Source organism: Streptomyces sp. NPDC034043 (genome assembly GCF_055575675.1).
The window spans coordinates 174,728-230,177 of sequence record NZ_JBVISF010000009.1 but is presented as its reverse complement, the minus strand read 5'-3'; the positions used below and the strand labels follow the sequence as shown (position 1 = coordinate 230,177).

Genomic DNA, 55,450 nt, shown 5'->3' with positions numbered 1-55,450 from the left:
CGACCGCGTACCGCTCGAAGAGGTCCAGCCAGCGCTCCGTGAGGAGCGTCCCGTTGGTCTGAAGTTCGAAACGGGCCGCCACACCGGTCGGAATACCCTCCTGTACGGCGCCGAGCAGGTCTGCCATGTGCCGGGGGCCGGTGAGCAACGGCTCACCGCCGTGCAGTACGACGTGCACGCTCCGCAGGCCGTGAACCGCCGCGTGCTCACCGATTCGCAGCCCAGCCGCTCGGGCCACGGCCGCACTCATTCGAGCAGGCAGGTGCCGCCACGCCTGGTCAACGGAGTTGAAGACGTAGCAGTAGTCGCAGTCGATGTTGCAGCGATTGGCAACCTTGAGGATGAACGACCGAAAGTGGGCGACGTCCGCGAGTGGTGTCATCGAGCGGAACGACTCAAAGAGGCCAGGTCCAGATCAGCGAAGCCTGGTGACTACCCTCGCCGGTGTGGTTCGAGGCCGTTTGCTCGGCCGCCAGTCGCTGCCGTACGCGGACGGCGACACGGTCCAGGACGGCCAAACCGTTGATGGACTCCGCGCCGACGGGCGCCGGGGCCTGCGGTGCGGGAACGGGCGTACGTGACGGCATTCGACGCTCCTCGGGGCAGTGCAACGGTGGTCGAGGCGGCAGACCAGCCCGCAAGGTAGCAGTACCGCCACCCTCGCCGGCATATCGAATCCGGCCACGTGCCCGGCTACTCGGTCCGCGACGCGAGAAGCCGCTCGATGAGATCTGCTGCCCCGCCCGCGCCCAACCGCCGGTACACGTCGAGCGCTTCACGCAACGCCCCTGCCCCCCGCGCCAACTCGCCGGCCGTCCAGTCGCAACGGCCGATCCCCTCCAGGGCACGTGCCTCCTCAAGCGGGCAGCGGATGTCCCGGGCCAGCCCCAGCGCCTGCTCGAAGGGGCCGCGGGCGGCGGCCCCGTCACCGGAGGAGTGCAGCAGCGTCCCCCAGTGGTTCAGGACCTCCGCCTCACCGCACCGGTCACCGAGCTCTCGGAGGATGTCCAGACTCCGCCGGAACGACTCGACGGCACCGTCCCGCTCGCCGGCAACCCCGCGCGCCGCACCCAGCTCGCCCAGAGCGGCGGCTTCGCCACCACGGCTGCCGAGATCGCGGTATGAGCCCAGGGCTTCATTCAACAGCAGGATCGCCTCCGTGACGTTCCCGTCCAAGCGGTCCAGTACCCCGAGGTGGCGAACGCTGTTCGTGCGGCCGAACCGTTCGCCGAGCTCGGTGAAGTACTCCAGCGCCCGGGTGTGGGCCTCCCGCGCTCCGACGGGATCGCCGGTCAGGCGCCGGACGACTCCGAGCTCGTTGAGGGCGTACGCCTGGTGGGCACGGTCGTCGAGCTCCAGGTAGATGTCGAATGCCTCATGGTGACGCTGCGCGGCCAGCTCGTACTCGCCCAGGAGGCAGTGCACGACGCCGAGGTCCCGCAGCGAGTTGGCCTCCCCGTACCGGTCGCCCAGCTCACGGTAGATCGACAACGCTTCGGTCTGCGCCGCCACCGCTGTGTCGAACAGGCTGGTCTGCCGGCGCACCATGCCGAGGTCCGCGAGCGCGTTGGCCTGGCCGAGACGGTCGCCGATTTCCCGATAGAGCGCGAGGGCCTCGGTCTGCGCCTGGGCAGAGGCGTCGTTGTCCGCGGTCATGTACCAGACGATGCCCACCTGGTTCAGAGCGTCAGCCTTGCCTCGCTTTTCACCGACCGCCTCGTACTCCGTCACCGCTTCGTTCAGTGCCTCGATGGCCTCCCGGTAGGCCGCCATGAAGCGCCGGACGACTCCGAGCTCGGCCAGCGCGTTGGCCAGCGCCCGCCGGTCGCCGGTGTGCCGAGCCGCCTCGGCGGCGGTCCGATGGAGGCCAACGGCTTGGTCCCAGGGCCCTGCCTGCCGCAGGAAGGGCGCCATCGCCGCAGCCATGTGGATCACCAGCTCGTGCAGCGCGAGATCGTTCGCCCTTCGGATGCAGGCCAGAACGTTGGCCCGCTCGTCCTCCAGCCAACCGAGAGCCGCCGTACGTGAATCGATGGGAGGGGTCTCGACTTGGGCGGCGTCATCTGGGGGATTCGGTGTGGAGGCGCCGCTGCGGGCGATGTGTCTGTTCGCGACGGCGAGGGCGGCCAGGTAGTACGAGCACACGCGCTGAACCGCATCAACAGGGGTCATGCTGCCTCCCTCGTCGGCGAGACCGCGGGCATAGTCGCGTAGGAGGTCGTGTAGCCGGAACCGGCTTCCCGGGTGTTCCTCGATCAGATGGGCGTCGTAGAGCGTGTCGAGTGCCTCGCGTGCCGCCGCCACCGAGACCGAGCCGAGCGCGGCCCCGCAGAAGGCATCGAGTTCGGTTCCAGGGTAGAGGCCGAGACACCGGAAGAAGTGCTGCCGCTCAGGGGAAAGGTCCTGGTAGGAGAGACTGAACGTCGCGGCGACCGCGCGCTCCCCAGCTCGGAGCTCTCCCAGCCGGTCCCCGGCGGCGACCAGACGCGCACGGAGATCCTCGGCACTCCACGACGGGTGATGACGCAGCCGCGCGGCGAGCAACGACACCCCGAGCGGCAGGTACCCGCACAGCTTCACCAACTGCTCGAGGACGGAGCGGTCGAGCGACTCCGCCGACCGCCCGCTGAGGCGTACGAACAGGTCGACCGCATGCTCCGCCGGCAACGCCTCCACTGGCAGGACCACCTCCTCGTACGCAGCCAGCCGCTTCCGGCTCGTCACCAGTACGAGACAGTCGCTTCCGCCGGGCAGCAGGGGCTCCAACTGGCGATAGCTCGCCACGTTGTCGAGGATGAGCAGTGCCTTCTTGTTCGCGAGCTGGCTCCGCCACATGGCCGCCCTCGCCTCGGTGACCGCACCCAAGTCGTCGCCGGCAGGGATCCGCTGCGCTGGTACTCCGGTCGCCGCCAGCAACGATGCGAGCGCTTCCGTGGCCTGTACGGGGGGCCTCCCTGCCGTGTGCCCGTTGAGATTCACGAAGAGCTGGCCGTCCGGGAAACGCTCCGACAGCACATGCCCCGCGTGTACGGCGAACGTCGTCTTCCCGACCCCCGGCATTCCGTCGATCACATGCACAGGCAGCGCCTCGCCGGTCTCCTGCGAGTTGCTTACGGACCGCACCAGCGCCTCGAGCTCGGCGGTCCGGTCGGTGAACGCGGTGGTGTCGCGCGGCAAGGACCGCAACACGAGGGCAGCACCCGGAGGCACCGCCCCTTCCTCTGGCTGGGGCGTCGGCGCAGCGCTGCGTTCCGGCGCCCCCGACTCCGACAGCGCGGCAAGCAGCACCGCCAGCCCGACCATGGCTCCGCCCAGCACGGCGAACGAGAACCAGCCATGCTGCTGTAACCACCCCAGCCACCCGGGCCACTGCGACTCGGACACCGCGTTGGTGACGAGCCCCACGAGCATGGTCGTAACGGCTCCGCCGGCGGCCACGACGGCGACGGAAATCCCCCGCCGGAGCCTCATACGTGCGTCGTCTTGATGGAGCAGGGATCGGTCCGTGGCCAGCCGCCTGTGGCGCGGCACAGCTTCCCAGCTGTAGCTCTGGTCACGAACGCAACCCCCGAATCCGACGCCTTCTCGCCCACAAGCGGACCAGCTCCCACGGACCCTGGTCAAGGTCAGCTCCCCGCCACTTGCAGGCTCGTATCAGCCAACCTGCGTGTGGCTTCTGCGCCGGCCGCACCGACGCCCCTTTCGTGGAGCCAGCCGGTCGTCCCGGTTGCGCTGCCCGTCAGTACCTGAGGGCGGCCGCCACCGGGAGGTGGTCGCTCGCGGTGGGCGGCAGGGTCCAGGCGCGCAGCGGGGTCAGTCCGCCGCGCAGCAGGATCTGGTCGATCCGGGCGACCGGGAAGCGGGCCGGCCAGCTGAAGCCGAAGCCGGCGCCGGCTTGCTCCTGGGCGGCGGTGAAGCCCCGCGTCACCGGGGCCAGCGCCCCGTCGTCGGTGGTGGCGTTGAAGTCGCCGACCAGCAGGGTCCGCCCGGCCGGGGCCTCCCGCAACCGGGCGGCGAGGTTGCGGGCGGCTTCGTCGCGGTGGCCCGTGGCGAAGCCGCCGGTGCCCAGCCGGACGGAGGGCAGGTGGGCCACGTACACCGTGACGGGCCCCTTCGGGGTCTCGGCGGTGGCGCGCAGCAGCTGCCGCCAGGGCACGATCGGAGTGCCGCCCGTGTCGCGCAGCGGGAAGGTGCTCCACAGCCCGACCGTGCCCTGGACCACGTGGTACGGGTGACTCGCGGCCAGTTCCCGCTCGTACGCGTCCAGCGCGGGCCGGGTCAGCTCCTCCAGGGCGATCAGCTGCGCCCCCGAGGCGGCGACGGCCCGGGCGGTGCCCGCCGGGTCGGGGTTGGCGTCGTCCACGTTGTGGGTGACGACGGTGAGGTCGGCCGGGCCGCCCCGCGAGCCGTCGGCCAGGGCCGGCCCGTACAGCCAGCCCCAGACCAGGGCGGGCAGCAGTACGGCGGCCGTCGCGTGCCGGGAACGGCGCAGCAGGGCGGCGGCCGCGAGGACGGGCACCGCGAGGCCGGTCCACGGCAGGAAGGTCTGTCCGAGACTGCGCGGGTTGCCGCTCGCCGGGCTGCCGGGCAGCCAGGGGTGCAGCAGCATCAGCAGGGCGGTGAGTACGGCGAGGGCCGCGACCACGCCCCCGCGGGGAGGGCGGGGCCGGGCAGCGGCCCCTCGGCGGCGGGGCGTCACGTACGGGGTCATGCCCCTGGTGACGCGTCCGGCGGGCCGGAGGTTCTGCCGAGGCGCCCCAGGGCCCCGCGGCCGGGTTCGGGGCCGAGGTCGGCCCGCGCTCGCGTCCGGGCGGCGTCCGGGGTCGGGGCCGGGCCCGGCCCGGTGCGTGGCCGCCCCCGACCCGCCCCGACCCGCCCCCGGCCCGGCTCCCGCCTCACACCCCCATCGGCGTGTGCAGCTCCACGGTGATCTCGACCTCGACCGGGGCGTCCAGCGGCAGCACCGCCACCCCGACCGCGCTCCGGGCGTGGATGCCCGCGTCGCCGAAGGCCGTGCCGAGCAGTTCGCTCGCGCCGTTGATCACGCCCGGCTGGCCGGTGAAGTCCGGGGCGCTCGCCACGAAGCCGACCACCTTCACCACCCGCTTCACGGCGGAGAGGTCCCCGGCCACCGAGGCCACGGCGGCGAGGGCGTTCAGCGCGCACCGCCGCGCCAGCTCGGCGCCCTGCTCCGGGGTGACGTCCGCGCCGACCTTGCCGGTGACCGGCAGGGCCCCGTCCACCATGGGCAGCTGGCCGGAGGTGTGGACGTAGTGCCCGCTCACCACGGCCGGCACGTACACGGCGACGGGCGCGGGGGCCGGGGGCAGCTCCAGCCCGGCCGCGGCCAGGCGTTCTTCGGGTGTCGTGGGGGTGGCGGTCACGAAGGTCTCCTCGGGGGATGGGAGGGGTCAGGGCCGGGTCACGCGTACCTGGTAGCGGCCGTTGCGCAGCTCGCCCACCACGGTGATGGTGATGCCCGCCCTCTCGTCGGTGAAGGTCTCGCCCGGCCGGAACGGGGCGTCCGACAGCTCCGCGTGCACGTTGGGCCGCCGCGTGCAGCCGCCGCTCCCGCTCGCACTGTCCGAGACGGTGACCGGACCGCGCCCGGTGTCGACGTCCGAGTCGACCTTGTAGATCAGCACGCCGGGCTTGCAGACGGCCTCGTCGTTCCCGGCGCGGGTGCGGACCTCCACGGCGTAGCCGGTGCTCTCGGAGAGGGGGACGAAGGCCAGCTTGGTGCCGCCCCCGACGGCCAGCGGGGACAGGACGTGCTCGCTGGTCCCGGAGGTGGAGGCACAGCTGACCTGGCTGCTGTCGAGCCAGCCGAGCTTCCACTTGTGCCAGCCGAGGAGGTCGTTGTTGGCGCCCCAGTCCTCGCTCATGATGTCCCAGTGCCCGACCGCGCCGCCGCCTTCGGAGGTGTACAGGTCGGGCAGCCCGAAGACGTGCCCGTTCTCGTGGGGGAGCACCCGGTAGCCGGTCTCACGGTAGGAGCCGGAGCCGTCGTCCTGCCGGCTGTAGACGAAGGACGTGTTGGCGAGCGGCACCCCGTCCGCCACCGGCGCCTCGCGGTTGCCGGAGAAGGTGACCGACAGGACGGTGTCCAGCGCGGACGGTCCGGCGTTCGGGGTGACCAGGATGTTGACCAGGTCGTACCGGCTGAAGTCCACCTCGGCGTCGGCGGCCTTCACGATGTGCTCGACGAGCTGCCGGTAGCCGGGCTCGTAGGGGGAGCCGCGTTCGATTCCGTACGCGGCGAAGGGCATCGGCATCCGCAGCCAGTTCCGCACCGGTGACTCGGCCCGGTAGTCGAGGCGCCCGTACGAGCTGGTGCGGAACCAGTCGGAGGTCTGCGGGAAGAACTCCGCCAGCCGGTCCATGGCGGTGCCCTCGCCCTTGGCGTCGGGGAAGTCGATCATCAGGTTCAGTGCGCGGACCTCGCCGGTGGAGCGGGAGTATCCGGGCGGGGTCGGCATGCCCTCCGACATCTGGACGCCCATGGTCCCGGTGATCCGGCAGGGCGCCAGCACCGACTCGGCGCTCGTGGCGACGGGGCCGGCGGCGGAGTGGCCGCGGCCGGACATGCCGTCGCTGGCGGTGGCGGTGACGCCCAGGGCCAGTGCGGTGATCCCGATGAACGCGCTGGTGCGGCAGGGTCTGCGTATCCGGCGGCGGGTCTGCGGCATGGAGCTCGCCTTCGGTCCGCGGCAGCCGGCCGGCTCCGGACTGCTCTGTCCGCTCACCCTCCGACGTTGGCGACACGCCCGCGCGTCGAAAGCCTCGAAATGTGGCCCAACCGGGCCAAATATCCCTCCTGGGCGTGTGGCGCGGCTCACACGCACGAGTGAAATAACCGGGGAGTGGATCCCCGTTTGAACGAGAGTCCCACAAAGCGGGGACCGGCTCCCCGGTTCGGGAGGGCCGCACCAGCGGATCCGCCTGGATCCACGCCCCAGGAAGGCCCCGGAATGAAGAGCTCCGCCCACGTCCCGGCGGCCGCGCCCCAGGCGGCCGTGGCCCTCGCCGGACCCGCCCGTCCCGCGGCGCCCACCGCCGCCCCCGCGGCGCCCACCGCCGCCCCCGCGACGCCGACCGCCGCCCCCGCGACGCCGACCGCCGCCCCCGCGGCGCCGACCGCCCGGGTCCCGAAGCCGCGAGCCGACGCCGTGCGCAACCGGGAGCGGATCCTGGTGGCGGCGCGCGAGATGTTCGTGGAGCACGGCGCGGACGCCCCCCTCGACGAGATCGCCCGCAGGGCCGGCGTCGGCAACGCCACCCTGTACCGGCACTTCGCCGACCGGGCCGTCCTCGTCCACCACGTGGTGCTCTACGTGATGGACCGGGTCACCGCCCAGGCCGAGGAGTCGCTCGCCGAGGAGCCGGACGCCTTCGCGGCGCTCTGCCGCTTCACGCACGCCGCGGCCGACGAGCGGATCGGCGCCCTGTGCCCGATGCTCGCGGCGGGCTTCGACCGCGACCACCCCGAACTGCTCGCCGCCCGCGGCCGGCTGGAGGCGGCGGTCGAGACCCTCGTCACCGCCGGCCAGAGCGGCGGCCTGCTGCGCGCCGACATCGGCGTCGGCGACCTGATGGTCGCGCTTTCACAGCTCAGCCGTCCCCTGCCGGGGATCGACTGCCTGGGCGTGGAGCGGTTCGTCCACCGTCACCTCCAGCTCTTCCTGGACGGCCTGCGGGCTCCGGCCCGGTCCGAACTGCCGGGCACGGCAGCCACGTTGGAGGACCTCAGGCGCATGCCCCAGGCCTGAAACCAGATGACGGCCGCCCTGCCCGCCACCTAGCCTCAGACACCGCAAACTTCGCATTTCTCTCTTCCAGTCTTTTCAGTCATTTTTCATTCATCCGCACAGTGAAGTGGGTACCCCCATGTCCGGAACAGCCGCGACCACCCCGCCGGCTGCCGTCGACCCCAGTCGGTGGAAGGCCCTGGTCTTCATCGCCCTGGCGCAGCTGATGGTCGTCCTCGACGCGACCATCGTGAACATCGCCCTCCCCTCCGCCCAGACCGACCTCGGCATATCGGACGGCAACCGCCAGTGGGTCATCACCGCGTACGCGCTGGCCTTCGGCGGTCTGCTCCTCTTCGGCGGCCGCATCGCCGACAAGTGGGGCCGCAAGAACGCCTTCGTCGTCGGTCTGATCGGCTTCGCCCTGGCCTCCGCCCTGGGCGGCGCCGCGACCGGTGAGGCGATGATGCTGGGCGCCCGCGCCCTCCAGGGCGCCTTCGGCGCGCTGCTCGCCCCGGCCGCGCTCTCCCTGCTGGCGGTCAGCTTCACCGACGCCAAGGAGCGCGCCAAGGCCTTCGGCATCTACGGCGCGATCGCGGGCGGCGGCGGCGCCGTCGGCCTGATCCTCGGCGGCTTCCTGACCGAGTACCTCAACTGGCGCTGGACCTTCTTCGTCAACATCCCCTTCGCGGTCGTCGCGGCCGTCGGTGCCTGGATGGTCATCCGCGAGCCGGCCGGGTCCCGCAACAGCGCGCGCCTCGACGTCCCCGGCGTGATCCTCTCGACCCTGGGCCTGGTCGCCCTCGTGTACGGCTTCACGCGCGCCGAGTCGGCCGGCTGGTCGGACACGGTCACGGTGGCCATGTTCGTCGCCTCCGCGGCGCTGCTCGCGGCCTTCGTGTACGTCGAGTCCCAGGTGAAGTCGCCGCTGCTGCCGCTGCGCGTCCTGCTGGAGCGCAACCGCGGCGGTGTCTACCTCTCCCTCGGTCTGGCCGTCATCTCCATGTTCGGCCTGTTCCTCTTCCTCACCTACTACCTCCAGATCGTGAAGGGCTTCTCGCCCGTCAAGACCGGCTTCGCCTTCCTGCCGATGATCGCGGGCATGATCGTGGGCTCCACCCAGATCGGCGCCCGTCTGATGACCCGGGTCGCGCCGCGGCTGCTGATGGGCCCGGGCTTCCTGGTCGCCGGCGCCGGCATGCTGATGCTGACCCGGCTGGAGGTCGGCTCCTCCTACCCGGCGCTGATCCTGCCGGCGCAGCTGCTGCTGGGCCTCGGCATGGGCACGGCCTTCATGCCGGCCATGTCCCTGTCCACGTACGGGGTGAACCCGGCCGACGCCGGTGTGGCCTCGGCCATGGTCAACACCTCGCAGCAGGTGGGCGGCGCGATCGGCACCGCCCTGCTGAACACCATCGCCGCCTCGGCGACCACCGCGTACCTCGCCGACCACGCCGCCGAGGCCGCGGCGGGCGGTCCGGCCGGGCAGCTGGTGCAGGCCCAGGCCATGGTCGAGGGCTACGCGTCCGCGATCTGGTGGGCCGTCGGCATCCTCGTGGCCAGCGCGGCCATCGCGTTCGCGCTGATCAACACCGGCCGTCCCGGCTCCGGCGGCCCGGTGGCCTCCGGAGCGGGCGGCGCCGAGGACGCCGAGCTCAAGGTTCCGGTGATCGCCCACTGACGTCGCCCGACGTCGCCCACCGACGTGATCGCCCACTGAGCCGCTCAGCCGCTGAGCCGCTGAGGGGGAAACGCCACGCCCCTGTGCGGGAATGACTGAGGACCCCGCCTCGTTCAAATTTGAACGAGGCGGGGTCGGTCTTTTCCCGAGTCCACACGGTCCCCGCCCCGACGACGACCGAGGAGCGCTCCGTGACCACCGAGATCCCCCGCATGCCCGCGCTGTACCTCAGCCACGGGGCGCCGCCGCTCGCCGACGACCCGCTCTGGCCGGCCGAGCTCGCCGCCTGGTCCGCGGGACTGCCGCGGCCGCGCGCGATCCTGATGGTCTCCGCCCACTGGGAGGAGGCCCCGCTGGCCCTCGGCGCCGTCGAGCCCGTCCCGCTCGTGTACGACTTCTGGGGCTTTCCCGAGCACTACTACCGGGTGCGGTACGCGGCCCCGGGCGCGCCGGAGCTCGCCGCCTCGGTCCGCACCCTGCTGAAGGCGCCCGGCACCCCGGTCCAGGACGTCCCGGACCGCGGCCTGGACCACGGTGCGTACGTCCCCCTCGTCGAGATGTACCCGGAGGCCGACATACCGGTCCTCCAGGTCTCCATGCCCACGCTGGACCCGGCCCGGCTGATGGACATCGGCCGCAAGCTCGCCCCGCTGCGCGACGAGGGCGTCCTGATCGTCGGCAGCGGCTTCTTCACCCACAACCTGGCCGCGCTGCGCCACACCGGCCCCGGAGTGCCCGGCTGGTCGGCCGAGTTCGACGCGTGGGGGCGCGAGGCGCTCGCCGCGCACGACGTCGACGCCCTGCTCGACTTCGAGGCCAAGTCCCCGGCCGGCCGCCTGGCCCACCCCCGGACGGAGCACTTCGCCCCGCTCTTCGTCACGCTCGGGGCCGCCGGCTCCGATCTCACCGCGCAGCGCACGGCGGTGGACGGCTTCTGGATGGGCCTCTCGAAGCGCTCCCTCCAGTTCGGTACGGGTACCGCCTCCTAGGGGGCCATCGGCGGGCCGGTGATGTCCTCGCCGATCACGAAGCCCCGGGCCGGTCCCTCGGGGACGGCCACCCCGGTCCCGTACGGCGCCCGCACCTCCGAGGCGTACCGCGCCTCGCCGGGAACGGGGCGGGTCAGCACGCTCACCGTGCCGTGGCCGTCGTAGTCGTCGACGATCACGTACACCGGGATCCCGGCCCGGGCGTACGCGCGGCGCTTGCGGACGCGGTCCCGCGCGACGTCCTGCGGCCCCGGGGCCACGACCTCCGCGACCAGGGGCACGCTCGACGCCCTGATCCCGAGCTCGCCCCGGGCGGCGTGCCCGGTGAGGTCGTCCGGGGCGAGCAGCACGTCCGGGGCCCAGGCCTGGTATCCGCCGACCACGTACATCGCCATGTAGGGGGCGAACGGCCCGCCGGCCAGGTGGCCGGCCAGCCGGGCCCGCAGCCGGTTCGCGGTGAGGGCGTGCGTGAACGGCTGCCCCACCCGCCACATCTCGATCAGGCCCTCCACGATCTCCACGCGGAAGGTCTCGGGCGGGTCGATGGCCTGCCAGGCCCGCCAGAGGGCCTTGTCCAGCTCGGGGTCGGGTTCGGGGCCTGGTTCGGGGCCGGCGGCCGGCGACGCGTGGGCCGGCCGTGGGATGTGTGCGATCACGCGCGGCACGCTACGGCCGCGATGGGGCATGCCGAGCGAATATGCCCCGGCTTCACCCGGACGAGGGCCGAATCACCCGGACGGACGTACGTCCTACGCATGCCCGTTCACCGCCCGCCCGTCCGTCGCCCACTCGTCCTACACCTCCACCGCCGGCCCGTCCGCCCCCGGCCCGTCCGCCTCCCCCCCCTCCGCCCCCAGCCGCTTCTCGTACCACCGCACGTCCCAGTAGCGCCCGAACTTCCACCCCGCCTCCGTGAAGTCCCCGACGCGGCGGAAGCCGAAGCGCTCGTGGAGCCCGGCCGAGGCCGGGTTCGGCAGGGCGACGCCCGCGAAGGCGCGGTGCACCGGCTGCTTCGCCAGCTCCGCGAAGAGGGCCTCGTACAGCAGGGTGCCGATGCCCCGGCCCACCGCGTGCGGGGCGAGGTAGACGCTGACCTCCACCGAAGAGGCGTACGCCGGTTTCGGGCGGAACGGGCTGCTTGTCGTGTATCCGGCGATTCGATCGCCGGCCCAGGCAACCAGGAGCCTGTGCGGCCCGTCTTGAGGGTGGGAGTGCAGCCACGGGCGCCGCTGTTCCGGAGTGAACGGAACCGTGTCAAATGTGACGGCGGTCTCGCGGACGTAGTGGTTGTACAGCTCCGTGAGCTCCTCCAGGTCGGCCTCCAGGCCGGGCCTGACCTGCACGTTCTCGGGTTCTCGCAGCATGCCGCTACCTCCGGTCCGGGGGGTGGCGGGGCAGGATACTGCAGGATCCCGAAAAAGGGAGAGCGGCGTGGGAATTCTGTCCCGATTCCAGTCGTTGTTTCCTTTCGGAAGCGGGCACTCGGGAGAGTGTCCGAAGACGCACCGCGACCGATTCATCGCATCGCAAGGGAGCACGCATGGCAACCCGCGCCGTCGCCCGTCGTCAGTCCACGAGCAGCGCCCGCGCTGCGGGCGGGGAGACCGTCGACCGCGACTTGGTCGGCATGTACCTCGACGAGATCGCGCGTACGCCGCTGCTCGATGCCGCCAGAGAAGTGGAGCTCTCACAGATCATCGAGGCGGGCGTGTACGCCCGGCAGATCCTCGACGGCGAGGTGGAGCGTGACGGGGACATGCCCACCCGCGAGGAGCTGGAGGCCCTGGCCGCCGAAGGCGAGCGGGCCAAGGAGGTCTTCATCCGGTCCAATCTCCGCCTGGTCGTGGCCGTCGCCCGCCGCTACCCGCGCAGCGGCCTGCCCCTGCTGGACCTCATCCAGGAGGGCAACGCCGGCCTGGTCCGCGCCGTCGAGAAGTTCGACTACGCCAAGGGCTTCAAGTTCTCCACGTACGCCACGTGGTGGATCCGCCAGGCCATCACCCGTTCCATCGCCGACCAGTCCCGCACCATCCGCCTCCCCGTGCACCTCGTGGAGGAGCTCGGCCGGATCCGCCGGATCCAGCGCGAGTTCAACCGGGAGAACGGCCGGGACCCGGAGCACGCCGAGATCGCCGCCGAGCTCGACTCCACCGAGAAGCGCGTGGGCGACGTACTGGACTGGGCGCGCGACCCGGTCAGCCTCAACATGCCGGTGGACGACGAGGGCGACACCCAGTTCGGCGACCTCCTGGAGGACACCTCCGCGATCTCGCCCGAGCAGTCCGTGCTCTCGCTGCTGCGCAGCGAGGAGCTGGAGGACCTCCTCGGCAAGCTCGACCAGCGCACGGCCTCCATCATCAAGATGCGCTACGGCATCGAGGACGGCCGCGAGCGCACCCTGACCGAGGTCGGCAAGCAGCACGGCCTGACCCGTGAGCGGATCCGCCAGATCGAGAAGCACGCCCTGCTGGAGCTCAAGCGCATGGCCCGGGACACCGGCTTCGACGCGGTGGCCTGACCGGCCCGCCTCCCGCTCCCGCCCCTGAACGGAGTCCCGGTGCCTCCCCCCCCTGGCGCCGGGGCTCCCCCCTGTGCGGGGCGCCGAGGGGTCCGCCGTCAGACCCGCGCCCCGCCGGCCCGCGCCAGCCGCGCGCCCAGCGCCCCGGCCGCCTCCGCCAGGAACTCCGGCTCCCGCACGGTGAACTCAAGCCCCGTCAGCGCCATCCGGGCCGCCAGCCACTCCGGCGCGTCCCCGCTCTCGAAGCGCACCCGCGCCCCGTCCGCCTCCCCGACGGCCGCCTCGCGCAGCCACGCCGGCAGCTCCTCGGGAGGCACGGCGAAGGACACGTCCACCGGGTACCTGCGGGTCCCCCGCAGCGCCCGCCGGACGAACTCGGACGCCTCCATCGGCAGCGGGCGCGGGGCGAACCGGGCCCCCGTGGCGAAGGGCTCGCTCACCCGGTCCACCCGGAAGGTGCGCCAGTCCTCCCGCTCCAGGTCGTAGGCGACGAGGTACCAGCGGCTCCCCGTGCTCACCAGCCGGTACGGCTCCACCAGCCGGCGCGAATCCGCCCCGTCCCGCGCCCGGTAGGCGAACCGCAGCCGCTCCGGCCCGGCCACCGCACCGGCCATCGCCGTCAGCGTCCGCGGGTCCACGCTCGGCCCGTCCCCCCGGGTCACCGCGACCGTCGCCGACTGCAGGGCGCCCACCCGGTGCCGCAGCCGGGCCGGCAGGACCTGCTCCAGCTTCGCGAGGGCGCGTACGGAGGCCTCCTCGACCCCCTCGATGGCGTGGCCGGCCCCCGCGCGCAGCCCCACCGCGATCGCCACGGCCTCCTCGTCGTCGAGCAGCAGCGGTGGCATCGCCGCCCCGGCGACCAGCCGGTAACCGCCCTCCGCGCCCATCGTGGCCTCCACCGGGTACCCCAGCTCCCGCAGCCGCTCGATGTCCCGCCGGATGGTCCGCGCGCTCACTCCCAGCCGGCCCGCCAGCTCGCTGCCCGGCCACTCGCGCGGGGTCTGGAGCAAGGACAGGAGGCTGAGCAGCCGGGCGGGGGTGGTGTTCATAGGTCAAGATTGCCAGGTAAGTAGGACACGATCTGGCCTAGATGCGGTCTAGGTTTCTCTCCATGAGCACCGAGACGTCCATGGCAGCGCCCGGGAGAAAAGAGAACGGGCCCGTACGAGAAGAGCGGAACGCCCTCGCCGAAGCAGCACCCGCACCAGACGCCCCCGGCGGATCCGCCGCCCCGGGCGACCGCCGCCGCTGGCTGGCCCTCGCCATCGTGATGACCGCGTCCTTCATGGACCTGGTCGACGTCACGATCGTCAACATCGCGATACCCAGCATGCGCCAGGACTTCGGCGCGTCGACCAGCGCCATCCAGTGGATCACCGCCGGCTACGCGCTCGCCTTCGCCGCCGGGCTGATCACCGGCGGCCGTCTCGGTGACATCTACGGCCGCAAGCGCCTCTTCCTCGTCGGCGTCGCCGGGTTCACCGTCGCCTCGCTGCTCTGCGGGATCGCGCCCGACCCGTCCGTGCTCGTCGTCGCCCGCCTCCTCCAGGGCGCCATGGCGGCCCTGATGGTCCCGCAGGTCCTCGCGATCATCCACGTCACCTTCCCGCAGCACGAGCGCGGCAAGGTCTTCGGCCTGTTCGGCGCGATCGTCGGCCTCGGCGCGGTCTCGGGCCCGATGCTCGGCGCCCTGCTCACCGAGTGGGACCTCTTCGGCCTCCAGTGGCGCACGATCTTCCTGATCAACCTGCCCGTCGGCATCGCGGCCGTGATCCTGGGCCGCAGGTTCATCTCCGAGTCCAAGGCCCCCAAGGCCCTGCGCCTGGACCTGGTCGGTGTCGTCCTCGCGACCCTGGCGCTGGTCATGCTGATCTTCCCGCTCACCCACGGCCGGGAGAACGACTGGCCGCTGTGGGGCTTCGTCTGCATGATCGCGGCCCCCTTCGTCTTCGCCGTCTTCATCGCGTACGAGAAGCACAAGATCAAGAAGGACGGCTCCCCGCTGGTCGAGCTCTCGCTCTTCAAGGTCAAGAGCTTCGCCGGCGGCATCGCCGTCCAGCTCGCCTTCGGGCTCGTGATGGGCATCTTCTTCCTGGTCTGGACGCTCTACATGCAGATGGGCCTCGGCTGGACCCCCCTGCACGCCGGCAGCACCGGCATCCCCTTCTCCATCGCCGTCTCCGTCGCCGCCGGCCTCTCGGTCGAGAAGCTCGTCCCGCGCTTCGGCCGCAAGGTGCTCCAGGCCGGCGCGCTGGTCATGGCCGCGGGCCTGCTCCTCTACATCTGGGAGTCGGAGCGCTACGGCATGGAGATCACCTCCTGGCAGATGGCCGCCCCGCTGGTCGTCATGGGCCTCGGCATGGGCCTGATCGTCGCCCCGCTGAACGACACGATCCTGTCCCAGGTGCCGCGCGAGCACGCCGGCTCGGCGTCCGGCCTGATCAACACCACCGGCCAGACGGGCAACGCGGTCGGCCTCGCCCTGACCTCCGTCGTCTTCTTCGGGTCCATCGAGGACGACCGGATCTTCGGGGTGCCGTACGTCGACGCCTTCCGCGGCGCGCTCTGGTGGGTCGTGGCGGTGCTCGTCGTGATCTTCGCGGTGATGTTCGTGCTGCCGCGCCGGCAGGTGCCGATGTCGGAACGCGAGGGGGCCGTCGAGGGCGCCCACTGACGCCCTCCGCCCTTACGGACATGCCCGCCCTTGTGGCGGGTATGTCCGTTTTTCTTTGTTTTCTTCTGGTTCCCTGCGTAGGGTGGGGGAGCGGAAGCATTCACCACCAAACGGACACAAACCCACAGGCGGCTCGCAATGATCCTCACGGTCACCCCCAACCCCTCCCTCGACCGGACCTACGAGGTCCCCTCGCTGGACCGCGGTGGGGTGCTCCGGGCCGCCGCGGAGCGGGTCGACCCCGGCGGCAAGGGGGTCAACGTCTCCCGCGCCGTCGCGGCGGCGGGCCGCCCCACCACGGCGCTCCTCCCGCTGGGCGGCCCCTCCGGGACCCTGCTCCTGGAGCTGCTGACCGCCGAGGGCGTGGACGTCACCGCCGTCTCGATCGCCGGGCTCACCCGCTCCAACATCGCCGTCGTCGAACCGGACGGCACCCTGACGAAGATCAACGCGGCGGGTCCGGAACTCTCCGCCCAGGAGTCGGACCTCCTCCTCGACACCGTCCGCGGCTCGGCCGGCGCCGACTGGATCGCCTGCTGCGGCAGCCTGCCGCCCGGCCCTGACCACCGCTGGTACGCCGAACTCGTCGCCCGCGCCCACGAAGCGGGCGCCCGCGTCGCCCTGGACACCTCCGGCCCCGCCCTGGCAGCGGCGCTGCCCGCCCGCCCCGACGTCGTCAAGCCGAACGCCGCGGAGCTCGCCGAGGCCGTGGCCCGGCCCCTGACCACCCTCGGCGACGCCGTCAAGGCCGCCGAGGAGCTGGTCGGATGCGGCGCCGGCGCGGTACTGGCCTCCCTCGGCGCGGCCGGCCAGCTCCTGGTCACCGCCGAGGGCGCGTACCACGGCACGGCACCCGTCACGGCGGTCCGCAGCGACGTCGGGGCGGGCGACGCCGCCCTGGCCGGCTTCCTGACCGCGGGGGGCGCCGGCCCCGCCGCCCTCGCCTCGGCCCTCGCCCACGGCGCGGCCGCCGTACAACTGCCGGGCAGCGTGATGCCGGGCCCGGCGGACCTACGCCCCGAGGCCGTCCGCGTCACCCGGGACCTGCCGCTGGACCTCCCCCTGTCCGCCGGCTGACGGTCACGGAGCCGGCCGCACCCCCGCGCGGGGCGCACCGCGGACGGCGCCCGCGTCAGCGCACCCGGCCCCGCAGCTCCATCGCCCCGCGCGCGGCGCCCTCGCTGTCGTAGACCTCGCACATGTGCCGCCCGTCCGGCGTCGCCGTGTGCTCGACCTCCCACAGGCTGAACTCGCTGCCGTCCTGCAGGACGAAGGCGTGCTCGTACAGGCTGAAACCGGCGTCCCGCCCGTCGGCCAGGCACTGCCGGCCGCCGAACGCCTGCGTGATGTGGTGCGCGTACGCCGAACGCAGCAGCTCCGCCACCGCCTCACCCGGACGGTCGGCGTTCTCCGCGCGGCGCAGCACCCGCCGGGCGTGGTCGGCGGACTGCTCCCCCGTGTACTCGCGGCGGCGCTGATGGGGCGGCGAGGCGGCGAACAGCGCGCTCAGGGCCGCCAGATCCTCATCCCGGCCTTCCTGCCCGCCGCCCGGGCCGTGCGGGCCGTCCGGGCCGTGCGCGGCGGGGGGCGCGGATTCCGAGGGGGCCTCGCCGAACAGCCGGGCCACCGCCAGGCCCAGCTCGCCCTTGCTGCCGAAGACCTCGTAGCGGGTCTCACGGTCGCCGCCCAGCCGGTAGGCCAGCTCCCAGAGGGAGGCCGCACCCCCGTCGGACAGCAAGTAGGTGTGCCGGTGGGTCTCCCGCCACAGGCCCGCCGACGGGCTGTGGTGGGTGGTGTACAGCGAAGAGCTGTGGGCGAGCGCCGTACCGAGGCGCTCGACCAACCGGTCCGGCAGGTCGAAGGAGTTGAGGGCGCGGCCCAGGAGTCGCTCGAGGTGCGCCTCGGTTGTCTCGTACGGATCGCTCAAGGTGGGTCTCCAGGCCGTCGCAGCTTGTCACTTCGCGGAAGCACAACGTAGCCCCTGGCGCTGACTCCACGTCCGGGATTCGGTAAAACGTCCGGGAACCATCAGGGGTTCCCGCCACACCTTCAGGTCAACTTCCGTACGAAAGACCCTGGTTCGCTCCGGTCCGTCACATTGCGCGGCAGCATGGGTGGTATGGCAACGAACACAGTGGGCGTCCCCCGCCAGGAGGGCCGCCCCCGCATCCGCCCCGAGGGCGAACCGGGCACCCCCCGCGGGCTGGCATGGCTGCTGGTGGTCACAGGGGCGGCCGGACTGCTCGCCTCCTGGGTGATCACCCTCGACAAGTTCCTCCTGCTGGAGGACCCGGACTTCAAGCCCGCCTGCAGCCTCAACCCCGTGGTGTCCTGCGGCAGCGTCATGCAGAGCGAGCAGGCCGCCGCCTTCGGCTTCCCCAACCCGATGCTCGGGCTGGCCGGTTACGCCGTGGTGGTCTGCGTCGGCGCCGGCCTGCTGGCCGGCACCCGCTACCGGGGCTGGTTCTGGCTGGGACTGAACGCCGGCGCGCTCTTCGGCACCGGCTTCTGCGCCTGGCTGATGGTCCAGTCGCTGTACGAGATCAACGCCCTGTGCCTGTGGTGCTGTCTGGCCTGGGTGGCGACCCTGCTGATGTTCTGGGCGGTCACCGCCCGCAACGTCCGCGCCGGGGACCTGCCCGCCCCCGGACCGCTGCGGGCCCTGTTCACCGATTTCGCCTGGGCGCCGCCCGCCCTGCACATCGGGGTGATCGGGATGCTGGTCCTGACGCGCTGGTGGGACTTCTGGACGGGCTGACGGGACCGGCGGCCGTACGCGTACGAGGGCCCCGGCGGCTGGACGCCGCCGGGGCCCTCGTCACTTCGCTCCTCGGGACCCGGGGGCCCTGGCCGGTGGGGGCCGAGCGGAGGGGTCAGCTGCCGACGGAGCCGTTGCCGGAGAGGACCGGGATGTTGCTCAGGATGTGGGAGAGCGGCTCGTCACCCTTGGCCTGGGTGGAGTTCTCGGTGCACTGCTGGTTCTGCGGGTTGGACAGGACGTTGATGTCCTGGACGCCGATGTTGAGCAGGGCGACGAGCGACTGGGCGTTGACCTTGACGGGCAGGCCGATGCAGGGCTTGTTGAGGGTGCCCTGGACCAGGCCGAGCTGGGGGCTCATGTCGCCGGTGGTCTTCTGGTTGCCGTAGATCTGCTGGGCGCCGTTGCCGTTGACGGTGTTGATCCCGTTGTCGTTGCCGATGGCCATGGCCGGAGCGGCGCCCGCGCCGACGGCGGCGGCGGTGACCGCAGCGGCGGCCATGATCTTCTTGAGCATCATTGATCCTTCATGTCGCACGAGTGCCCGCGAGTGGAGCGCCCTGGTCAACCCTTCCGCCGCGGGGTTGGTTCCGCTCCTTCACTCAAACGGCCCGTCCGGGGAGTGCTTTTCCCCAGTGCGGGTGAGGCCGCTCCGGACGTCTGCCCGAAGCCCGTACGCAGCCCCAGGGCCCGGGCGCCCCGTTCAAGATCGTGTTGCGCTCCGTAGAGGTCGTGCGCACGGTGGGTAAGGAATCGGATTGTTCCCGTCCGCTTTCGCGACCACCGAAGGAAGCCCCCATGCGCACGAAGCCGTCCCGCCTCCGCGTCCTCGTCCCCTCGGCCCTCGCCGTCGTCATACTGTCCGGCGCGGCCGCCCCCGCGGTGGCCGCCGACGGCGGCGGTGCGGCGGCGGCCCTGGAGAACCGGACGGCCGCGGTGCAGGAGCAGATCGAACGGATCGAGGAGATCGGGGCGGCGGCCCCCGGCCGCGCCGCGGCCGGCCCGATCGACGACCTCCTCGCGAGCCTCACCAAGACGCTCAACGACCTGCTGTCCTCCCTGACGGGCCTGCTGCCCGACGGGGTGAAGCTGCCGCCGATCGAGCTGCCGAAGATCCCCGAGATCAAGCTGCCGGAGCTGCCCGCGGGAGTGACCGTCCCACCGGTCACCCTCCCGGCCGTTCCGAAGCTGCCCGCCACTCCGGCGGTCCCCGCGCTGCCGGCGACCGGGGTGATCCCCGAACTGCCCGACATCCCGGATGTACCCGACATTCCCGTCCGTAGTTAGCGGGGTAGCGGAGCCCAAGGGGCGGCATGGTTACGACTATTGGGCCGAACAGGTCTGCTTCGGCCCGGATTCGGCTCGGAGCCGTGTCGTCCGGGAAGCTGGACCGTTTCGCTTCATGTGAGCCCCGGATCGGGGCAGGACATCGAAGAGAAGGTGCACTCCCCATGAACTCTGCTGCCAAGAAGGCCGCTGTGGCCCTGGCCTCCGCTGGTCTCGCCGTGGCCGGTGCCGCCGGCGCCGCCTCCGCCGACGCCTCGGCCGAGGGTGCGGCCGTGGGCTCCCCCGGTGTTCTCTCCGGCAACCTGGTTCAGGTTCCGGTTCACGTCCCGATCAACGTCTGCGGCAACTCCGTGGACATCATCGGCGTGCTGAACCCGGCGTTCGGCAACGTCTGCGTCAACGACTGACGTACGTACAGTCGGCACCACACGACTGTGGGCGCCTCCGGCATCGCCGGGGGCGCCCACAGTCGTTCCCGGGCTGCTCAGTTCTGGCCGCCGTTGAGCTGTACGCCGCCGAGCAGCGGGGAGACCTTGGTCGCGCCGTTCGCCAGCCCCAGTACCTCGCCGGGGGCGTTGTTGCGGAGCTTGTTGACGCCCTGGGCGGTCTGGAGGACGTTGCCGATGGCGTCGCCCTGCTCGGCGAGGGCCGCACCCACCGTCTCGGGGGCGGAGTCGACGACGGGCTCGACGGCGCTCAGCGTCGTGTTCCAGCCGGCCGGCAGGCTCATCGGGGGTCCGGCGGGCGCCTCCGCCGCGAAGGCGGGGGCCGCCGCTCCGAGCGCGGCGACGGAGCCGACGACGACAGCGGCGGCCTTGGAGAGCTTCATTATCGAAATCCTCTTCTTTTCGTGAACAGAGGTACCGGCGGCGACCGTCGCGCCGCTTTCGACCTGGCTAACGATTACCGGCGGCTACGGAAACGCCGACCCCGGGGAAAGACCGGTGCGCGGACGCACGGCAGCGGCCGGAGAAACCCGATGAAGGATTCTCCGGCCGATATTTATTCTGATTACCGGTATTCCCGGTCAGTTGATCCGGGACCTGCGGTACAGAATCGCGCCGCCGAGGACCAGGGCGGAGGCGAGGGCGGTCATGGCCGAGACCTCGCCCGCTCCGGTGGCCGCCAGCTGGGGCGCGCTCGCCCGGGCGGGCGCGGGAGCCGGCGGGGCCCACTCCGGGACGGGGGCCGGGGCCGGCGCCGGGGCGGGAGCCGGGGGCAGGTGGACCGGGAGGTCACCGGACGGGGCCGCGGGGGGCTGGTCCGCCGGCGGGAAGGCCTCCGGGGCGGGGAGCGGCTCGGGTGCGGGCCGCTCCGGCTGGCTGCCGTGCGGCGGACGCGGCGCCGGCATCTCCGCGGCGGGCGGCGCGGGCGCCGGGGCGGGGAGCGTGTGGGGCGGCTCCTCGGGCTGCGGGGCCTGCGGCGGGGGAGCCGGCGCGGGCGCGGGCTGGGGCGCGGGCTGCGGGGCCGGGAGCGGGACGGGCGCCGGGGCGGGGTGCTCCGCCTCGGGGGCCGGCTTCGGCTCGGGCTTCGGCTTCGGGTGCTGCGGGGCCGGGGCGGGCGGTGCCGGGTGGGGTGCCGGGTGCTCCGCGCGGGGTGGCTGCGGCGGGTGGTCGTCGCACTCCTCCTCGCCCTGGCCGGAGCCGCCGTGGCCGTTCTCGTGGCCACCCTGGTGCCGGGGCGGCGCGGGAGGCTCGTGGCGGGGCGCCCCGGGGCGCGGCGCGGCGTGCTTGGGGGCGTGCGCGCGGGGTCCCTCGTACGCCCGCTCCTCCTCGTGGCGCTGGCGGGGCAGCGCGTGCCGGCCGCCCCGGTGCTCCTCGAGGTAGCGCTCGAAGGCCTCGGCGTGCTCGGGGCTCAGGTAGCGCTCGTAGTCGTGCCCGGTGTCGTGGGCGGTGCGGGATCCGGTGGAGTTGACGCAGGTGTTCCCCATCGCGGGGTTGAGCGCCGCGGCCCCGTCCACGCTGTTGCCGCACAGGTTCGGTGTGACCGTGACCGGTACCGAGACGCTGTTGCCGGACAGCACACCCGGCGAATGCGAGGCCTCTGCCGTCGCCCCTGGATGTGCGCAGGCCACGCCGGTCGCGATCGACAGCAGACTCGAGGCGGCCGCGGCAGTGAGCACCCCCTTGCCCAGTACCTGTCGGCTCAGTACCTGTCGCATGGGTCCTTCCCTGTCTACCGGCGCGCGGGCCGGTGCTGAATCGAAGGTGGCCCCGGAGTGCACCGCCGTGCACTCCGAGGCCACCCCGAGGAGGTCTGCCCTTGCGGGCTCAGGCGCTTCGTCAGGCGCTTCGTCAGGCGTTGACGCAGGTGTTGCCGAAGGCCGGGTTCAGCAGCGCGATGATGTTGACCGTGTTGCCGCAGACGTTCACCGGGACGTGCACGGGGACCTGCACGAGGTTCCCGGACAGGACGCCGGGGGAGTCCTTGGCGACTCCGCTCGCGTCGGCGTCGGCCATGGCCGGGGAAGCGACACCGGCGGCCATCAGCGCACCGGCGGCCAGCACCACTGCCTTCTTGTGCTTCATTTCTTTTCGATCCTTCCCGCAGAGGTGTATCCACTGCATGAATAACAACGAGTGGGCCCGGGAAAAGAAACCGTGGATTTCGTGGGCCTGCCGGGCAATTCACTCCGGCGCCGCAGAAGGGTCGGCCGCTGAATTCCGAACCGCTTTTCCGGCAATTCCGGAAGGGTGTCGGAATGGTGTGTGCCCGGCATGCGGCGAGGCCGCCGCGCCCCGGGGGGTGCGACGGCCTCGCTCGGGGGTGCTGCGCGATCAGCTGCCGACGGAGGCGTTGCCGGAGAGGATCGGGATGTTCTCCAGGATGTGCGAGAGGGCCTCGTCGCCCTTGGCCTGGGTGGAGTTCTCGGTGCACTGCTGGTTCTGCGGGCTGGACAGGACCGGGATGTCCTGGACGCCGATGTTGACCAGCGCGAGGATCGACTGGGCGTTGACCTTGGCCGGGAGGGCGATGCAGGGCTTGTTGAAGGAGCCCTGGATCAGCGCCATCTGCGGGCTCATGTGGCCGTAGGTGGCCTGGTTGCCGTAGATCTGCGCGGAGTTGTTGCCGTTGACGGTGTTGATGCCGTTGTCGTTCCCGACCGCCATCGCCTGCGGGGCCATGGCGGCGCCGAGGCCCACGGTGGAGGCGGCAACCGCTGCGCCGGCCACAAGCTTCTTGATCATTATCGTCCCTTTTTTGCAGGATTGCCCGGTACTGGAGCACCCGGATCAACGGCCCCGCACCGGTGCGGGTTGCGTGGCTTCACCCGGATGCCGCCGTTTCGGGCCGCTCGGTTGACGTTCAGGCGTTCACGCAGGTGTTGCCGAAGGCCGGGTTGAGCAGCGCGATGACGTTGACGGTGTTGCCGCAGACGTTCACCGGGATGTGGACGGGGACCTGGACCAGGTTGCCGCTCAGGACGCCGGGGGAGCCGGCGGCGACGCCCTCCGCCGAGGCGCCGCCGTGCGCGGAGGCGAGGCCCGCGCCGCCCATCAGCATCGCCGCGCCCGCGACCGCCACGGTGCCGCCGCGCATCAGCCTCTTCTTCATCTCCGCATTTCCTTTCGGTTCGAGCGATGTGCACCGGCATAACGACCCGCCCGGGAAGAGGGTGCGTGCCATCGCCCAAAAGGCCGTACAAGCGAGTCCGACGTGATTTCCAGCCCGATTTCTGACAAAGTTCACTCCTGTTTTGTTCCCTTGATCGAAAATGGAGACAGGTCATGGGTTCCTCCCGCAGAATCCTCGGCACGCTCGGCTTGCTGTCCTGCCTCACACTTTCCGCACACGTGCCCGTGGCGGACGCCGCTGTGGCCGCCGGGGCGCGCGAATCGCCCCGGGTGCCCTTCACCCAGCGCTACCAGGCCGTCCAGCACGGCGGGCTGGTCAGGGCCTCCAACTCCGCCATCAGCTGCCGCCGCGAGGAGAGCGAGCAGGCCGAGCCGTGCGCCGAGGTCAAGAAGGGCGCGGCCGGGGTCAACGGCGACTTCGAGATGTTCTACGACGAGGTCGACAAGGACCCGGACACCTACAACTCCACCCGGGCCGAGCTCAAGGTCCCGCAGGGCGCGAAGGTCTCGTACGCCCGTCTGTACTGGGGCGGCAATCTGCGGGTGGGGGAACAGAAGCCGCCGGAGGACAACGGCCGGGTGCTGGTCGCCGAGCCCGGGGGCGCGTACCGGGCGGTGCTGGCGGACACCGTGATCGGGCACCACACCGACCAGGGCAGCGACGCCTACCAGGCCTCGGCCGACATCACCCCGATGGTGCGCAAGGGCGGGGCGGGGATGTGGACCGTGGCCCAGCTCAACGTCGCCATGGGCCACTCCGACGTGGGTGCCTGGGGCGGCTGGACGCTGGTGGTCGCGTACGAGCACCCCCAGGAGCCGCTGCGCCGGATCTCGGTGTGGGACGGCTTCGAGTCGCTGGCGGCCGGGGCCGGCGAGGCCGCGGGGGAGACGGTGGAGGTCACCGGTCTGGACGTGGCGCCCGGCGCCTCCGGGAAGGCCGGGGTCGTCGCGTACGACGGGGACCGGGGAACCCTCGGGGACTCACTCACCGTGACCGCGGACAGTGGCCGCCGGGTCAACGTCACCGATGCGGAAAATCCTTTTAATGATGTTATGAATTCCACCATCACGGAATTCGGACGTCACTCGTTCGTGCGACAGCCCGAACATATGAATAATCTCGGATATGACGCGGACGTGTTCGACCTGAGTCCCGCCCTGTCCGGTGGCGCCCGCAGCCTGAACTTCCGGTTCGCGGGCGAAAGCCAAGGTCAATTCCTCGGTGTGCTCTTCGTTCAGACAGACGCGCGCCGCTGAACGCAGGAGACCACTCCCCGTGCGTAAAAACCCCTCGCCGGGCCCGTCACCAGCCGGTTCCGGTTCCTCCTTCACCGTCCTCCACCTCGTCCAGCCCGTCGACGGGGGCGTCGCCCGCGTCGTCACCGACCTCGTACGGGCGCAGACCGCCGCGGGACTGCGCGTCCTCGTCGGCTGTCCGCGCGGCGGCCGGCTCACCGACGACGCCCGCGACGCCGGCGCCGAGGTGCACGCCTGGCGCGCCGGGCGCGCCCCCGGCCCCGCGCTGCCCGTCGAAGTCCTCGGCGCCGCCCGGCTGATCCGCACCCTGCGCCCCGACCTCCTGCACGCCCACAGCGCCAAGGCGGGTCTCGCCGCACGGCTCGCCGTACGCGGCTCCGTGCCGACCGTGTTCCAGCCCCACGCCTGGTCCTTCGACGCCGTCGGCGGCGCCACCGCCGCCCTCGCGCTGCGCTGGGAACGGGCCGGCGCACGCTGGGCCGACCGGGTGCTCTGCGTCAGCGAAGCCGAACGCCGCGCCGGCGCGTCCGAAGGCATCACCGCCCGCTGGTCGGTGATCCGCAACGGCGTCGACCTCGCCCACTTCCGCCCGCCCCGCGGGCCCGACGGGGGCCGCGCCGAGGCCCGGGCCGCACTCCGGCTGCCCGACGAGGGGCCGCTCGCCGTCTGCGTCGGCCGGCTCTGCCCCCAGAAGGGCCAGGACATCCTGCTCCAGGCCTGGCCGGAGGTGCTGGGCACCGTCCCCGGCGCCCGCCTCGCCCTCGTCGGCGACGGCCCCGACGCCGAGCGGCTGCGCCGCACCGCACCCCCCGGCGTCCACTTCGCCGGAGCCGTCGCGGACATCCGACCGTGGCTTCGCGCCGCCGATCTCGTTGTACTGCCGTCGCGGTGGGAAGGCATGGCGCTCGCCCCGCTCGAAGCCATGGCCTGTGGCCGCCCGGTCCTGGTCTCCGACGTCAGCGGTGCCCGGGAAAGCCTGCCGTCCGGCCAGGGACGGCTCTGTCTGGTGCCGCCGGAGGACCCGACGGCGCTGGCCAAGGCCCTGGGACGGCTGCTCGCCGAACCGCGGCTGCTCACCGAACTCGGGGAGCAGGCCCAGCAGCACGCCCGGACGGAGTTCGACGTGCGGCGGACCTCGGACGCGGTCACCGGCCTGTACCACGAACTGCTGGGCAGGCCCCGGCCCTTGAACCAGGAGCGCATCAGCCGATGACGATGGACAGCGCACCCGCCCGGCACACCGGGCAGGGCGGCACGGGGCACGCCGGCGGCAGCGCCTTCGCCCCCGCGGCTCCCGCCGAAACCCGCCGTGCCGTGACCGCCATCCACCCCCCGCGCGGGCCCCGCGCCGACCGGGCCCGCGCCGCCGTCCGGCCCCAGCGGGCCCGCCGCCGCGACACCGTCGCCGCGCTGCTCACCGCCGACGCGCTGGCCGCCGCCGTCACCGCGACCGCCCTGCCCGCCGGCACCGTGCCCCCCGAGGCCGCGCTGCCCGCCGCCGCCCTGCTCACCGCCCTGCACGCGCAGGCCGGGCTGTACCGGCCCCGCCTCGCCCCCTCCGCGCTGCGCGACGCGCCCGCGCTGGCCGGACGGGCCGCCGTGCTCTGGTGCGGGGCCGGCGCCGTGCTCGCCGCCGTCGCACCGCAACGCGCCCTCGACTGGGGCGTGCTGCTCGGCGCCGTCTGCGTCCAGGTCGTACTCGCCTGCGCCGGACGCGGATTCGTCAACCAGCTCCGCCGCCGCGCCGCCGTACGGAGGCCCGTCTCGGCGCTCGTCGTCGGCACCGGCGAGGGCACCGGCGCCATCACCGCCGCCCTGCACAGCCGCCCCGAATACGGACTGCGCCCCGTCGGGATCGCCGACACCGCCGCCCCCGCCGGCGGCGACGGCGGCGGCCCGCTCCCCGTACTCACCACCCACGAGGACATCCGGCGCGCCGTCATCCAGAACTCCGTCCGGCACGCCGTCTTCACCCGTCCCCCGGAGGCCGACGAACGCACCGCCTCCCTCGTCCGGCTCTTCCACGACCACGGCTGCCGGCTCTGGCTCGCCGACCCGGCCGGAACCGCCAAGGTCACCGGCATGCGCGTCGCGCAGCCCGCCGACCAGCTGTGGGGGTACGCCGTACAGCCGCTGCTGCCACGCCCCTCCCGGCCGCTGGAACGGGCCGTGAAGCGGGCCGTCGACTCCTGCCTCGCGGCCCTCGCGCTGCTCGCCGCCGCCCCCGTGATGGGTGCCTGCGCCCTCGCCGTACGGCTCTCCGACGGACCGGGGGTGATCTTCCGGCAGGAGCGGGTCGGCCTCTACGGACGGCCCTTCACCCTGCTCAAGTTCCGCACCCTGCGCGCCGACGAACACGAGTCCGCCACCCGCTGGACCGTCGCCGGGGACCGCCGGATGAGCCCGGTCGGCTCCTTCCTGCGCAAGTCCTCGCTGGACGAGCTGCCGCAGCTGTGGAACGTCGTACGGGGTGACATGAGCCTGGTCGGCCCGCGCCCCGAACGGCCCTTCTTCGTCGCCAAGTTCAGCACCGTCCACCCCGGCTACGAGGCCCGCCACCGGATGCCCGTCGGCATCACCGGACTCGCCCAGATCAACGGGCTGCGCGGCGACACCTCCATCGAGGACCGGGCCCGCTTCGACAACCACTACATCGACACGTGGTCGCTGTGGCAGGACCTGTGGATCCTGGCCCGCACCGCGGCCTCCTTCTTCCGCTTCCGGCTGGGAGGGAGCTGAGCATGAGCCTCGCCGCGTCCGCTCCCCCCCGCCCCCTCGACACCGGCCCGCTGCGCCGGCACTGGCCGCTGCTGCCGCTCGCCGCGACGGTCCTCTTCCTCCTCGCCCCGCTCCCCGCCGGCGACGCGACCGCCTCCGGGAAGGTCGGCCCCGCCGACGCCGCCTCCCTGCTGCTCGTCCTCGTCTGCGCCGTCCAGGCCCTGCGCGGCCGGGTGCGGACCCTGACCCCGCTCGGCGTCCTCGTGCTCGGCGCCCCGGGCGTCGGGCTCGCGGTCGCCACGGTGACCGCCGGGGACCCGTACGCCGCCCTGCCCGGGTTCGTGCGCTACCTCCAGGTCTTCGTCCTGGTCCCGGCGGCCGTGGTGCTGCTGGTGCGCGACGCCCGGGAGTTCCGGATCACCGCCGGGTGCTTCGTCGTGCTGGCGCTGGTCCAGGGAGCGGTCGGGGTCGTGCAGTACGCCACCCACACCGGGGCCTCGTACCAGGGCGAGGACGTCCGCGCCGTGGGCACCTTCGGCCCCGGCGACGTGATGGGCATGGCCACCGTCGTCGCGTACGGGCTGGTCGTCGCCACCGCCGCCGCGCTCGCCCCCGGACTGCCCCGGCGGGTCCGCCGGATCGCCGGGGGCTGCGCCCTGGCACTGGTCCTGCCGCTGGTGCTGTCCTTCAGCCGGGGCGCCTGGATCGCCACCCTCGGCGCGGCGGTGCTGGTGATGGCCATGGCCGGGATCCGGCGGGCCCTGCGGGTGCTGGTGGCGCTGTCCGCGCTGGGCGTGGTCCTCGTCGGCGGGCTCGGAGTCGGCTCCGAGATGGTCGCGGAGCGGCTGACCTCGATCACCCAGGTGTCCAGCGCCCCCGACCAGTCGGTGACCGACCGGTACACGATGTGGGCCGCCGCCGAGTCCATGTGGCGGGAACGCCCCGCGGTGGGGGTGGGCCTCAAGGGCTTCCCCGCGCACCGCGACGGACACTCCTCGCTCGGACTGTCCTCCGGCAGCCACACCGCGGGCGCCGGACAGGCCTTCATCAAGCAGCCGCTGCTGTCCCCGCACAACATGTACCTCCTCATCCTCAGCGAACAGGGTCTGACCGGGCTGCTCGCGCTGGCGGGCGGCTGGGCCGCGCTCCTGGTCGCGGGGCTGCGGCGGTGCGCGGTGGGGGGCGACCGCACGGTCCGGGACTGCGGGCTGATCGCGACCGGGCTGCTCGTGTGGCAGCTGACCGACTTCCTGTACGCGGACATCGGCGGCCCGTCGACCGTGCTGACCGGCGTGATCATCGGACTCGCGGCGTGGTGGGCCCTGCCCTCCGGGGCACGCGCGGACGGCCCCGTCGCCGGGCCCGGCCCGCGGGCCGTCGAGGGGCCGGCCGCCCGGTGACCGACACGACGCCCTGGCGGCGGCCCGCGGCCGCGGCGACCGAAGTCGCCGCGGCCGCGGGCTCCACGGCTGCCCCGGGCACCGCCGCGGCCGCACCACCGGCCGGGTGGGGCCGCACCCGGCCCGACCCGGACCCGGCCCCCGGCCAGGGCGGCGCCGGGGTCAGCGGCGCCGGTGTGACCGGTGCGGGCGGCCCTGCGGGCGGGCGGACGCGCCGGGCCGCCGCAGCGGTGACGGGCGGCCGGCCCGGCTCCGGCGGCCCGGACGCGGCAGCGGGGCGGCGCCAGGACGGACCCGGGAACGGCGCTCCCCTCGGACGGTTCCTCGCCAAGGCCGCCGCCGTCACCGCCGGACTGACCGCGGCCGGAGCCGTGTTCGGACTCGTACGGGACCAGACCATCGCCCACCTCTTCGGAGCCGGGCACGACAGCGACGCCTTCCTGATCGCCTGGACCGTGCCCGAGATGGCCTCGACCCTCCTCATCGAGGACGCCATGGCCCTGCTGATGGTGCCCGCCTTCAGCCACGCCCTCGCCCGCCGGGCCGCCAGCCGGGCCGGGCTCACCCGCATGGAGGCCCGCGCCGCCGACCCCGTACGGCTCCTCGTCGGGGCGACCCTGCCCCGGCTCGTCGTGTTCCTCGCCGCCGTGGCCTCCGTGCTCGTCGTGGCCGCGCCGCTCGTCGTCGCCGTCCTCGCACCCGGCCTGCCCGACCCCGGACTCGCCGTCCAGTGCACCCGCATGACCGCCCTCACCGTCGTCACCTTCGGCATCGCCGGGTACTTCAGCGCCGCCCTGCGCGCCCACCGCTCGTTCCTGCCGCCCGCCGCGATCTACGTCTCGTACAACGTCGGGATCATCGGCACCATGATCGCCCTCCACGCCCTGTGGGGGGTGCGGGCCGCCGCCGCCGGGGTCGCCGCCGGCGGAGCGCTGATGGTCCTCGTCCAGCTCCCCGCCTTCATCCGCAACGTGGGCTTCGCCCCCAGCCGCGCCAAGGGCGCCCCGCGCAGCCAGCGCGCCCGCGACCGGCCCACCCTCATCGCCTTCGGCGTCATCGCCCCCGTGATCTTCTTCGCGGTGTTCCGGCAGTCCCAGGTACTCGTCGAACGCTTCCTCGCCGCCTCCCTGCCGCCCGGCGCCATCTCACACCTCAACTACGCGCAGAAGGTCGCGCAGATGCCGATGGTGCTGTCCCTGATGATCTGCACCGTCACCTTCCCCGTGGTCGCCCAGGCCATGGCCGGCGGGGAACGCGAGAAGGCCCGCCGCAGGGTCGAACAGGACCTCGCCCTGGCCTCCCTCGCCGTCCTCATGGGCACCGCCCTCGTCATCGGCTACGCCCCGCAGATCATCCACGTCCTCTTCGAACGCGGGGCCTTCACCCACCAGGACACCCTCGCCACCGCCTCCGCCATGCGGGTCTACGGCATCGGCCTGCTCGGCCACTGCCTCGTCGGCGCCCTGTCCCGGCCCTTCTTCTCCACCACCCGGCCCATCTGGTTCCCCGCGCTCGCGATGGGCACCGGACTCCTCGTCAACATCGTCGCCGGAGCCCTCGCCGTCCGCTGGTGGGGCACCCACGGCATCGCCGCCGCCAACGCCGCCGGCATCTCCACCACCGCCGCCCTGCTCCTCACCGGCCTCGGCTCCCGCATCATCGCCATCCAGGTCCGCCGGGTCGCCGTCAGCATCGGCCGCCTCACCGTCGCGGCCGCCGCCGCCTGCGGCACCGGCTGGCTCGCCGGCCCGATGATCGCCGACCCGCTGCTCAGCGCCGCACTCGGCTGCCTGCTCGTCCCCGCCATGTTCGGAGCCACCGGAATGGCCATACGGGCGCTGGAGATCACCGCCCTGCCCGGCCAGCTCGCCCAGCTCGGCTCCCACACCGCCGCCCGGATCACCCGGCTCACCCAGAGGTTCCGCAATGTCCGCTGACACCGACACGGCCGCCGCCGTGACGGACCCCGCCCGCCGGGGCACATCCCCGTGGGTCCTGATGTACCACTCGGTCGCCGAGTTCACCGACCCCGCCGAGGACCCGTACGGGATCACCGTCACCCCGGCCGCCCTGGAGACCCAGCTGCTGTGGCTGCGCGCCCGGAAGCTGCGCGGCGTCGGTGTCGGCGAGCTGCTGCGCGCCCGCGCCGCCGGACGCGGCCGCGGGCTCGTCGGGCTCACCTTCGACGACGGCTACACCGACTTCCTGACCCGCGCCCTGCCCCTGCTGCGCAGCTACGACTGCACGGCCACCCTGTTCGTGCTGCCGGGACGGCTCGGCGTCGACAACGTGTGGGACCCGCTCGGCCCCCGCAAGCCGCTGCTCACCGCCGAGCAGATCCGCGAAGCCGCCGCCGCGGGACAGGAGATCGGCTCGCACGGCCTGCTCCACCAGGACCTCACCGCCGCCCCCGACGACGTCCTCCAGCAGGAGCTGCGCGGCAGCCGCGACCTGCTGCGCGAACTCACCGGCACGCTGCCCGAGGGGTTCTGCTACCCGTACGGGCACCTCGACGCCCGCGTCGTCGAAGCCACCCGCGCGGCCGGCTACGACTACGCCTGCGCGATCTCCCCCGGCCGGCTCGAGGGCCGCCACGCCCTGCCGCGCACCCACGTCAGCCAGGCCGACGGACCCGCGCGGCTGCGCGTCAAGCAGCTGCGGCACCAGGCACGGGAGCTGCGCAGGAGGGTGCTGCGGTGAAGGACGTCAAGGCCCTGCACATCATCACCGGGCTCGGCGTCGGCGGCGCCGAGCAGCAACTGCGCTTGCTGCTGCGGCACATGCCGATGCCCTGCGACGTCCTGACGCTGACCAACCCCGGAGCCGTCGCCGAGGGGCTGCGGGCCGACGGCGTCCGGGTCGTGCACCTGGGCATGCGCGGCAACCGCGACCTGGGCGCACTGCCCAGGCTGGCGCGGTTCGTCCGCCGCGGCCGCTACGACCTGGTCCACACCCACCTGTACCGGGCCTGCGTGTACGGGCGCCTCGCGGCCCGGCTCGCCGGGGTCCGCGCCACGGTGGCCACCGAACACTCCCTCGGCGAGGGCGAGATCGAGGGCCGGCCGCTGACCGGCGGGGTGCGGGCCCTGTACCTGGCGAGCGAACGGCTCGGCGCGGCCACCGTCGCCGTGTCCGACACCGTCGCCGCCCGGCTGGAGGGGTGGGGGGTGCCCGCCGCCCGGGTGCACGTGGTCCCGAACGGGATCGAGGCCGCCCGCTTCCGCTTCGACGAGCGCGTACGCCGCGCCGCCCGGACCCGGACCGGGCTGCCGGAACGCGCCTTCGTGGTGGGCGGGGTCGGGCGGCTGGTCCCGGGCAAGCGGTTCGACGTACTCGTCAGGGCCGTCGCGGCACTTCCCGGCGCTCACCTGCTGCTGGCCGGGGACGGCCCCGAGCGGGCCGCGCTGCGGCTGCTCGCCGCCGAACTGGGCGCCCAGAGCCGGATCCACCTGCTCGGCGAGCGGGACCCGCTCGGCGACAGCCCCGACGGGCGCACCCCCGGGATCCCCGCCCTGCTGGCCGCCATGGACGTCTTCGTCTCCCCGTCGCGGGAGGAGGCGTTCGGGCTCGCCGTCGTCGAGGCGCTGGCCGCCGGGCTGCCCGTGCTGCACGTGACCTGCCCCGCCATCGACGACCTCCCCGCCGCGCAGGCCCCGGGGGCCCGGCGGATCGGCACCGGCACGGAGGAACTGGCCGCCGCCCTGCGCGGGCACATGGAGGCGGGCGCGCGCCGGCTCCCGCCGCCCCCGGTGGTGCGCCGGTACGACATCACGCGCACCGCCCGCCGGCTGCTGGACGTGTACGACCTCGCGCTGGCCGCGCCGGGGCGGGACGCCGGGCGCGGGCGGGACGGCGGGCCGGTGCGGGACGCCGCGCCGGTGCCGGGCGCCGGGCCGGTCCTGGACGGCGCGCCGGTGCCGGACGGCGATGACGGCCTCCGGGCCGCCGGTTCCGCCGTGGCCGTGCCCGGCCCCGCGCCGCAGACACCCGGCGGGCCCGCCGCCGCGCCGGGCGGCAACGGCTGACCCCGATCCACCCACCCCGGCCGGGGGACCGGCCGGGACCGAACGCCCCCCTCCACCCAGGAAGGCACCGCACATGGCCGACACCGCCGACCAGAAGAAGTCCGCCCACCGCTCCGGGAAGAAGCGCCGGCTCCCGCTGCCGCCGCCCGCCTGGTGGCCACTGCCCGCCTGCGCCCTGCTCGGTCTGGCCGCCGGCGGCGCGTACGGGGTGCTCAAGGCCCCCGAGTACGCCGCCACCAGCTACGTCGTGGCCGTCCCGAACGAGACCACCGAGCCCGCCACCGCCCTCGGCTTCGCCCAGGCCTACGGCAGGATCGCGACCAGCACCTCCACCCTCGCCTACGCCCAGCCCCGCGCCGGCATCGCCGCCCGGCAGCTGCGCACCCAGGTCCGCGCCGAGACCTCCCCCGACTCGCCGATGATCGCCATCACCGGCACCTCCACGAGCCCCTCCGAGGCCGCCGACATCGCCAACGCCGTCGCCGACGCCCTCTCGCTGAGCAGCAACCAGGCCGCGAAGAACACCGGGGTGCAGCTGCTGCTGTTCAACCAGGCCGTCGCCCCCAGCGACCCGGCTTCCCCGTCCGCCCCCGTCAGCGGCGCCGTCGGACTGTGCGCGGGAGGTCTCCTCGGCGGGCTGTGGCTGCTGGCGCGTCCGGCCCGCCGCAAGGAGCGCGAGGGAAGCCCGGTGGTGGAGGAGTACCCCTCGCTGCCCGCCCAGGGCGAGCACTCCGAGGCCAAGGAGAAGGAGCCCGTGCGATGACGGGGGGCTCCGCCGGGGCGCTGACGGTGACGCTGTGCCGGGACTCCCGGCAGTTCGCCGCGCTGGAGGAGCCCTGGAACCGGCTCGTCCGGAACTGCCCCACCGCCACCCCCTTCCAGAGCCATGCCTGGCTGCACTCCTGGTGGCTGTCGTACGGGAAGGACGGCCGGCTCCGGGTCCTGCTCGTCCGGCGCGGCGAGGAACTGGTCGGTGCGGCCGCGCTGATGCTCGTACACCGGCCGCTGCCGCGGCTGGTCCCGCTCGGCGGCCCGATCACCGACTACTTCGACGTGCTCGTCTCCGCCGAGTACGCCGACCAGGTCGTGCCCGCCCTGGCCCACGGGCTGCACCGGGCCGCCCGCGCGGCCGTCGTCGACCTGCGCGAGGTACGCCCCGGGGGCGCCGCCGAGGCCGTGTACGCGGCGTGGCCCGGGGTGAGCGGCAAGGTTCCCGACTCCACCTGCATGGAGCTGCCCGCGCTGCCCTTCGACCAGCTCGTCAAGCGGATGCCGGCCTCCGGGGCGCAGCGGGTGCGGGCCAAGCTGCGCAAGACCGACGCCGCGGGGATCGAGGAGCACGAGGTCACCGAGCAGGAGGTGCCGCAGGCCGTACGCACCCTGCTGCGGCTCCACGAGAAGCAGTGGCGGGGACGCGGGGTGACCCCCGAGCACCTGCGGCCCCGTTTCGCCGAGCACCTGACCCGGGCCACCCGGCGGATGGTGCGGGCGGGGGAGGGCAGGCTCACCGAGTTCCGGCTGGACGGCAAGGTGGTGGCGGCCAACGTCACGCTGCTGTCGGCCGCGCTGAGCGGCGGCTACCTGTACGGCGCCGATCCGGACCTGCGCGAGCGCAAGGTGGACGTCGCGACGCTGCTGCTGCGCCACGAGACGGGCCGGGCCCTGGCGGAGGGCCGGCCGGTGGTGAGCTTCTTGCGCGGCAACGAACCGTACAAGAACCACTGGCGGCCCGAGACGGTGGTCAACCAGCGCCTGCTGCTGGCCACGCACGCGCTCGCGCCCCTGCTGCGGCTGCACGAGTCGCAGATCACGGGGCGCGAGCGGGCGGTGGACGCGCTGCGCGAGGCGCTGCCGGCCGCCCGGGACTGGCGGGCGCGGCTGAACGAACTGCGGGTGCGATGACCCGTCTAGAAGGGCCAGAAGCCGGAGTCCTCGCCCCAGTCGAAGCGGAAGCAGAACGACTGGTTGCCGACGATGGAGTTCAGCCAGTCGCCGAAGGTGAGCGGGAGGCACCACTCCCTGCTGTCGTTGGGCTGGGGCTTCGGCTGGGGCTTCGGCTCGGGCTTCGGCTCGGGCTTCGGCTCGGGCTTCGGCTCGGGCTTGGGGACCTCCGGCTTGGGGACGTCCGGCTTGGGCGCGGGCGGCCGGGTGGGCTGGGGGCTCGGCGTCGGGTCCGGCGGCACGGGCACCGAGACCCCCGGGGACGGCTCCGGGTCGGTCGACGGGACCGTGACGTCGGGCTTGGGGACGTCCGGGCTGGGGACGTCCGGTGTGGGGAACTGTGGGGTCGGGACCTGCGGGGTCGGCACGACCGGTGTGGGGACCACGGGCGTGGGGACCACGGGTGTGGGGACGACCGGCGTCGGGACCGCCGGGGTGGGGATCGCGGGCGTCGGCTCGGACGGCTTGTGCTCGCCCATCGCCTCACGGAAGACCTTCGCCGACCGCGGGTTGTCCTTGCACCGCCAGACGCCGTGCGGACAGTAGTCGGTGATGGTGTGGTAGAGCGGTCCGTGCTGGTCGATCCACTTCAGCATCTGCCGGATGTACTCCGCGTTGTCGCCGTTGCGGAACAGCCCCCACTCCGGGTACGAGATCTGCTTGCCGTGTGCTTTCGCGAAGTCGACGTGCTGCTGGAGCCCGTACGGCTGGCGGACGTGCTCCTCGAAGGTCCGTCCCGGACCCTGGTCGTACGAATCCATGCCGATGACGTCGACCACGTCGTCGCCCGGGTAGCACTTGGTCCAGCCGATCGCGTCCGTCCCCCGGTTGGGGGCGAAATCGAACTTGAACTCCTGTCCGGGGACGGAGCGCATCGCGTTGACGACGCGCCTCCAGTACGCCTTCCAGTTCTGCGGGTCCGGCGCGCAGCGGTGGGTGTACGTGGTGCCGTTCATCTCCCAGCCGAGCACGATCACCGTGTCCTGCGCGCCCAGGGACACCAGCCGTTCGGCGAGCTTGCGGAAGTGCCGGTCGTACTGGCCCTCCGCGCCGGCCCGGATCAGCTGGGCCACCTGCCAGTCGGGCACCCGGTCCTCGTTGCGGGCCTGCATGGGCACGTTGAGGACGAACATCCGGTCGTCGTCGCCCCGGCGCCACTCGGCCCAGTCCGCGAGGAAGTCGACGTCGCCCTCGATGCCGGACCACTGGTCACCGGGGAGGTAGGTGTGCCCGACCCGGATCTCCCTGCCGCCCAGCCAGTGCGACAGGTAGGGGATCCGGGCAACCCCGGGCGGCCCGTAGCCGAGGTAGGCGCCCATGGCGGAGCCGGACCCCCTGGGCGGGTCGTCGTCGGGGGCCGCGAGGGCGGCGCCGGTGGCGAGCAGCCCGGCCGTGACCGTACCGACGCAGGTGCTCACCAGGCGGTGGGGTGGTCTGGGCATGGCGTCTCCCGAGCTTTCGCGAACCGGTGTGCTTGTAAAAGACGTTAGGCATCACATCTGACGAATGCCCTGTCCGGTGGCCACCGGGTAGGCCATTCGCAGCTGCGCATCCACTCCGCTTGGTCCGACTAGGTGAAAGACACCGTTCCCATGTACGCGTTCGACGGTCATGTGCCCGCTGTTCTGCTCAGACTCGATCGGAATCCGTTCCACCACGGAACCCTGGGCGCCGTCAGATCCCTCGGACGCAAGGGCGTGGAGGTCCATGCCGTCGTCGAGGAAGGGGGAGGTCCCGTGGGGCGTTCGCGCTATCTGCGCGCCGTGCACGCCGGTCCTGCCGGCGGACTGGACCCGGAGGCGCCCGAGGCGCTGCTGGAGTGCCTGGCCGGGGTGTCGGAGCGGATCGGGCGGCCGGCGGTGCTCGTGGCCATGGACGACATCAGCGCGATCGCCGTGTCCCGGCTCGCCCCGATGCTGACGGACCGTTTCCGGATTCCCCATCAGCCCGACGGCCTGCCCGCCCTGGTGGCGGACAAGGCGGAGCTGTCGCGGCTGTGCGCCCGCTGGGACGTCCCCCACCCGGAGACCGTGGTCCCGGCGAGCGGTGACGAGGCGGCGCGGGCCGCCTGGCGGCTCGGGCTGCCGGTGGTGGCGAAGTGGAGCCGGCCGTGGCTGCTGCCCGCCGGCGCCGGGCTGCGGAGCACCACGCTCCTCAACACCGCCGCCGACGCGGGCCGGTTGTTCGAACGCTCCGCCGAGGCCGGTAGCCGGCTGCTGCTCCAGCGGTTCCTGCCCGCGGGGCCGGACACCGACTGGTTCTTCCATGGAGCCTTCGCCCGGGGCGGACGGCTGCTGCTCGCCGGGTCGGGCCGCAAGGAGCTGTCCTGGCCGGTGCGGACCGGGCTGACGGCGGTGGGGCGCTGGCTGCCGGACCCGGCGGTGGAGGAGTCCGCGCTGCGGCTCGCCGAACGGCTCGGCTACCACGGGATCCTGGACCTCGACTTCCGCCGCGACGAGTGCGGAACCTTCCGGCTGGTGGACTTCAATCCGCGCCCCGGCGCGCAGTTCAGGCTGTTCGCCGACGACTCGGGCCTGGACGTGGTCCAGGCCATGTACCTCGACCTGACGGGCCAGCGGGTGCCGGAGGCGACGGGCGGGCCCGGACGGGTCTTCGTCGCGGAGAACTACGCCCTGCTGGCCGCCGTACGGGGCCGCTCGCTGCCCCGCCGCACCCCCGCCCCGGGGCCGGGGTCGGGGACGGCCGGTGCGGGGGCGGCCGCGAGGCCCGGCCCGGTGCGGGTGCTGCCGCGGGGGGAGCGGGGACGGGTGGAGGCGGCCTGGTTCGCCTCCGACGACCCGTGGCCGTTCCTGGCGATGCTCGCCGCCTTCCTGGGACGCGGCTTCGGCAAGGGGGCCGGCGCCCTGCGCAGGGTGCCCGTGCAGGGGCGGCGTACGGCCCGCGCGGCGCGGACGCCACGTCAGCGCGGCGGCGAACGGACGGAGCTGCGGCCGCAGACCCCCGAACCGGCCGCCGGCCAGGCCCCGCCGGGCGCCTCGGCGGAGCCGGACGAGCTGGTGACGCGGTGAGACGGGCGGCACGGTCGACGGTGACCCGGTCGGCGTGGGCGCGGTGCGGGGTGAGCGGGTGACCCGGCGCGCCTGACTGATCGCCTGCCGGGGGCCGGCAGCCCGGTGGATGCCGGGCGGGTGGCCCGGTGGCGCGGTGAGCGGGGGTCGGTGACGCCGTGACATGTGACGCGGTGTGGTGGTCCGGCTATCCGGTGGTCCGGCGATCCGGTGGTCCGGCGATCCGATGGTCCGGCGATGTGGTGATGCGGTGAGCCGGCGGCGTCGTGACCGCGGCCGGGTGAGTTTTCGGGTGACTCGTTGACGATCTGGTGGGAGGAGTGGCCGTGAGGCGGACGGACGATCTCGTGGTGGTCGGCGCTGGCCCGTACGGGCTGTCGATCGCCGCGCACGCGGCGGCGGCCGGGCTCGGGGTACGGGTGCTGGGCCGGCCCATGGCGTCCTGGCGCGACCACATGCCCGAGGGCATGTACCTGAAATCGGAGCCCTGGTCCTCCAACCTCGCCGCGCCCGGCGGCCGCTACACCCTGGCCGAGTACTGCGCCACCCGCGGCCTGACCGCCGAGCACGGCAGCCCTTTGCCGATCGGCACCTTCACCGCGTACGGACTCTGGTTCGCCCGGCACGCGGGCCTGCCGGAGGTGGAGGAGGCCACCGTCACCGAGGTCACCCCGCAGGGCGACGGCTTCCTCGTCCGCACCGCCGACGGGCCGCCGCTGCTCGCCCGTACGGTGGCCCTGGCCGTCGGGGTGATGCCCTTCACGCGCTACCCCGCGGCGCTGGCCGAGCTCCCCCCGGGCCACTACTCGCACAGCAGCGACCACCACGACCTGTCCCGCTTCGCCGGGCGCGAGGTGGCCGTCCTGGGGGCCGGGCAGGCCGCGCTGGAGACGGCCGCGCTGCTCGCCGAGGCGGGGGCCCGGCCGTGCGTGGTGGCCCGGCGGTCCCAGCTGAACTGGAACACCGTCCCGCAGCCGCTGGAGCGGCCGCCGCTGCGGGCCCTGCGCGCCCCGCACAGCGGCCTCGGCACCGGATGGCACAGCTGGGTGTGGTCGGAGCTGCCGTGGGCGGTGCGGCGGCTGCCCGCGCCGACGCGCGCGCGGATCGCCGCCACGGCGCTGGGGCCCGCCGGAGCGTGGTGGCTGCGGGACCGCTTCGAGCGGCGGGTGCCCACGCTGATGGGACACCGGCTGAGCCGGGCCGTGGCGGTGGGCGGCCGTACCCGGCTCGGGCTGACCACGACGGCCGGGGAGTCCGTCGTACTGGACACCTCCCACGTCATCGCGGCGACCGGGTTCGCCCCGCGGCTGGACCGGCTGGAACTGCTCGACGCGCGCCTGCGGGCCGCGCTGGCCACCGTGGGAGACAGCGGCACCCCGGAGGTGAGCGCGGGCTTCGAGTCCTCCTGGCCGGGGCTGTTCTTCGCGGGGCTGCTGACGGCTCCCTCATTCGGACCTTCCATGCGATTCGTGCACGGTGCGGGGTTCACGGCGGGGAGACTGGTGAAGGGAGTCCGCAAGCGCCTCGGCGCGCGGGGTCCGCTGCCGGGCGCGTCCGGCGCAGCCCGGCCGGTCCGGGCAGCCGCCGGGGGACCGGAGACGTATCTACGCTGAGATCCACCTGAGAGGGGTCCGCGATGGACGCGGAGCGAGCACAGGGAGGCCGTGGCTGGGTGCGCATCCCGGCCAGCCGCGGGGAGCAGCCGTCGGCCCGGGCGACCGCGGGCACACCGCCCCGGACGGCCGCCGGCACACCGTACGGATGGCGGTCCCCCGGACCCTTCGGGGCCGGCGACCAGCCCTCGATCTACCTCTCCCTCGTCAAGCGCTGGCGGGAGGCCGGACGGACCCTTCCGGGGCATCCTGACGAGGAGTGGGAGCGGCTCATCTCCCAGCCGTGCTGGCCAGGCCGTTAGGTGGTGTGTCTCTCGTGGCAGCGGCGGAGCGCGACGGACCGGAGCGGAGTGCTCCAAGCCCGGTGACCGGGCCGGGGGAGCGGCTCGCGCTCAACGGCATGGGCAGCTTCGAGTGGGACCTGGACGCGGGCACCCTCACCCTGGACGAGGCAGGCCTGGCCGTCTTCGACCTGGAGGCGGCGGAGTTCGACCACACCCCCGCGGGCCTCGGCGCACGGATCCCGTCCGACGACGCGGCCCGGCTCTCGGAGACCGTGACGGGCGTGCTGGAGTCCGGCGGATCCACGTACGGCTCGTACTTCACGGTGCGCCGGCGCGACGGCCGCGACCAGTGGACCCACACCACGGGCCGGGTGCTGCGCGACGCGAACGGCCGGCCCGAACGGATCGCGGGCATCGTCCGGGACGCCACGGCCGAGCTCGCGCACGCGACGGTGCTGCGGAAGCTGGAGAACGCCCGCACCCAGCAGGCCGCCATCGTGCAGCGCACCACGGAGGCCCTGTCGCGGGCGGTGACCGTCGACGACGTGACGGCCGCCCTGACCGGCGCGGGCGCACTCGAACGGCTCGGGGCGGACGGGCTGGCCCTGGGCCTCGTCGAGAACGGCGCCATCAAGATCATCGCGCTGAGCGGGGAAACCCTGGAGATCCTCAGCGAGCGCAAGTTCACCCGACTGGACGGATCACTGCCGCTCTCGCAGGCCGTCCTCAGCAGGCAGGCGCGCTTCGTCACCTCGCTGACCGAACTCGCCGGCGAGTTCCCGCTGCTCGCCGACTACCTGAACCGCATCCGCTACGACGCGGCCGCCTACCTGCCCCTGATCGCCCAGGCCAAGGCCATCGGCGGACTCGTGCTCTTCTACCGCCGGCGCACCGAGTTCAGCCCGGAGGAACGCAACCTGTGCCTGGGCCTGGCCGGCATCGTCGCCCAGTCCCTCCAGCGGGCGCTCCTCTTCGACCAGGAACGCGAATTCGCCACCGGCCTCCAGGCCGCCATGCTGCCCCGACGCATCCCCGAGATCACCGGCGGCGAGATCGCCGTCCGCTACCACTCCGCGTGGAGCGGACGCGAGGTCGGCGGCGACTGGTACGACGTCATCGCCCTGCCCCGCGACCGCGTCGGCATCGTCGTCGGCGACGTACAGGGCCACGACACGCACGCCGCCGCCATCATGGGCCAGCTGCGCATCGCGCTGCGCGCCTACGCGGGCGAGGGCCACCCCCCGTCCACCGTGCTCGTGCGGGCCTCCCGCTTCCTCGCCGAACTGGACACCGAACGCTTCGCCACCTGCATGTACGCCCAGGTCGACCTGGAGACCGGAGGCGTACGGGCCGTCCGCGCGGGCCACATCGGCCCGCTGATCCGGCACACGGACGGGCGTACCGGCTGGCCCAACGTACGGGGCGGACTGCCGCTCGGACTGGCCTCCGTCTTCGAGCAGGAGGACTTCCCCGAGACCCGCCTCGACCTGGTGCCCGGCGAGACGCTCGTGCTGTGCACCGACGGGCTCGTGGAGGAACCGGGCACCCCCATCACGGCCGGCATGGACGCCCTGGCCCACGCCGTCCGCTCCGGCCCCCAGGGCGCCGGAGCCCTCGCCGACCACCTCTCCGACCGGCTCTGGGAACGCTGGGGCTCCGGGGACGACGTCGCCCTGCTGGTACTGCGCCGCGCCCCGGACCCCGGCACCCACCGGGCGCCGCGCATCCACCAGTACGTCCACCAGGCCGACCCCGAGGGGCTGTCCGAGGCCCGCTACGCCCTGCGGCAGGCCCTGCGTGACTGGGGGATGCCCGAACTCGCCGACGACGTCGAGCTGGCGGCGGGGGAGCTGCTGGTCAACGCCCTCCTGCACACCGACGGCGGGGCGGTGCTGACCATGGAGGTGCTGCCCGAGCCCGTGCGGCGGATCCGGCTGTGGGTCAAGGACCGCTCCAGCGTGTGGCCGCGCAGGCGCACTCCGGGCGAGGCGGCCACCACCGGGCGCGGGCTGCTGCTGGTGGACGCGCTGGCCACGCACTGGGGGGTGGAGTCCCGGGGCGACGGGAAGGCCGTCTGGTGCGAGTTCGATGCCGGGGGCACCCCGCGCGGCACGGTGTGACCGACTGGTCACACCGGGTTGCGGGGTGCCGGGGGCGGGGTGATGATGCGGCCATGGAACGGATGCTGGATCTTCGGGACGTGCCGGTTATCCGGGGCTTCCCCCCGCCTGAGGGAGTACGGTGCGCCGCCTGACCAGGGGCGCGGTCACCGGCGCCGTGGCGGCGCTGGCGGTCCTGCTGCTGGCGGCCGGGGGCCGGACGGCCGTCGACTGGGCGGCCGGGCGGGCGCATACGGACCCCGAATGCAGGACGGTCGCGTTCATGTCGATGACGGGCGCCGTGCCCGAGTGCCGGTAGCGGCGGCTACCGGACCACCTGCGGCGCCGGCCCCGCTCCCTGCCTGCCCCTGCCTGCTCTCTACCGGTCTCCGATGACCTCGATGACTTGGATGTCCTTGCTGTCCTGCGCGACCGTGTCGATGGCGCGCGGCATCAGGCCCGAGAAGTGGATCTCCTGGAGTTCCGCGACGGCCGTGGCACGGCCCGGGTGGATGCCGCCCGTCAGGGGGCTGCCGGCCACCCACGCGTGTTCGGCACCGTCGCAGACGACCTCGCCCGCGCCGATGCTCAGGCGGGATCCGTCCTGGATGACGGTCGCCTTGATCTGCATCGCCCCCGAGGGTGAAGCGACCTCGCAGCGATAGGTCCCGGAAAGGGTGACGGAACCGTCCCCGGCGATATGGGCCTCCGGCCGTACGGAAATCGCCTGGTCGAAAACGGTGGCGTGGGCGGCGGTCGTGAACAGGGCCGTCGCGGCCAGGGCGGAGAAGGCCCCGAGGGTCGTTCGGCGGGCGGGGGTACGCATTTTTCCTCCAGTGGGTGCGGGTGGCGGGATTCCACCGGAAGGCATTGTGCTGGCAATGGGCGGGCGACTCGCTCCGCGCGCTCGTGTCGGTGTGTGCAATTCCCCGCTCGGGCGCGTGAGACTGGCCGGGAGTATTCCCCGCCCCGAAGATCCCCGAAGGGGTTCCCGTATGCGCCAGCCCGTCTCCGCCCTCGCCGCCGCCGCCCTGCTGCCCCTCCTGCTGTTCACCGCCACCGCCTGCCAGAGCGCCCCCGGGGGGGCCGCGCCGGCCCCGGTCGCGGCACCCGCCGTCCCGGTCGACGACGGGGTGCCCGGCGCCGACGAGGACCCCGCCGACCAGGACCGGGCGGGGGCGCTGCCCGACGCCGCGAAGGACGCCCGTGTGGGCGACTCCGTACGGGTGCAGGGCCATGAGGTGGGCCGCCACCTCCAGGTGGTGCTGGCCGCGTTCGTGGACCCGGCGGTCAGCGTCGAGCCGAACTACCAGCCGCCCGCGGGCAAGCGGTGGGTCGCCGCCTCGATGTCGTTCGTCAACGTCGGCGGGGCCTCGTACGGGGCGCTCGGGCGCATGTGGGCGTACGACAGCGCGGGCAAGCGCCACCCGGTGGTGCGCACCGGTGAACTGACGACCGGCAAACCGCTCGTCTTCGATTCCCTCGCGGTCGGTGAGCGGGCCGAAGGGTGGGTCGTGTTCGAAATTCCGGAAAACCAGAAGATCGTGCGGCTCCAGTACCGGGACGCGAACATGCAGGCGAATTCCGGAGAGGGTTTCTGGTCGGTCTAGCCCGCCCGGGTGAAAGGCCGTGAAGGGGTCGGGCGCCGGAGCATTAGGGTGCGCGCATGACTTCTACGCAAGCCGAAATCGACCGCACCCAGCTCGGCACCCTTTCCGTGCTGGCCTGGATCGGCGACCCCGCCGAGGGCCACGACATCCCGTACCTGCTCGCCTACACGCTCGGCGACGGGCCGGGGGGCCGGGAGGCGGGCGAGGCGGCCGCCCGCGGTCTGCTGGAGGAGATGGGGCTGCCCATCGGCGACGTGGTCATGGACGGGACCGCGAACCCGCAGAAGTTCGACGTGAAGGTCCTCCTCGCGGACAACCAGATCGCGCTGACCATGCCCGGGCTGAACGCCACCTGCACCGCTCCGGACGAGTGGGTCGCGGCGGCGAAGGAGAGCGGCCAGGCGTACTTCCTGTTCGCCACGCGCGCCTGGCCCGAGGCCGTCCCCGGCAAGCCGGTGAGCGCGGAGCTCCTCCAGGCCTTCGCCGGCGACGAGGAGGTGCTGACCAGCAGCGCCCACTGCGTGGTCACGGTGCAGAGCCTGCAGCGGTAGCGGCGGTAGCACGGGGGGCGCCGGTCGCAGCGGTGGCTCTCGCGCCGGCCCCTGTCCGCGGCAGCCGCCGCCGCGCCTGCGGCGGCCGCCGTGACCGCGGCCGCCGGGCTCCCAGCCTGCCCGGCGGCCGCGCCCCCCCGCGTACGTGACGCCGGACGGCAGTGGCCGGGCCGCTGCTGCGTCAGGGGCGTTCGAAGGCGAACCGCAGCGAGCGGACGCGGTTGTCGAAGTTCGACCCCGCCAGATCGGGCAGTCCCACCGCGCGCAGCCCCACCGGCCGGGTGAGCAGCTCCCGGAACAGCGCCTTCATCTCCACCCGGGCCAGATGGGCGCCCAGGCAGAAGTGCGGTCCACCGCCGCCGAAGCCCAGGTGCGGGTTGGGGGAGCGGGTGATGTCGAAGGCGTCCGGGTCGGGGAAGACCGCCTCGTCGCGGTTGGCGGACGCGTAGTACAGCACCACCTTGTCCCCGGGCCGGAACAGGTGGCCGCCCAGCGTGTGTTCGGCGGTGACCGTCCGGCGGAACTGGATGATCGGCGTCGAGTGCCGGATCATCTCGTCCACCGCGCCGTCCGCGTACTTCTCGAAGTCCGAGAGCAGCAGTTCCCGTTGGTCGGGGAAGTCGGTCAGCAGGGTCAGCCCGTGGCTGATGGCGTTACGGGTGGTCTCCACCCCCGCCACCATCAGCAGGCTGAAGAAGGCACCCAGCTGGCGGGCGCCGAGCGCCTGACCGTCCACGTTCGCGCGGACCAAGGCCGAGATCAGGTCGTCGGTCGGGTTCTTGCGCCGTTCCCGCCCGATGCCCGCGACCATCCGCTGCATCCGGGCCAGGGCCCGCAGCCCGCGGCCGGGCATCCGCAGCCGGGCGGCCAGGCCGCGTTCCACGCCGATGTTCTCGGAGGCGTGGTCGACCCGGGCGGCGATCTCGGCGCGGTAGCGCTCCGGGATGCCCATCATGTTGCAGATGACCTCCAGTGGCAGCCGGGAGGACACCGCCGAGACGAACTCGTCGGGACGCTCGGCCAGGACGTCGTCCACGATCCGCGCCGCGACCGCGTGGATGTCCGCCTCGGCCGCCGCCAGCAGCCGCGGCGTGAACGCCCGCTGCACGATCTTCCGCAGCTGCGCGTGGTCCGGGCCGTCCAGGTTGACCATGGAGTCCCCGAACAGGGCCCGCACCCACCGGGCCGGCTCCGGCGTCGTGACCCCGGGGGCGCTGGAGAACACCTTCGGCAGCCGGCTCGCCTCCTGCACGTCCGCGTGGCGCACGAGGGCCCAGTGGCCGCCGCCCCCCTCGGGGACGAACGCCGGGGAGTCCAGCGCGCGCAGCCGGGCGAAGGCCGCGAGGCGGTGGGCGGGGGGCCGCTGCCAGAAACCCGGCTCGGCCAGCTCCCCTCCGGGATCGGTACCGGAGCCGTGCCGTTGAGGAGGGAGTGTCATGGGGGCTGTCTCTTCCTGTCGCCGTTCTGCTGAGCTGCTGAACGGGTCCGGAGGCGTGGGGGTGACGGCCGGTCGCTCAGACTTCGGCCCCGGCACGGGCGGGTTGCCGGCCGCGGACGGCCAGGGTCATGCCGACCACCACCGTGGCCGTCGCGACCAGCCCCGCGTAGAGGACCGCGTACGAACCCGCCCAGGTGCAGGCCAGCAGCGCGAGGGCCGACACCGGCAGCACCATCTGCTGGGCGGGACCGCGCTTGAAGTGGCGCGAGTGCAGCAGCCACACCATCAGCAGGAACAGTGCCGACGGGACGGTCACGGCGGCGTTCGCGGCGAGCTGCGAGACGTGCGCCTTGCCGACCGCGTGCTCCACCGCGACCTCGATGCCCGCACCGATCGCCGCACCCGAGGCGAAGACCAACAGGTGGCCGTAGCCCCACGGAATCGCCTCCCGGTTGGAGGCCAGCCGCTCGTGCATCGGCGCCGCGAAGTAGATCCACCACGCCGCGAAGACGATCAGCAGCCCGCCCGCGGCGATGGGCAGCAGCTCACCCAGCGCCTCGTGCTCGTCGAGCGCCGACTTCACCGCCACCGTGCTCGCCGCGATGGTCTCGCCCAGCACGATGATGGTGAAAAGGCCGTATCGCTCCACGATGTGGTGGGCGTGCCAGGGCGTCTGGTGCCCGCGCTCCGCCAGCAGCGGCACCATCAGCTCGGCCACCACCATCACCAGGAACAGCCAGCGCTTCGCGGCGTCCGGGGCGAACAGCAGCCCCACCCAGCCCGCCTGACAGACGACCAGGCCGACCGCGTACTTCAGCGCCGTCGCACGCGCCTCACCGCTCTCCCCGGCCGCCGCGCGCAGCCACTGCGCGGTCAGCGCCACCCGCATGATCAGGTAGCCGATGACGGCCACCGTCCAGTCGTTCCCGTCGAAGGCCCGGCTCACCCCCGCCGCGTAGACGAGCACACCGGCGATCTGCACCAGCGTCGCGATCCGGTACGGCACGTCGTCGCAGTCGTAGGCGGAGGCGAACCACGTGAAGTTCATCCACGCCCACCACACCCCGAAGAAGACGAACGCGTATCCGATCACCCCCGTCCCCGGATGGCCCTCCGCCAGCGCGTGCACCAGCCGCGCCCCCGCCTGGGCGATGGCCACGACGAAGCAGAGGTCGAAGAACAGCTCCAGCGAGGTCGCCGTCCGGTGCCCCTCGTCGCGGCTGCGGGCGGTCATCGGTACGTACGTCATACCGCCCAGCACACCAGGGCCCGCCCCCACCACCGGCGAGGCGCGCGGCCGACGCCCCGCGGGTACCCCGAGCGGGCCCGTCCCGGCCCGCCGACGACCGGCCCTGCTCGTGGCCTTCCTGGTCGGGCGCTACGGCGGCACCTTCGGGCCCGCCATCGGATTCGCCGCCGGCCTGCCCCTGCAGATCCAGAACGGCTTCGAGACGCAGGCCGACCACGCCACGACCAAGACCTGGACCGGACCGTTCATCGGCGCGAGAGCGACCATGCCGTCCTTCGGCGGCGTGGCATCGGCCCTGGTCGTCGTGGTCCCCGCGCTGCCGTCCGGCGGCGACCAGGGAAGCTTCTGGGCGTTCTTCACGGGCTTCCCGGTGGCCTTCGCCTTCTCCGGACCGGGCAACGGATCGGTCTTCCGGCAGATCCCGGTGATCTTCCGCGAGCAGCACATGCGCCAGGCGGAGGGCCAGGGCGCCCAGGCGCATGCGGCCGCTCTGGAGCAGTCGGAGAGGGAGGCGGGTGCCGTCACCGGCTCCTGCGCGACCTGTCTGGCGGTCTGCTGGTGCCGCTGCGCCCGCAAGGGCGCGGAGGCTGCCGGCTGACCGGAGCGGCGGCGAGGACCCGGGCAGGGGGCGCGGCCGGCCGTACCCTTGAGGCATGAGCACCGCCCCAGCCTCCGACCCGCAGTCCCCGAAGCCCGAAGCCGGGGCGAAGCCCGAGACGAAGCCGAAGCCCAGGCCGAAGCTGGTCTTCGACGACCCGCTGGACCAGCAGTCCTCGGACGACACCGACCGGGGCTGGGGCGAGCGGCCGCCCGCCGGCGGGAGTACGGGCGACTTGGCCCGCTTCCTCGACGAGAAGCCCCCGCACCACATCTGACCTTCCCCGGCGGTCAGAGGGTGTCGCGCGCTCCCGGAGTGCTCCCCGACGCCGTGATGCGCTCGCTGTTCCCGTTCCGCTGCGAGACCAGGACGTCGCGGATGTCCTTGAGCACCTCCAGCTCGGTGATCTCCATGTTTTCCTGCACGCCCTCCTTGGCCTTGCGGCGCGCTTCCACCCTGGCGAGGTACTTCGCCATGGGCAGCACCATCAGGAAGTACACGACCGCCGCGGTGATCAGGAAGCTGAGCGCCGCGTTGAGCACCGAGCCCCACATGATGTTGACGCCGGTCGGCTCGCCCTTCGCGTCGACCCCACAAGGTGCCTTCAGACACGAGGTGTAGACATCCAGGTTCTTGGTGCCGATGGCGCCCACGAGCGGGCTGATGATCCCCTTGACGATCGAGTTCACGATGTTCGTGAACGCCGCGCCGATGACCACGGCCACCGCCAGGTCGACCACGTTCCCGCGCATCAGGAAGGCCTTGAAGCCCGCCAGTACGTTTTCCCTCTTCTTCTCGCTCACCACTGAGCCTTTCCTCGTGCCTGCTGTAGACGGAGCTAACGGTTCCGAAAGCTACGGCAGTCACCGCACGGCGTGTCCAATCAGCGCCCCCGCCAGGGCGACTTGACTGCTCCTCAGTGCGAATCAGCACAGCGCCACCGCCAGCCGCGCCACAGCCCCCGCCCCCACGAGGGCGCGCGCCGTCTCCCGGGGCACGGACAGCACCACCAGCGCGCCACCGTCCCCGACGCCCGCCTCAGCGGCGGGCACCTCGGTCACCCGGGCACCCGTCGCCACCACCCGGGGCGGCCCGCCGCGCTCCGCCGCGACCACGTCGACCCGGTCCCCGGCACGCAGCAGCCGCACCGTCCCGGCGTCCGTGATGCGCACGGGCGCCGACACCATCCGCACCGCGGCGGGCGCCGGTTTCACCGCGGGCGCGGCCGCGGGCGCCCCCCGGGAGGCCTGCGCGTCCGTTCCGCCCACCGCCAGGGCGGCCGCCACCACGGCCAGCCCGGCCGAGGCGACCCGCCGCCGCCGGCGCACCGCGCGCCGCAGCCGCCCTCCGGCCCGGCCCACACGGAGCGGGGGAAAGGGAGGCACGGGGCGCCCGGGGGGACACGTGGAGGAGCAGACGGGACGCGAGCCCCCGGAGGAGGAAGCGGCGAAGGCGCCCGGGGCGGAAGCGGGGGACGAGGAAGCCGGGGACGAGGGAGAGGTCCTGGACATGATGAACACCGCCAAGCTGGTCGTGGTCCTTGAGTCCGGGCCCACTGCCCGGACTCCCTCACGATCCGCCTCCCCGCCAGGCCCCGCCCCAGCCTGTGGACAATCCCCAGGCTGTGGACAACGCCGTCACCCCCAGGGGTCAGCGCCCCGTCGGGACCTGGCAGGCATCCGAGAAACCCTGGCTGGTCAGACCGAAAGCACTGTTGACCCGCGAACGCCAGTTCTCCAGCGCGACCACCGCCGTGAGCTCGACGAACGCGGCCTCGCCGAGCCGGGAGATCAAATCGGCGGCCAGCTCGTCCGTGACCGCCGGCTCCGTCTCGGTCATCGCCTCGGCGTACTCCATGACCAGCAGCTCCAGCTCGGTGAACACCTCGCGCGACTCCCGCCACCGCGGCACCCGCTCGATCTTCTCCGCCGAGAACCCCTTCTCGTGGCCCTCCCAGTAGCCGAAGTCCATGCACCACGAGCAGTTGATGCGCGCGGCCGAAGCCATCACCGCCAGGTGCTTGAGGCCGGCGTCGAGCTTGTTCCACTTCGCGGCCCGCTGCTCCAAGCGGACGTACGAGAACAGCACGCGCGAGTTGTGGCCGTAGGCCTGACCCGGGTCGAGCACCTTGCCGTACGTGCGGCGCGAGTACCAGGCGCCGAGGCGCATGAGCAGGGTGCGGGGCGGGGTGAGCGAGATGCGCGGCATGACGGGCCTCTTCCGGCGCTGGGGGTCCCGGTGACCCCTTCGCCATGGAGACAGGACAGCCCGGCGGAATGTGACACCGCCCAGGAAGTTCTTCCGACAGGCGGTACGCGGGCCCGGGCGCCCGGGAAGGCCCGGGGAACGCCCGGACGGCCCCGGGGGCCATCCCGCCGGCGCGCCCGGGACCAGGAAATGAGCCCCGAGCGGCGCCGACAGGGCTCAAGCGCTCCTCAGCCGGCGCTACGGCAGTTCGATGCCCAGGTCCCAGCCGTCGTGGGCGTGCGTGCACAGACAGTCGCGCGCTTCGGTCGCCGGCAGCGCCGCCACCGCGTCGAAGAGGACCTCGCGCAACCGGCCGACGTTCTCGCCGAACACCTTGAGGACCTCCGTGTGGGAAACGCCCTCACCCGTCTCGGCGCCCGCGTCCAGGTCCGTGACCAGCGCCATCGACGTGTAGCAGAGCCCCAGCTCGCGCGCGAGCACCGCCTCGGGGTGCCCGGTCATGCCGACCACCGACCAGCCGGCGGCCGCGTGCCACCGCGACTCCGCCCGCGTCGAGAACCTCGGCCCCTCCACGACCACCATGGTGCCGCCGTCCACCGGCTCCCACGCCCGCCCCCGCGCCGCGGCGAGCGCCACCGACCGGCCCACCGGGCAGTACGGATCGGCGAAGGTGGTGTGCACGACGTTCGGGACGGTGCCGTCGGGCAGCGGCTCGCCGTCGAAGAAGGTCTGCACCCGGGACTTCGTACGGTCGACCAGCTGGTCCGGCACCAGCAGCGTGCCCGGCCCGTACTCCGCCCGCAGGCCGCCGACCGCGCAGGGGCCCAGCACCTGGCGAACGCCGACCGAGCGCAGCGCCCACAGGTTGGCCCGGTAATTGATCTTGTGGGGCGGCACGGTGTGGCTGCGCCCGTGCCGCGGCAGGAACGCGACCTGCCGTCCGGCCAGCTCACCCACGTAGAGGGAGTCGCTCGGGGGCCCGTACGGCGTCTCCACCTGGATCTCGGAGACGTCCTCCAGGAAGGAGTAGAAGCCCGACCCGCCGATTACACCGATCTCTGCGTTCACCATGGCCTCACCCTAACGGGGGACGCACAAGGCCCCGCCGCCCAAGAGGGCGAGCGGGGCCTTGCGGCGAAACGGAAGACGTACGGGATCAGGCGGCGGAAGTGGAGCTGCTGCCCGTGCTCGAGGTCGCCGAGGAGGTCGAAGCGGCCGGGGCGGCGGAGGCGGTCGACGTCGTCGTGGACGACGAGGACGGCTTCGAGGCAGGCGTGCTGCTCGACGAGGCGCCGCGGCTGTCGTTCCGGTAGAAACCGGAACCCTTGAAGACGATGCCGACCGCGGAGAACACCTTCTTGAGGCGTCCGTCGCAGCTCGGGCACACGGTCAGTGCCTCGTCCGTGAACTTCTGCACGGCCTCGAGGCCCTCACCGCACTCGGTGCACTGGTACTGGTAGGTCGGCACGAATTTCCTCCTGGCACTCTCACTCAATGAGTGCTAACGACGCTCCATGGTGACGTATTCCGGCGGATCAGTCCACCGTCACAGGCGTGCGGTGACCGATCCCACGCTCGTTCGCCGTGCCGCGGGCGGCCGGCGCGGACGAGTTCACGATCCGGCTCGGGGCCTGCGGAGCCAGCTTCGCGCGCAGCGCCACCAGGGTGACGAGGGCGAGGGCCGTGGCGACCAGCGGCACCAGGAAGCCGTACGAGGACCCGTGCGCGTCCGTCAGACGGCCGGCCAGGGTCACGGCGGCGGCCTGCCCGAAGGCGACCGCTCCGGTCAGCCAGGTGAAGGCCTCGGTCCGCGAGGCGGCCGGGATCAGCTGCTCGATCATGGTGTAGCCGGTGATCAGCGCGGGGGCGATGCACAGGCCGACGACCAGGCCGAGCGCGCCCAGCAGGACCATGGAGTGCACGGCCCACAGCACGGAGGCGGCGGCGGTCAGGCCGATGTAGCCCAGGATCAGGCGGCGGCGCGGGCCGATCTTCCAGGCGACGGCGCCCATCGTGATGCCAGCGATCATGTTGCCGGCCGCGAAGATGCCGTACAGCAGGCCGTTGGCGCCCGGGTTGCCGATCTCGTTGGAGAAGGCGGCGAGCGAGACCTGCATGCCGCCGAAGACGGCGCCGATGCCGATGAAGGCGACGATCAGGACGCGCAGGCCCGGGAAGGACAGCGCGGACTGGTGCTTGCCGCCGGCCTCCGGCCGCGGGGCGGCCTTCGGCTCGGTGGCGCGCTGCGCGGCGAAGAACAGGCCGCCGAGCAGGGTCAGGGCCGCCTCGGTCGCGAGACCGGCGGCCGGGTGGACGCCGGTGCACAGGGCGGTGGCGAGCACCGGGCCGACGACGAAGGTGAACTCGTCGGTGACGGACTCGAACGCGGCGGCCGTCGGCAGCAGCGGGGAGCCCTCGAGCTTGGCCGCCCAGCGGGAGCGGACCATGGGGCCGACCTGCGGGACGGAGGCGCCTGCCGGGACGGCGGCCAGTGCGAGCGCCCACAGCGGGGCGCCGAGGAGCGCCAGTGCCGTCAGCGCGGAGACCGCGGTGGCGTGCGCGAGGACGACCGGCAGCAGGACGGCGCTCTGGCCGCGGCGGTCGGTGAGCTTGCCCATGACCGGCGCGAACAGGGCCATGGAGACGCCGGTGACGGCGGCGACGATTCCCGCGTCGCCGTAGGAGCCGGTGGAGTGCTGGACGAGCAGCAGGATGCTGATGGTCAGCATGCCGAACGGCAGGCGGGCGGCGAAGCCGGGGAGGACGAAGGAGAGGGCACCGGGCGTGCGCAGCAGCTGCCCGTAGCCGGGTCGGGCGGACTTGTCGGTCGTGACCGCGGATGTCACGGCCTGGCCTTTCCGCTGCCTGGTAGAGCGTCCCCGTCTGCGGACGGCGGGCCGCCTTGTGAGCGACCGCACCCGTACATGTGGGAGCCCCGAGAGCTGTCCTCTTGCGCAGAACCGAGTGATACCTGGGCGCCCACTGCGGGAGGGTGCCACGGCCGCTTTGCGGTCGCGCCAGCTCTGCGTCAGGCAGAGTTGGTTCGATCTGGTGTGCCTTCATCGTACAGGGAAACCCACTACCACGCCCTGTGATTACGGCGACAACGTATGCCTTCACCTGCGATTAACTGGAACTTTGCATTCCGCGCCTCGGAAATGGGTGCAAGTTCGGTCGTACGGCAGCGAAAATGGCCGAATTAGAACGCCGCTCTAATGAAAAATGATCATTCGGGCGGCGTTCCGGCCACCGCCCGCTACCTACAGTGACGCACCGCCACCGGTCCCCAGCCACCCCGCCAGCTTGCCGCCGCGCGCCACCGCTCGCAGCCGCGCCTCCGCCGCGTCCCGCACCGGATCCGTGGCCACCACCAGCAGCTCGTCCCCGCGCCGCAGCACGGTCGTCGGCGACGGAACGAAGCTCTTCGCGTCCCGGACCACCAGCGTCACCGACGCCCCCGCCGGCAGGCGCAGCTCGCCGACCTCCACGCCGTGCATCCGCGAGGCGGCCGGGATGGCGAAGGACAGCAGGTGCCCGCGCAGCTTCTCCAGCGGTGCCGACTCGATCCCGAGGTCCGAGGCCCCCGCGTCGCTGTCGCCCAGGTTCAGCTTGCGCGCCAGCCACGGCAGGGTCGGCCCCTGCACGAGCGTGTAGACGACCACGAGCACGAACACGATGTTGAAGACCCGGTCGCTGCCCTCGATCCCCGTCACCATCGGGATCGTCGCCAGGATGATGGGTACGGCGCCGCGCAGACCGGCCCACGACATCAGGGCCTGCTCCTGCCAGGGGATCCGGAAGGGCAGCAGGCTGACGAAGACCTCCAGCGGCCGCGCCACCATCGTCAGCACCAGTCCGATGATCACCGCGGGCCAGAAGTCGTTCACCAGCTCGTGCGGGGTCACCAGCAGGCCCAGCAGCACGAACATGCCGATCTGCGCGATCCAGCCCAGCCCGTCCGCGAACCCGCGCGTGGCCGGCCAGTGCGGCAGCTTCGCGTTCCCCAGCACCATCGCCGCCAGGTACACCGCGAGGAACCCGGAGCCGTGCGCCATCGCACCGGCCGCGTACGCGGTCACGGCTATCGCCATCACCGCGATCGGGTAGAGGCCCGAGGCGGGCAGTGCCACGTGCCGCAGGCCGTACGCCCCCAGGAAGCCCACCGCCAGGCCGATCGCGGCGCCGATCGCCAGCTCCAGCGCGATCTTGCCGAGCAGTACGTACCACTCGTCCACCGGGCCGACCGCCGCGAGGGACACCACCAGGATGACGACCGGAGCGTCGTTGAAGCCGGACTCGGCCTCCAGTACGCCCGTCACCCGCGACGGCAGCGGAACCTTGCGCAGGACGGAGAAGACGGCCGCCGCGTCGGTCGAGGAGACGACCGCGCCGATCAGCAGCGCCTGACGCCATTCCAGCCCGACCAGGTAGTGCGCGCCCGCCGCCGTGACGCCCACGCTGATCGCGACTCCGGCCAGCGACAGGACCACTGCCGCCGGCAAGGCGGGTTTGATCTCTTTCCACTTGGTGCCCAGACCGCCCTCGGCGAGGATGACGACGAGCGCCGCATAACCGATGACCTGCGTCAGCTCGGCGTTGTCGAATACGACGTTGCCGATGCCGTCCTGGCCTATCGCGACGCCTATGCCGAGGTAGATGAGCAGGCTGGGAAGGCCGCTGCGTGAGGAGATGCGCACCGCCGCGACGGCGACGAGCAGCACGAGCGAACAGACCAGCAGGAGCTCATTGAGCGTGTGGACAGTCAGCGGGCGGCCCTTTCCTCAGAGCGTGCCTGGGGATCGTTCCTCCGGCGGCGCATTCGGCAAGTACTTCGTTACCTTACCTAATCTTTGACGCGCTCTTTACGCGATACCCACATTGTGAAACGCCTGATGCCGCCTGTCCTACGGACCTCGACCCCTGGCGGATCAACGAAGGCGGTCCTGCGCCTATGGTTGCTCCCAGCAATCCCAGGACCACCCTGCCCCTCTAAGGACAGCGATGCCCGCCAATGAATCCGGACCTTCCGTCAAGAAGAAGGGACGACGCGCACGCATGCTCGTGCTCGTCATGGTCCTGGCGCTCTTGGCGGGCCTCGGCTACGGCGCGTACTGGAGCGTGGACACCGTGCGCGCCTCCTTCCCGCAGACGACCGGCTCCCTCAAGGTCCCAGGCCTGACCGGGACCGTCGAAGTGAAGCGCGACGAGCACGGCATTCCGCAGCTCTACGCCGACCACGACGAGGACCTCTTCCGCGCGCAGGGCTTCGTGCACGCGCAGGACCGGTTCTGGGAGATGGACGTACGCCGTCACATGACCTCCGGCCGCCTGTCGGAGATGTTCGGCTCCGGCCAGGTCGAGACCGACGCCTTCCTGCGCACCCTCGGCTGGCGCCACGTCGCGCAGGAGGAGTACGACAAGAAGCTCTCCGCGGAGACGAAGAAGTATCTCCAGGCCTACGCCGACGGGGTCAACGCGTACCTGAAGGGGAAGTCCGGCAAGGACCTCTCCGTCGAGCACGCCGCCCTCAAGCTGACCGACGGCTACAAGCCGGCGCAGTGGACGCCGGTGGACTCGGTGGCCTGGCTCAAGGCGATGGCCTGGGACCTGCGCGGCAACATGCAGGACGAGATCGACCGCTCGCTGATGACGAACAAGCTCTCGCAGGCGCAGATCGACGAGCTCTACCCGCCGTACCCCTTCGACCGGAACAAGCCGGTCGTCGAGGGCGGCACCGTCGCGGGCGGCAAGTACGCACCCCAGGGCACCCCCGGCGCCGGCTCGACCGGCACCGGCAGGGGCTCGGGCACCGGCACCGGCACGGGAACCACGCCGGGCACCGGCACCGGCACGGCCTCCGGCACCGGCTCGCAGACCACCCCCAACGGCGGCACCGGCACTCCCACCGGCCTCGCCGACAACGCCACCGCCCAGGGCGCGACCGTCGGCCTGCGCACGCAGCTCGGCGCCCTCGCCAAGACCCTGGACGAGATCCCGGCCATCCTCGGCCCCAACGGCAGCGGCATCGGATCGAACTCCTGGGTCATCTCGGGCCAGCACACGACCACCGGCAAGCCGCTCCTCGCGAACGACCCGCACCTGTCCCCGCAGCTGCCCTCGGTCTGGTATCAGATGGGCCTGCACTGCCGCGCCGTCTCGCCGCAGTGCCAGTACGACGTGGCCGGCTACACCTTCTCCGG

The 55,450-nt window shown here is 73.0% G+C and carries 54 protein-coding genes (2 of these 54 cut by a window edge); 27 read left to right on the top strand and 27 right to left on the bottom strand.

Going from position 1 to position 55,450, the window contains the following annotated elements; genetic code table 11:
* The 6 genes from ACZ51S_RS22635 to ACZ51S_RS22610 all read right to left on the bottom strand — a co-directional run.
* Positions 1–382, bottom strand: the start of a protein-coding gene (locus ACZ51S_RS22635; protein ID WP_468803546.1) for an FxsB family cyclophane-forming radical SAM/SPASM peptide maturase. It extends 773 nt beyond the left edge of the window; the window shows 382 of its 1,155 coding nt (coding positions 1–382); its start codon is at positions 380–382; its stop codon lies off the left edge, out of view.
* Positions 383–395: 13 nt separating this feature from the next.
* The gene (gene haaA / locus ACZ51S_RS22630; protein ID WP_468803548.1) at positions 396–587 is read right to left on the bottom strand and encodes a HaaA family cyclophane-containing RiPP peptide; all 192 of its coding nucleotides are present in this window, start codon (positions 585–587) and stop codon (positions 396–398) included.
* Positions 588–693: 106 nt separating this feature from the next.
* Positions 694–3,471, bottom strand: coding sequence for a cyclophane-containing RiPP biosynthesis TPR protein HaaT (haaT, locus tag ACZ51S_RS22625; RefSeq protein ID WP_468803550.1), 2,778 nt, complete (start codon positions 3,469–3,471; stop codon positions 694–696).
* A 268-nt stretch (positions 3,472–3,739) separates the two neighbouring features.
* The gene (locus ACZ51S_RS22620) at positions 3,740–4,711 is read right to left on the bottom strand and encodes an endonuclease/exonuclease/phosphatase family protein (protein ID WP_468961809.1); all 972 of its coding nucleotides are present in this window, start codon (positions 4,709–4,711) and stop codon (positions 3,740–3,742) included.
* 184 nt (positions 4,712–4,895) lie between these two features.
* Complete coding sequence (locus tag ACZ51S_RS22615) at positions 4,896–5,384, bottom strand: RidA family protein (protein ID WP_468476717.1); 489 nt, start codon at positions 5,382–5,384, stop codon at positions 4,896–4,898.
* Positions 5,385–5,411: 27 nt separating this feature from the next.
* A complete protein-coding gene (locus ACZ51S_RS22610; RefSeq protein WP_468476716.1) occupies positions 5,412–6,689 on the bottom strand; it encodes a M6 family metalloprotease domain-containing protein in 1,278 nt (425 codons plus the stop codon).
* Positions 6,690–6,971: 282 nt separating this feature from the next.
* Between ACZ51S_RS22610 and ACZ51S_RS22605 the strand changes: the two genes are divergently transcribed.
* The 3 genes from ACZ51S_RS22605 to ACZ51S_RS22595 all read left to right on the top strand — a co-directional run bounded on the left by ACZ51S_RS22605 (position 6,972) and on the right by ACZ51S_RS22595 (position 10,418).
* Positions 6,972–7,769, top strand: coding sequence for a TetR/AcrR family transcriptional regulator (locus tag ACZ51S_RS22605; protein ID WP_468961807.1), 798 nt, complete (start codon positions 6,972–6,974; stop codon positions 7,767–7,769).
* Between the two features lie 118 nt (positions 7,770–7,887).
* A complete protein-coding gene (locus ACZ51S_RS22600) occupies positions 7,888–9,429 on the top strand; it encodes an MFS transporter (RefSeq protein ID WP_468476713.1) in 1,542 nt (513 codons plus the stop codon).
* A 212-nt stretch (positions 9,430–9,641) separates the two neighbouring features.
* On the top strand, positions 9,642–10,418 hold the full coding sequence (locus tag ACZ51S_RS22595; protein ID WP_468476727.1) for a dioxygenase family protein: 777 nt from the start codon (positions 9,642–9,644) through the stop codon (positions 10,416–10,418).
* Here the strand turns inward: ACZ51S_RS22595 and ACZ51S_RS22590 are convergent.
* Positions 10,415–11,074: a Uma2 family endonuclease gene (locus ACZ51S_RS22590; protein ID WP_468476712.1), complete on the bottom strand. Its 660-nt coding sequence runs from the start codon at positions 11,072–11,074 to the stop codon at positions 10,415–10,417. The two genes, ACZ51S_RS22595 and ACZ51S_RS22590, sit on opposite strands and share 4 nt — an antisense overlap.
* Before the next feature lie 138 nt (positions 11,075–11,212).
* Positions 11,213–11,782, bottom strand: a complete 570-nt coding sequence (locus tag ACZ51S_RS22585; RefSeq protein ID WP_468476711.1) for a GNAT family N-acetyltransferase — start codon at positions 11,780–11,782, stop codon at positions 11,213–11,215.
* A 176-nt stretch (positions 11,783–11,958) separates the two neighbouring features.
* Here ACZ51S_RS22585 and ACZ51S_RS22580 point away from each other — a divergent pair, with 176 nt between their 5' ends.
* Positions 11,959–12,936, top strand: a complete 978-nt coding sequence (locus ACZ51S_RS22580; protein ID WP_388939376.1) for a sigma-70 family RNA polymerase sigma factor — start codon at positions 11,959–11,961, stop codon at positions 12,934–12,936.
* Between the two features lie 98 nt (positions 12,937–13,034).
* Here the strand turns inward: ACZ51S_RS22580 and ACZ51S_RS22575 are convergent, their stop codons facing one another.
* Entirely contained in the window at positions 13,035–13,985 is a 951-nt protein-coding gene (locus ACZ51S_RS22575; protein ID WP_468803563.1) for a helix-turn-helix transcriptional regulator, read from the bottom strand.
* 62 nt (positions 13,986–14,047) lie between these two features.
* Here ACZ51S_RS22575 and ACZ51S_RS22570 point away from each other — a divergent pair, with 62 nt between their 5' ends.
* Entirely contained in the window at positions 14,048–15,610 is a 1,563-nt protein-coding gene (locus tag ACZ51S_RS22570; protein ID WP_388939373.1) for an MFS transporter, read from the top strand.
* Between the two features lie 138 nt (positions 15,611–15,748).
* Positions 15,749–16,687 carry a 1-phosphofructokinase gene (gene pfkB / locus ACZ51S_RS22565; protein WP_468961803.1) on the top strand — a complete coding sequence of 313 codons (939 nt, stop codon included), beginning with the start codon at positions 15,749–15,751 and terminating at the stop codon, positions 16,685–16,687.
* A 55-nt stretch (positions 16,688–16,742) separates the two neighbouring features.
* Here the strand turns inward: pfkB and ACZ51S_RS22560 are convergent, their stop codons facing one another.
* The gene (locus ACZ51S_RS22560; protein ID WP_468886340.1) at positions 16,743–17,537 is read right to left on the bottom strand and encodes a DUF6227 family protein; all 795 of its coding nucleotides are present in this window, start codon (positions 17,535–17,537) and stop codon (positions 16,743–16,745) included.
* A 192-nt stretch (positions 17,538–17,729) separates the two neighbouring features.
* Here ACZ51S_RS22560 and ACZ51S_RS22555 point away from each other — a divergent pair, with 192 nt between their 5' ends.
* Positions 17,730–18,368 (top strand): vitamin K epoxide reductase family protein, encoded by a 639-nt coding sequence (locus tag ACZ51S_RS22555; protein WP_468961801.1) that lies wholly within the window; start codon positions 17,730–17,732, stop codon positions 18,366–18,368.
* A gap of 115 nt (positions 18,369–18,483) precedes the next feature.
* On the opposite strand, the gene ACZ51S_RS22550 is transcribed toward ACZ51S_RS22555, so the two are convergent.
* Positions 18,484–18,885, bottom strand: a complete 402-nt coding sequence (locus ACZ51S_RS22550; protein ID WP_468476706.1) for a rodlin — start codon at positions 18,883–18,885, stop codon at positions 18,484–18,486.
* A 281-nt stretch (positions 18,886–19,166) separates the two neighbouring features.
* On the opposite strand from ACZ51S_RS22550, the gene ACZ51S_RS22545 reads away from it, so the two are divergent.
* Together ACZ51S_RS22545 and ACZ51S_RS22540 are read left to right on the top strand one after the other, a co-directional pair.
* Complete coding sequence (locus ACZ51S_RS22545; protein WP_468803567.1) at positions 19,167–19,655, top strand: hypothetical protein; 489 nt, start codon at positions 19,167–19,169, stop codon at positions 19,653–19,655.
* Positions 19,656–19,819: 164 nt separating this feature from the next.
* On the top strand, positions 19,820–20,062 hold the full coding sequence (locus tag ACZ51S_RS22540; RefSeq protein ID WP_388939362.1) for a chaplin: 243 nt from the start codon (positions 19,820–19,822) through the stop codon (positions 20,060–20,062).
* Positions 20,063–20,139: 77 nt separating this feature from the next.
* On the opposite strand, the gene ACZ51S_RS22535 is transcribed toward ACZ51S_RS22540, so the two are convergent.
* From ACZ51S_RS22535 to ACZ51S_RS22515, 5 genes are all read right to left on the bottom strand, one after another.
* Positions 20,140–20,484, bottom strand: coding sequence for a hypothetical protein (locus tag ACZ51S_RS22535; RefSeq protein WP_468476704.1), 345 nt, complete (start codon positions 20,482–20,484; stop codon positions 20,140–20,142).
* A gap of 198 nt (positions 20,485–20,682) precedes the next feature.
* Complete coding sequence (locus tag ACZ51S_RS22530) at positions 20,683–21,816, bottom strand: chaplin (protein WP_468961799.1); 1,134 nt, start codon at positions 21,814–21,816, stop codon at positions 20,683–20,685.
* Between the two features lie 133 nt (positions 21,817–21,949).
* Complete coding sequence (locus ACZ51S_RS22525; protein WP_468476702.1) at positions 21,950–22,183, bottom strand: chaplin; 234 nt, start codon at positions 22,181–22,183, stop codon at positions 21,950–21,952.
* A gap of 249 nt (positions 22,184–22,432) precedes the next feature.
* Complete coding sequence (locus ACZ51S_RS22520) at positions 22,433–22,843, bottom strand: rodlin (protein ID WP_468476701.1); 411 nt, start codon at positions 22,841–22,843, stop codon at positions 22,433–22,435.
* 118 nt (positions 22,844–22,961) lie between these two features.
* Positions 22,962–23,210, bottom strand: coding sequence for a chaplin (locus tag ACZ51S_RS22515; RefSeq protein ID WP_468476700.1), 249 nt, complete (start codon positions 23,208–23,210; stop codon positions 22,962–22,964).
* Between the two features lie 173 nt (positions 23,211–23,383).
* Here ACZ51S_RS22515 and ACZ51S_RS22510 point away from each other — a divergent pair, with 173 nt between their 5' ends.
* The 9 genes from ACZ51S_RS22510 to ACZ51S_RS22470 all read left to right on the top strand — a co-directional run bounded on the left by ACZ51S_RS22510 (position 23,384) and on the right by ACZ51S_RS22470 (position 34,532).
* Positions 23,384–24,487: a DUF3344 domain-containing protein gene (locus tag ACZ51S_RS22510; RefSeq protein ID WP_468803574.1), complete on the top strand. Its 1,104-nt coding sequence runs from the start codon at positions 23,384–23,386 to the stop codon at positions 24,485–24,487.
* 19 nt (positions 24,488–24,506) lie between these two features.
* Positions 24,507–25,700 (top strand): glycosyltransferase, encoded by a 1,194-nt coding sequence (locus ACZ51S_RS22505; protein WP_468476698.1) that lies wholly within the window; start codon positions 24,507–24,509, stop codon positions 25,698–25,700.
* Complete coding sequence (locus ACZ51S_RS22500; protein WP_468476697.1) at positions 25,697–27,226, top strand: exopolysaccharide biosynthesis polyprenyl glycosylphosphotransferase; 1,530 nt, start codon at positions 25,697–25,699, stop codon at positions 27,224–27,226. Before ACZ51S_RS22505 ends, ACZ51S_RS22500 begins: the two co-directional genes overlap by 4 nt.
* A gap of 2 nt (positions 27,227–27,228) precedes the next feature.
* Positions 27,229–28,605 (top strand): O-antigen ligase family protein, encoded by a 1,377-nt coding sequence (locus tag ACZ51S_RS22495; RefSeq protein WP_468476696.1) that lies wholly within the window; start codon positions 27,229–27,231, stop codon positions 28,603–28,605.
* A 176-nt stretch (positions 28,606–28,781) separates the two neighbouring features.
* Positions 28,782–30,542 (top strand): murein biosynthesis integral membrane protein MurJ, encoded by a 1,761-nt coding sequence (murJ, locus tag ACZ51S_RS22490; RefSeq protein ID WP_468803618.1) that lies wholly within the window; start codon positions 28,782–28,784, stop codon positions 30,540–30,542.
* Complete coding sequence (locus ACZ51S_RS22485) at positions 30,532–31,305, top strand: polysaccharide deacetylase family protein (protein ID WP_468476695.1); 774 nt, start codon at positions 30,532–30,534, stop codon at positions 31,303–31,305. Before murJ ends, ACZ51S_RS22485 begins: the two co-directional genes overlap by 11 nt.
* The gene (locus ACZ51S_RS22480; protein WP_468886350.1) at positions 31,302–32,630 is read left to right on the top strand and encodes a glycosyltransferase; all 1,329 of its coding nucleotides are present in this window, start codon (positions 31,302–31,304) and stop codon (positions 32,628–32,630) included. The genes ACZ51S_RS22485 and ACZ51S_RS22480 overlap by 4 nt, the downstream gene beginning before the upstream one ends.
* 73 nt (positions 32,631–32,703) lie before the next feature.
* Positions 32,704–33,393 (top strand): YveK family protein, encoded by a 690-nt coding sequence (locus ACZ51S_RS22475; protein ID WP_468803583.1) that lies wholly within the window; start codon positions 32,704–32,706, stop codon positions 33,391–33,393.
* Positions 33,390–34,532 (top strand): GNAT family N-acetyltransferase, encoded by a 1,143-nt coding sequence (locus ACZ51S_RS22470; RefSeq protein WP_468476692.1) that lies wholly within the window; start codon positions 33,390–33,392, stop codon positions 34,530–34,532. Before ACZ51S_RS22475 ends, ACZ51S_RS22470 begins: the two co-directional genes overlap by 4 nt.
* A gap of 5 nt (positions 34,533–34,537) precedes the next feature.
* Here the strand turns inward: ACZ51S_RS22470 and ACZ51S_RS22465 are convergent, their stop codons facing one another.
* On the bottom strand, positions 34,538–36,013 hold the full coding sequence (locus ACZ51S_RS22465; RefSeq protein WP_468961797.1) for a glycoside hydrolase family 26 protein: 1,476 nt from the start codon (positions 36,011–36,013) through the stop codon (positions 34,538–34,540).
* A gap of 294 nt (positions 36,014–36,307) precedes the next feature.
* Between ACZ51S_RS22465 and ACZ51S_RS22460 the strand changes: the two genes are divergently transcribed.
* The 4 genes from ACZ51S_RS22460 to ACZ51S_RS22445 all read left to right on the top strand — a co-directional run bounded on the left by ACZ51S_RS22460 (position 36,308) and on the right by ACZ51S_RS22445 (position 41,915).
* Entirely contained in the window at positions 36,308–37,600 is a 1,293-nt protein-coding gene (locus ACZ51S_RS22460) for a carboxylate--amine ligase (RefSeq protein WP_468961795.1), read from the top strand.
* 326 nt (positions 37,601–37,926) lie between these two features.
* The gene (locus ACZ51S_RS22455) at positions 37,927–39,213 is read left to right on the top strand and encodes an NAD(P)-binding domain-containing protein (protein ID WP_468803587.1); all 1,287 of its coding nucleotides are present in this window, start codon (positions 37,927–37,929) and stop codon (positions 39,211–39,213) included.
* A gap of 316 nt (positions 39,214–39,529) precedes the next feature.
* Positions 39,530–41,617 carry a SpoIIE family protein phosphatase gene (locus ACZ51S_RS22450; protein ID WP_468476725.1) on the top strand — a complete coding sequence of 696 codons (2,088 nt, stop codon included), beginning with the start codon at positions 39,530–39,532 and terminating at the stop codon, positions 41,615–41,617.
* Positions 41,618–41,738: 121 nt separating this feature from the next.
* Complete coding sequence (locus tag ACZ51S_RS22445) at positions 41,739–41,915, top strand: hypothetical protein (protein WP_388939335.1); 177 nt, start codon at positions 41,739–41,741, stop codon at positions 41,913–41,915.
* A gap of 60 nt (positions 41,916–41,975) precedes the next feature.
* On the opposite strand, the gene ACZ51S_RS22440 is transcribed toward ACZ51S_RS22445, so the two are convergent.
* Entirely contained in the window at positions 41,976–42,422 is a 447-nt protein-coding gene (locus ACZ51S_RS22440; protein ID WP_468803588.1) for a DUF6299 family protein, read from the bottom strand.
* Between the two features lie 169 nt (positions 42,423–42,591).
* On the opposite strand from ACZ51S_RS22440, the gene ACZ51S_RS22435 reads away from it, so the two are divergent.
* Positions 42,592–43,206, top strand: coding sequence for a DUF4352 domain-containing protein (locus ACZ51S_RS22435; RefSeq protein ID WP_468961793.1), 615 nt, complete (start codon positions 42,592–42,594; stop codon positions 43,204–43,206).
* Between the two features lie 56 nt (positions 43,207–43,262).
* Positions 43,263–43,757 (top strand): DUF5949 family protein, encoded by a 495-nt coding sequence (locus ACZ51S_RS22430; protein ID WP_468476686.1) that lies wholly within the window; start codon positions 43,263–43,265, stop codon positions 43,755–43,757.
* Positions 43,758–43,938: 181 nt separating this feature from the next.
* On the opposite strand, the gene ACZ51S_RS22425 is transcribed toward ACZ51S_RS22430, so the two are convergent.
* Complete coding sequence (locus ACZ51S_RS22425; protein WP_468476685.1) at positions 43,939–45,195, bottom strand: cytochrome P450; 1,257 nt, start codon at positions 45,193–45,195, stop codon at positions 43,939–43,941.
* Positions 45,196–45,271: 76 nt separating this feature from the next.
* On the bottom strand, positions 45,272–46,444 hold the full coding sequence (locus tag ACZ51S_RS22420; RefSeq protein ID WP_468803590.1) for a low temperature requirement protein A: 1,173 nt from the start codon (positions 46,442–46,444) through the stop codon (positions 45,272–45,274).
* A gap of 109 nt (positions 46,445–46,553) precedes the next feature.
* Between ACZ51S_RS22420 and ACZ51S_RS22415 the strand changes: the two genes are divergently transcribed.
* A complete protein-coding gene (locus ACZ51S_RS22415; protein ID WP_468961791.1) occupies positions 46,554–47,042 on the top strand; it encodes a hypothetical protein in 489 nt (162 codons plus the stop codon).
* Positions 47,043–47,097: 55 nt separating this feature from the next.
* Positions 47,098–47,319, top strand: a complete 222-nt coding sequence (locus ACZ51S_RS22410; RefSeq protein WP_388939324.1) for a hypothetical protein — start codon at positions 47,098–47,100, stop codon at positions 47,317–47,319.
* Positions 47,320–47,332: 13 nt separating this feature from the next.
* Here the strand turns inward: ACZ51S_RS22410 and mscL are convergent, their stop codons facing one another.
* From mscL to ACZ51S_RS22375, 7 genes are all read right to left on the bottom strand, one after another.
* Positions 47,333–47,845 carry a large conductance mechanosensitive channel protein MscL gene (mscL, locus tag ACZ51S_RS22405; RefSeq protein WP_468476682.1) on the bottom strand — a complete coding sequence of 171 codons (513 nt, stop codon included), beginning with the start codon at positions 47,843–47,845 and terminating at the stop codon, positions 47,333–47,335.
* A 123-nt stretch (positions 47,846–47,968) separates the two neighbouring features.
* The gene (locus tag ACZ51S_RS22400) at positions 47,969–48,403 is read right to left on the bottom strand and encodes a hypothetical protein (RefSeq protein ID WP_468961789.1); all 435 of its coding nucleotides are present in this window, start codon (positions 48,401–48,403) and stop codon (positions 47,969–47,971) included.
* A 289-nt stretch (positions 48,404–48,692) separates the two neighbouring features.
* On the bottom strand, positions 48,693–49,250 hold the full coding sequence (locus ACZ51S_RS22395; protein WP_468803592.1) for a carboxymuconolactone decarboxylase family protein: 558 nt from the start codon (positions 49,248–49,250) through the stop codon (positions 48,693–48,695).
* 237 nt (positions 49,251–49,487) lie between these two features.
* Positions 49,488–50,321, bottom strand: a complete 834-nt coding sequence (locus ACZ51S_RS22390; protein ID WP_468476679.1) for an S-methyl-5'-thioadenosine phosphorylase — start codon at positions 50,319–50,321, stop codon at positions 49,488–49,490.
* Positions 50,322–50,406: 85 nt separating this feature from the next.
* Complete coding sequence (locus tag ACZ51S_RS22385; protein ID WP_388939316.1) at positions 50,407–50,718, bottom strand: FmdB family zinc ribbon protein; 312 nt, start codon at positions 50,716–50,718, stop codon at positions 50,407–50,409.
* A gap of 67 nt (positions 50,719–50,785) precedes the next feature.
* Positions 50,786–52,096: an MFS transporter gene (locus tag ACZ51S_RS22380; protein ID WP_468803593.1), complete on the bottom strand. Its 1,311-nt coding sequence runs from the start codon at positions 52,094–52,096 to the stop codon at positions 50,786–50,788.
* A gap of 414 nt (positions 52,097–52,510) precedes the next feature.
* Positions 52,511–53,971: a potassium/proton antiporter gene (locus tag ACZ51S_RS22375; RefSeq protein WP_468476677.1), complete on the bottom strand. Its 1,461-nt coding sequence runs from the start codon at positions 53,969–53,971 to the stop codon at positions 52,511–52,513.
* A 280-nt stretch (positions 53,972–54,251) separates the two neighbouring features.
* Between ACZ51S_RS22375 and ACZ51S_RS22370 the strand changes: the two genes are divergently transcribed.
* Positions 54,252–55,450, top strand: partial view of a penicillin acylase family protein gene (locus ACZ51S_RS22370; protein WP_468476676.1) — the 5' end (the start) only. 1,687 nt of this gene lie beyond the right edge of the window; only the first 1,199 of its 2,886 coding nucleotides appear in the window; it begins with the start codon at positions 54,252–54,254; its stop codon lies off the right edge, out of view.

What these genes read in the sequence shown, in the direction of transcription:
- ACZ51S_RS22520 (WP_468476701.1), bottom strand. Translation starts at nt 22,843, where the DNA reads ATGATCAAGAAGCTTGTGGCCGGCGCAGCGGTTGCCGCCTCCACCGTG.
- ACZ51S_RS22595 (WP_468476727.1), top strand. Translation starts at nt 9,642, where the DNA reads ATGCCCGCGCTGTACCTCAGCCACGGGGCGCCGCCGCTCGCCGACGAC.
- pfkB (WP_468961803.1), top strand. Translation starts at nt 15,749, where the DNA reads ATGATCCTCACGGTCACCCCCAACCCCTCCCTCGACCGGACCTACGAG.
- ACZ51S_RS22470 (WP_468476692.1), top strand. Translation starts at nt 33,390, where the DNA reads ATGACGGGGGGCTCCGCCGGGGCGCTGACGGTGACGCTGTGCCGGGAC.
- ACZ51S_RS22425 (WP_468476685.1), bottom strand. Translation starts at nt 45,195, where the DNA reads ATGACACTCCCTCCTCAACGGCACGGCTCCGGTACCGATCCCGGAGGG.
- ACZ51S_RS22485 (WP_468476695.1), top strand. Translation starts at nt 30,532, where the DNA reads ATGTCCGCTGACACCGACACGGCCGCCGCCGTGACGGACCCCGCCCGC.
- ACZ51S_RS22585 (WP_468476711.1), bottom strand. Translation starts at nt 11,782, where the DNA reads ATGCTGCGAGAACCCGAGAACGTGCAGGTCAGGCCCGGCCTGGAGGCC.
- ACZ51S_RS22600 (WP_468476713.1), top strand. Translation starts at nt 7,888, where the DNA reads ATGTCCGGAACAGCCGCGACCACCCCGCCGGCTGCCGTCGACCCCAGT.
- ACZ51S_RS22550 (WP_468476706.1), bottom strand. Translation starts at nt 18,885, where the DNA reads ATGCTCAAGAAGATCATGGCCGCCGCTGCGGTCACCGCCGCCGCCGTC.
- ACZ51S_RS22575 (WP_468803563.1), bottom strand. Translation starts at nt 13,985, where the DNA reads ATGAACACCACCCCCGCCCGGCTGCTCAGCCTCCTGTCCTTGCTCCAG.
- haaT (WP_468803550.1), bottom strand. Translation starts at nt 3,471, where the DNA reads ATGAGGCTCCGGCGGGGGATTTCCGTCGCCGTCGTGGCCGCCGGCGGA.
- ACZ51S_RS22545 (WP_468803567.1), top strand. Translation starts at nt 19,167, where the DNA reads ATGCGCACGAAGCCGTCCCGCCTCCGCGTCCTCGTCCCCTCGGCCCTC.
- ACZ51S_RS22395 (WP_468803592.1), bottom strand. Translation starts at nt 49,250, where the DNA reads ATGCCGCGCATCTCGCTCACCCCGCCCCGCACCCTGCTCATGCGCCTC.
- haaA (WP_468803548.1), bottom strand. Translation starts at nt 587, where the DNA reads ATGCCGTCACGTACGCCCGTTCCCGCACCGCAGGCCCCGGCGCCCGTC.
- ACZ51S_RS22530 (WP_468961799.1), bottom strand. Translation starts at nt 21,816, where the DNA reads ATGCGACAGGTACTGAGCCGACAGGTACTGGGCAAGGGGGTGCTCACT.
- ACZ51S_RS22610 (WP_468476716.1), bottom strand. Translation starts at nt 6,689, where the DNA reads ATGCCGCAGACCCGCCGCCGGATACGCAGACCCTGCCGCACCAGCGCG.
- ACZ51S_RS22535 (WP_468476704.1), bottom strand. Translation starts at nt 20,484, where the DNA reads ATGAAGCTCTCCAAGGCCGCCGCTGTCGTCGTCGGCTCCGTCGCCGCG.
- ACZ51S_RS22580 (WP_388939376.1), top strand. Translation starts at nt 11,959, where the DNA reads ATGGCAACCCGCGCCGTCGCCCGTCGTCAGTCCACGAGCAGCGCCCGC.
- ACZ51S_RS22465 (WP_468961797.1), bottom strand. Translation starts at nt 36,013, where the DNA reads ATGCCCAGACCACCCCACCGCCTGGTGAGCACCTGCGTCGGTACGGTC.
- ACZ51S_RS22515 (WP_468476700.1), bottom strand. Translation starts at nt 23,210, where the DNA reads ATGAAGAAGAGGCTGATGCGCGGCGGCACCGTGGCGGTCGCGGGCGCG.
- ACZ51S_RS22525 (WP_468476702.1), bottom strand. Translation starts at nt 22,183, where the DNA reads ATGAAGCACAAGAAGGCAGTGGTGCTGGCCGCCGGTGCGCTGATGGCC.
- ACZ51S_RS22390 (WP_468476679.1), bottom strand. Translation starts at nt 50,321, where the DNA reads ATGGTGAACGCAGAGATCGGTGTAATCGGCGGGTCGGGCTTCTACTCC.
- ACZ51S_RS22510 (WP_468803574.1), top strand. Translation starts at nt 23,384, where the DNA reads ATGGGTTCCTCCCGCAGAATCCTCGGCACGCTCGGCTTGCTGTCCTGC.
- ACZ51S_RS22440 (WP_468803588.1), bottom strand. Translation starts at nt 42,422, where the DNA reads ATGCGTACCCCCGCCCGCCGAACGACCCTCGGGGCCTTCTCCGCCCTG.
- ACZ51S_RS22540 (WP_388939362.1), top strand. Translation starts at nt 19,820, where the DNA reads ATGAACTCTGCTGCCAAGAAGGCCGCTGTGGCCCTGGCCTCCGCTGGT.
- ACZ51S_RS22475 (WP_468803583.1), top strand. Translation starts at nt 32,704, where the DNA reads ATGGCCGACACCGCCGACCAGAAGAAGTCCGCCCACCGCTCCGGGAAG.
- ACZ51S_RS22605 (WP_468961807.1), top strand. Translation starts at nt 6,972, where the DNA reads ATGAAGAGCTCCGCCCACGTCCCGGCGGCCGCGCCCCAGGCGGCCGTG.
- ACZ51S_RS22620 (WP_468961809.1), bottom strand. Translation starts at nt 4,711, where the DNA reads ATGACCCCGTACGTGACGCCCCGCCGCCGAGGGGCCGCTGCCCGGCCC.
- ACZ51S_RS22435 (WP_468961793.1), top strand. Translation starts at nt 42,592, where the DNA reads ATGCGCCAGCCCGTCTCCGCCCTCGCCGCCGCCGCCCTGCTGCCCCTC.
- ACZ51S_RS22500 (WP_468476697.1), top strand. Translation starts at nt 25,697, where the DNA reads ATGACGATGGACAGCGCACCCGCCCGGCACACCGGGCAGGGCGGCACG.
- ACZ51S_RS22495 (WP_468476696.1), top strand. Translation starts at nt 27,229, where the DNA reads ATGAGCCTCGCCGCGTCCGCTCCCCCCCGCCCCCTCGACACCGGCCCG.
- ACZ51S_RS22410 (WP_388939324.1), top strand. Translation starts at nt 47,098, where the DNA reads ATGAGCACCGCCCCAGCCTCCGACCCGCAGTCCCCGAAGCCCGAAGCC.
- ACZ51S_RS22430 (WP_468476686.1), top strand. Translation starts at nt 43,263, where the DNA reads ATGACTTCTACGCAAGCCGAAATCGACCGCACCCAGCTCGGCACCCTT.
- ACZ51S_RS22570 (WP_388939373.1), top strand. Translation starts at nt 14,048, where the DNA reads ATGAGCACCGAGACGTCCATGGCAGCGCCCGGGAGAAAAGAGAACGGG.
- ACZ51S_RS22420 (WP_468803590.1), bottom strand. Translation starts at nt 46,444, where the DNA reads ATGACGTACGTACCGATGACCGCCCGCAGCCGCGACGAGGGGCACCGG.
- ACZ51S_RS22555 (WP_468961801.1), top strand. Translation starts at nt 17,730, where the DNA reads ATGGCAACGAACACAGTGGGCGTCCCCCGCCAGGAGGGCCGCCCCCGC.